General features: G+C 66.0%; 53 protein-coding genes (2 of these 53 cut by a window edge). 33 read left to right on the top strand and 20 right to left on the bottom strand.

The window, feature by feature from the left end; translation table 11 throughout:
- The 3 genes in view from J3A72_RS01840 to J3A72_RS01830 are tightly spaced (at most 15 nt apart) and all read left to right on the top strand, a layout consistent with a single transcriptional unit that may run on beyond the window.
- Positions 1 to 749, top strand: the 3' portion of a protein-coding gene (locus J3A72_RS01840) for a LysR family transcriptional regulator (protein WP_014648943.1). It extends 223 nt beyond the left edge of the window; only the last 749 of its 972 coding nucleotides appear in the window; its start codon lies beyond the left edge, outside the window; the stop codon is at positions 747 to 749.
- A 15-nt stretch (positions 750 to 764) separates the two neighbouring features.
- Positions 765 to 1,394, top strand: a complete 630-nt coding sequence (gene leuE / locus J3A72_RS01835) for a leucine efflux protein LeuE (protein ID WP_005411716.1) — start codon at positions 765 to 767, stop codon at positions 1,392 to 1,394.
- On the top strand, positions 1,391 to 1,828 hold the full coding sequence (locus tag J3A72_RS01830; protein WP_075075953.1) for a hypothetical protein: 438 nt from the start codon (positions 1,391 to 1,393) through the stop codon (positions 1,826 to 1,828). Before leuE ends, J3A72_RS01830 begins: the two co-directional genes overlap by 4 nt.
- A 23-nt stretch (positions 1,829 to 1,851) precedes the next feature.
- On the opposite strand, the gene J3A72_RS01825 is transcribed toward J3A72_RS01830, so the two are convergent.
- The gene (locus J3A72_RS01825) at positions 1,852 to 2,754 is read right to left on the bottom strand and encodes a LysR family transcriptional regulator (protein ID WP_075075952.1); all 903 of its coding nucleotides are present in this window, start codon (positions 2,752 to 2,754) and stop codon (positions 1,852 to 1,854) included.
- Positions 2,755 to 2,875: 121 nt separating this feature from the next.
- Here J3A72_RS01825 and J3A72_RS01820 point away from each other — a divergent pair, with 121 nt between their 5' ends.
- On the top strand, positions 2,876 to 3,871 hold the full coding sequence (locus J3A72_RS01820) for an aldo/keto reductase (RefSeq protein ID WP_075075951.1): 996 nt from the start codon (positions 2,876 to 2,878) through the stop codon (positions 3,869 to 3,871).
- A gap of 175 nt (positions 3,872 to 4,046) precedes the next feature.
- Positions 4,047 to 5,474 carry an amino acid permease gene (locus tag J3A72_RS01815; RefSeq protein ID WP_046433392.1) on the top strand — a complete coding sequence of 476 codons (1,428 nt, stop codon included), beginning with the start codon at positions 4,047 to 4,049 and terminating at the stop codon, positions 5,472 to 5,474.
- Between the two features lie 92 nt (positions 5,475 to 5,566).
- Here the strand turns inward: J3A72_RS01815 and J3A72_RS01810 are convergent, their stop codons facing one another.
- A complete protein-coding gene (locus J3A72_RS01810; protein ID WP_075075950.1) occupies positions 5,567 to 6,808 on the bottom strand; it encodes a dipeptidase in 1,242 nt (413 codons plus the stop codon).
- Positions 6,809 to 6,943: 135 nt separating this feature from the next.
- Positions 6,944 to 8,113 carry a class I SAM-dependent rRNA methyltransferase gene (locus tag J3A72_RS01805; RefSeq protein WP_014648949.1) on the bottom strand — a complete coding sequence of 390 codons (1,170 nt, stop codon included), beginning with the start codon at positions 8,111 to 8,113 and terminating at the stop codon, positions 6,944 to 6,946.
- 386 nt (positions 8,114 to 8,499) lie between these two features.
- On the opposite strand from J3A72_RS01805, the gene J3A72_RS01800 reads away from it, so the two are divergent.
- Together J3A72_RS01800 and J3A72_RS01795 are read left to right on the top strand one after the other, a co-directional pair.
- Positions 8,500 to 9,462, top strand: coding sequence for a TerC family protein (locus J3A72_RS01800; RefSeq protein ID WP_014648950.1), 963 nt, complete (start codon positions 8,500 to 8,502; stop codon positions 9,460 to 9,462).
- A gap of 106 nt (positions 9,463 to 9,568) precedes the next feature.
- Positions 9,569 to 10,339 carry a rhomboid family intramembrane serine protease gene (locus J3A72_RS01795; protein ID WP_032958447.1) on the top strand — a complete coding sequence of 257 codons (771 nt, stop codon included), beginning with the start codon at positions 9,569 to 9,571 and terminating at the stop codon, positions 10,337 to 10,339.
- A 153-nt stretch (positions 10,340 to 10,492) separates the two neighbouring features.
- Here the strand turns inward: J3A72_RS01795 and J3A72_RS01790 are convergent, their stop codons facing one another.
- From J3A72_RS01790 to rpmH, 6 genes are all read right to left on the bottom strand, one after another.
- On the bottom strand, positions 10,493 to 11,599 hold the full coding sequence (locus tag J3A72_RS01790; RefSeq protein WP_049442539.1) for a glycerophosphodiester phosphodiesterase: 1,107 nt from the start codon (positions 11,597 to 11,599) through the stop codon (positions 10,493 to 10,495).
- Between the two features lie 147 nt (positions 11,600 to 11,746).
- A complete protein-coding gene (gene mnmE, locus J3A72_RS01785; RefSeq protein ID WP_049442538.1) occupies positions 11,747 to 13,096 on the bottom strand; it encodes a tRNA uridine-5-carboxymethylaminomethyl(34) synthesis GTPase MnmE in 1,350 nt (449 codons plus the stop codon).
- A gap of 3 nt (positions 13,097 to 13,099) precedes the next feature.
- Positions 13,100 to 15,772 (bottom strand): polysaccharide deacetylase family protein, encoded by a 2,673-nt coding sequence (locus J3A72_RS01780; RefSeq protein WP_075075949.1) that lies wholly within the window; start codon positions 15,770 to 15,772, stop codon positions 13,100 to 13,102.
- A gap of 115 nt (positions 15,773 to 15,887) precedes the next feature.
- Complete coding sequence (gene yidC / locus J3A72_RS01775) at positions 15,888 to 17,603, bottom strand: membrane protein insertase YidC (protein ID WP_014648955.1); 1,716 nt, start codon at positions 17,601 to 17,603, stop codon at positions 15,888 to 15,890.
- On the bottom strand, positions 17,603 to 18,097 hold the full coding sequence (gene rnpA, locus J3A72_RS01770) for a ribonuclease P protein component (protein ID WP_075075948.1): 495 nt from the start codon (positions 18,095 to 18,097) through the stop codon (positions 17,603 to 17,605). The genes yidC and rnpA overlap by 1 nt, the downstream gene beginning before the upstream one ends.
- 5 nt (positions 18,098 to 18,102) lie before the next feature.
- Positions 18,103 to 18,243, bottom strand: a complete 141-nt coding sequence (gene rpmH / locus J3A72_RS01765; protein WP_005411729.1) for a 50S ribosomal protein L34 — start codon at positions 18,241 to 18,243, stop codon at positions 18,103 to 18,105.
- Positions 18,244 to 18,497: 254 nt separating this feature from the next.
- Between rpmH and dnaA the strand changes: the two genes are divergently transcribed.
- The 19 genes from dnaA (at position 18,498) to J3A72_RS01670 (ending at position 37,620) form a co-directional block, all read left to right on the top strand.
- Complete coding sequence (gene dnaA / locus J3A72_RS01760; RefSeq protein WP_014645405.1) at positions 18,498 to 19,829, top strand: chromosomal replication initiator protein DnaA; 1,332 nt, start codon at positions 18,498 to 18,500, stop codon at positions 19,827 to 19,829.
- 275 nt (positions 19,830 to 20,104) lie between these two features.
- Complete coding sequence (dnaN, locus tag J3A72_RS01755) at positions 20,105 to 21,205, top strand: DNA polymerase III subunit beta (protein ID WP_005411731.1); 1,101 nt, start codon at positions 20,105 to 20,107, stop codon at positions 21,203 to 21,205.
- Between the two features lie 991 nt (positions 21,206 to 22,196).
- Complete coding sequence (gene recF, locus J3A72_RS01750) at positions 22,197 to 23,291, top strand: DNA replication/repair protein RecF (RefSeq protein ID WP_014645406.1); 1,095 nt, start codon at positions 22,197 to 22,199, stop codon at positions 23,289 to 23,291.
- Positions 23,292 to 23,403: 112 nt separating this feature from the next.
- On the top strand, positions 23,404 to 25,863 hold the full coding sequence (gene gyrB / locus J3A72_RS01745) for a DNA topoisomerase (ATP-hydrolyzing) subunit B (RefSeq protein ID WP_014645407.1): 2,460 nt from the start codon (positions 23,404 to 23,406) through the stop codon (positions 25,861 to 25,863).
- A gap of 67 nt (positions 25,864 to 25,930) precedes the next feature.
- On the top strand, positions 25,931 to 26,779 hold the full coding sequence (locus tag J3A72_RS01740) for a type II CAAX endopeptidase family protein (protein ID WP_046433405.1): 849 nt from the start codon (positions 25,931 to 25,933) through the stop codon (positions 26,777 to 26,779).
- A gap of 71 nt (positions 26,780 to 26,850) precedes the next feature.
- Positions 26,851 to 27,657 carry a M48 family metallopeptidase gene (locus J3A72_RS01735; protein ID WP_014645409.1) on the top strand — a complete coding sequence of 269 codons (807 nt, stop codon included), beginning with the start codon at positions 26,851 to 26,853 and terminating at the stop codon, positions 27,655 to 27,657.
- Positions 27,658 to 27,789: 132 nt separating this feature from the next.
- Positions 27,790 to 28,983: a tetratricopeptide repeat protein gene (locus tag J3A72_RS01730; RefSeq protein ID WP_075075947.1), complete on the top strand. Its 1,194-nt coding sequence runs from the start codon at positions 27,790 to 27,792 to the stop codon at positions 28,981 to 28,983.
- A 254-nt stretch (positions 28,984 to 29,237) separates the two neighbouring features.
- On the top strand, positions 29,238 to 29,795 hold the full coding sequence (locus tag J3A72_RS01725) for an energy transducer TonB (RefSeq protein ID WP_172601398.1): 558 nt from the start codon (positions 29,238 to 29,240) through the stop codon (positions 29,793 to 29,795).
- A 94-nt stretch (positions 29,796 to 29,889) separates the two neighbouring features.
- Entirely contained in the window at positions 29,890 to 30,651 is a 762-nt protein-coding gene (exbB, locus tag J3A72_RS01720) for a TonB-system energizer ExbB (protein WP_005411738.1), read from the top strand.
- 61 nt (positions 30,652 to 30,712) lie between these two features.
- On the top strand, positions 30,713 to 31,138 hold the full coding sequence (locus J3A72_RS01715; RefSeq protein WP_005421196.1) for a biopolymer transporter ExbD: 426 nt from the start codon (positions 30,713 to 30,715) through the stop codon (positions 31,136 to 31,138).
- 3 nt (positions 31,139 to 31,141) lie between these two features.
- A complete protein-coding gene (locus J3A72_RS01710; protein ID WP_005411740.1) occupies positions 31,142 to 31,555 on the top strand; it encodes a biopolymer transporter ExbD in 414 nt (137 codons plus the stop codon).
- 173 nt (positions 31,556 to 31,728) lie between these two features.
- On the top strand, positions 31,729 to 33,189 hold the full coding sequence (cls, locus tag J3A72_RS01705; protein ID WP_075075946.1) for a cardiolipin synthase: 1,461 nt from the start codon (positions 31,729 to 31,731) through the stop codon (positions 33,187 to 33,189).
- A gap of 40 nt (positions 33,190 to 33,229) precedes the next feature.
- Positions 33,230 to 33,499, top strand: coding sequence for a hypothetical protein (locus tag J3A72_RS01700; protein WP_075075945.1), 270 nt, complete (start codon positions 33,230 to 33,232; stop codon positions 33,497 to 33,499).
- 9 nt (positions 33,500 to 33,508) lie between these two features.
- Complete coding sequence (locus J3A72_RS01695) at positions 33,509 to 34,252, top strand: pyridoxine 5'-phosphate synthase (RefSeq protein WP_075075944.1); 744 nt, start codon at positions 33,509 to 33,511, stop codon at positions 34,250 to 34,252.
- A gap of 142 nt (positions 34,253 to 34,394) precedes the next feature.
- On the top strand, positions 34,395 to 35,486 hold the full coding sequence (locus J3A72_RS01690) for a PA0069 family radical SAM protein (protein WP_075075943.1): 1,092 nt from the start codon (positions 34,395 to 34,397) through the stop codon (positions 35,484 to 35,486).
- 57 nt (positions 35,487 to 35,543) lie between these two features.
- Positions 35,544 to 36,149, top strand: a complete 606-nt coding sequence (locus J3A72_RS01685; RefSeq protein WP_229653730.1) for a hypothetical protein — start codon at positions 35,544 to 35,546, stop codon at positions 36,147 to 36,149.
- 67 nt (positions 36,150 to 36,216) lie between these two features.
- The gene (locus J3A72_RS01680; RefSeq protein ID WP_041863994.1) at positions 36,217 to 36,399 is read left to right on the top strand and encodes a hypothetical protein; all 183 of its coding nucleotides are present in this window, start codon (positions 36,217 to 36,219) and stop codon (positions 36,397 to 36,399) included.
- A gap of 291 nt (positions 36,400 to 36,690) precedes the next feature.
- On the top strand, positions 36,691 to 36,894 hold the full coding sequence (locus J3A72_RS01675; RefSeq protein WP_046427592.1) for a hypothetical protein: 204 nt from the start codon (positions 36,691 to 36,693) through the stop codon (positions 36,892 to 36,894).
- Between the two features lie 123 nt (positions 36,895 to 37,017).
- Complete coding sequence (locus J3A72_RS01670) at positions 37,018 to 37,620, top strand: hypothetical protein (protein WP_140222840.1); 603 nt, start codon at positions 37,018 to 37,020, stop codon at positions 37,618 to 37,620.
- Between the two features lie 96 nt (positions 37,621 to 37,716).
- Here the strand turns inward: J3A72_RS01670 and J3A72_RS01665 are convergent, their stop codons facing one another.
- From J3A72_RS01665 to J3A72_RS01655, 3 genes are all read right to left on the bottom strand, one after another.
- The gene (locus tag J3A72_RS01665; RefSeq protein ID WP_053494964.1) at positions 37,717 to 38,427 is read right to left on the bottom strand and encodes a 2OG-Fe(II) oxygenase; all 711 of its coding nucleotides are present in this window, start codon (positions 38,425 to 38,427) and stop codon (positions 37,717 to 37,719) included.
- Positions 38,428 to 38,535: 108 nt separating this feature from the next.
- The gene (locus tag J3A72_RS01660) at positions 38,536 to 39,552 is read right to left on the bottom strand and encodes a class 1 fructose-bisphosphatase (protein WP_032957939.1); all 1,017 of its coding nucleotides are present in this window, start codon (positions 39,550 to 39,552) and stop codon (positions 38,536 to 38,538) included.
- 259 nt (positions 39,553 to 39,811) lie between these two features.
- Positions 39,812 to 41,014, bottom strand: a complete 1,203-nt coding sequence (locus tag J3A72_RS01655) for an amino acid aminotransferase (protein ID WP_075075941.1) — start codon at positions 41,012 to 41,014, stop codon at positions 39,812 to 39,814.
- Between the two features lie 171 nt (positions 41,015 to 41,185).
- Between J3A72_RS01655 and J3A72_RS01650 the strand changes: the two genes are divergently transcribed.
- Entirely contained in the window at positions 41,186 to 43,279 is a 2,094-nt protein-coding gene (locus tag J3A72_RS01650) for a TonB-dependent receptor (protein WP_075075940.1), read from the top strand.
- Positions 43,280 to 43,358: 79 nt separating this feature from the next.
- On the opposite strand, the gene J3A72_RS01645 is transcribed toward J3A72_RS01650, so the two are convergent.
- Complete coding sequence (locus J3A72_RS01645) at positions 43,359 to 43,703, bottom strand: hypothetical protein (RefSeq protein WP_049408878.1); 345 nt, start codon at positions 43,701 to 43,703, stop codon at positions 43,359 to 43,361.
- Between the two features lie 147 nt (positions 43,704 to 43,850).
- On the opposite strand from J3A72_RS01645, the gene J3A72_RS01640 reads away from it, so the two are divergent.
- The 3 genes from J3A72_RS01640 to ligD all read left to right on the top strand — a co-directional run bounded on the left by J3A72_RS01640 (position 43,851) and on the right by ligD (position 47,830).
- Entirely contained in the window at positions 43,851 to 44,249 is a 399-nt protein-coding gene (locus tag J3A72_RS01640; RefSeq protein WP_014035432.1) for a hypothetical protein, read from the top strand.
- A gap of 164 nt (positions 44,250 to 44,413) precedes the next feature.
- Positions 44,414 to 45,334: a Ku protein gene (locus J3A72_RS01635; RefSeq protein ID WP_049408879.1), complete on the top strand. Its 921-nt coding sequence runs from the start codon at positions 44,414 to 44,416 to the stop codon at positions 45,332 to 45,334.
- Positions 45,335 to 45,337: 3 nt separating this feature from the next.
- A complete protein-coding gene (gene ligD, locus J3A72_RS01630; RefSeq protein ID WP_075075939.1) occupies positions 45,338 to 47,830 on the top strand; it encodes a DNA ligase D in 2,493 nt (830 codons plus the stop codon).
- Positions 47,831 to 47,905: 75 nt separating this feature from the next.
- Here ligD and J3A72_RS01625 read toward each other — a convergent pair whose 3' ends face one another.
- From J3A72_RS01625 to J3A72_RS01610, 4 genes are all read right to left on the bottom strand, one after another.
- Positions 47,906 to 48,298, bottom strand: a complete 393-nt coding sequence (locus J3A72_RS01625; RefSeq protein ID WP_075075938.1) for a hypothetical protein — start codon at positions 48,296 to 48,298, stop codon at positions 47,906 to 47,908.
- Positions 48,299 to 48,425: 127 nt separating this feature from the next.
- Positions 48,426 to 49,454, bottom strand: coding sequence for an alcohol dehydrogenase AdhP (gene adhP, locus J3A72_RS01620; protein WP_075075937.1), 1,029 nt, complete (start codon positions 49,452 to 49,454; stop codon positions 48,426 to 48,428).
- 96 nt (positions 49,455 to 49,550) lie between these two features.
- Positions 49,551 to 50,189 carry a bifunctional 4-hydroxy-2-oxoglutarate aldolase/2-dehydro-3-deoxy-phosphogluconate aldolase gene (gene eda, locus J3A72_RS01615; RefSeq protein ID WP_075075936.1) on the bottom strand — a complete coding sequence of 213 codons (639 nt, stop codon included), beginning with the start codon at positions 50,187 to 50,189 and terminating at the stop codon, positions 49,551 to 49,553.
- A 117-nt stretch (positions 50,190 to 50,306) separates the two neighbouring features.
- On the bottom strand, positions 50,307 to 50,897 hold the full coding sequence (locus J3A72_RS01610) for a cysteine dioxygenase family protein (RefSeq protein WP_075075935.1): 591 nt from the start codon (positions 50,895 to 50,897) through the stop codon (positions 50,307 to 50,309).
- A gap of 240 nt (positions 50,898 to 51,137) precedes the next feature.
- On the opposite strand from J3A72_RS01610, the gene J3A72_RS01605 reads away from it, so the two are divergent.
- Positions 51,138 to 52,193, top strand: coding sequence for a LacI family DNA-binding transcriptional regulator (locus J3A72_RS01605; protein ID WP_075075934.1), 1,056 nt, complete (start codon positions 51,138 to 51,140; stop codon positions 52,191 to 52,193).
- 106 nt (positions 52,194 to 52,299) lie between these two features.
- Here the strand turns inward: J3A72_RS01605 and phhA are convergent, their stop codons facing one another.
- Positions 52,300 to 53,193 carry a phenylalanine 4-monooxygenase gene (gene phhA, locus J3A72_RS01600; protein ID WP_075075933.1) on the bottom strand — a complete coding sequence of 298 codons (894 nt, stop codon included), beginning with the start codon at positions 53,191 to 53,193 and terminating at the stop codon, positions 52,300 to 52,302.
- A 125-nt stretch (positions 53,194 to 53,318) separates the two neighbouring features.
- On the opposite strand from phhA, the gene J3A72_RS01595 reads away from it, so the two are divergent.
- A complete protein-coding gene (locus J3A72_RS01595; protein ID WP_014645428.1) occupies positions 53,319 to 53,804 on the top strand; it encodes an Lrp/AsnC family transcriptional regulator in 486 nt (161 codons plus the stop codon).
- Between the two features lie 39 nt (positions 53,805 to 53,843).
- Here the strand turns inward: J3A72_RS01595 and J3A72_RS01590 are convergent, their stop codons facing one another.
- Entirely contained in the window at positions 53,844 to 54,836 is a 993-nt protein-coding gene (locus J3A72_RS01590; protein WP_032958418.1) for a patatin-like phospholipase family protein, read from the bottom strand.
- A 204-nt stretch (positions 54,837 to 55,040) separates the two neighbouring features.
- Complete coding sequence (locus J3A72_RS01585) at positions 55,041 to 56,060, bottom strand: TIGR00266 family protein (RefSeq protein ID WP_032962348.1); 1,020 nt, start codon at positions 56,058 to 56,060, stop codon at positions 55,041 to 55,043.
- A 157-nt stretch (positions 56,061 to 56,217) separates the two neighbouring features.
- Between J3A72_RS01585 and J3A72_RS01580 the strand changes: the two genes are divergently transcribed.
- Positions 56,218 to 56,508, top strand: the 5' portion of a protein-coding gene (locus J3A72_RS01580) for a TonB-dependent receptor (RefSeq protein WP_075075932.1). The gene runs 1,980 nt beyond the window's last position; only the first 291 of its 2,271 coding nucleotides appear in the window; its start codon is at positions 56,218 to 56,220; the stop codon falls past the right edge of the window.

The raw sequence follows: 56,508 nt of genomic DNA, 5'->3' as shown, positions 1-56,508 counted from the left end.
TGGCCACCCTGCGCGAAGGCCAGGCCCGCGTGCAGGGCGAGGACACCGAGCTGCACGGCATCCTGCAGCTGTCGGCGCCGTCGGACTTCGGCCGCAACCTGCTGTTGCCCTGGCTGAGCGCGTTCCGCGCCGCGCACCCGCGGCTGCGCCTGCACCTGCGCCTGTCCGACGAGGTCGCCGACGTGTTCCGCGAACCGGTCGACGTGGCCATCCGCATCGGCCACTTCGATGACGCCAACTACGTAGCCCTGCCCCTGCTGGAAGGCAACCGGCGCGTGCTGGCCGCCTCACCCGGCTACCTGCAGCGGCGTGGCCCGCCCACGCGCCTGGAGGATCTGCGCGAGCACGACTGCCTGGTCTATCAACTCAATGGCCGCGCCTACGATCGCTGGTCGTTCGAGGTGGACGGGCGCCGCAGCGTGGTTCCGGTACGCGGCCCGCTGGTCTGCGACGACGCCGACGTGGTGCGGCGCTGGGCCGTGGCCGGCGAAGGCATCACCTACAAGTCCTGGCTGGACCTGCGCGAGGATGTGCTGGCCGGGCGCCTGCAGGTGCTGCTGGACGGCGTTGGCAGCAGCATCCCGCTGCAGCTGGTGTGCCCGCATCGCAAGCAGTTCTCACCCGCCGTGCGGCAGCTGCACGCGCAGCTGCGCCAGCACCTGCAACCGCTGCTGTCCGGGATGCCGGTTGGCCCCACCGGCCCCCTGTCGCCCGCCGCAGCGCTGGCCGACAATGGCGGCCCCCCGTAACAGAAGAGCACCGCCATGCCGTGGATGGGCATCCAGGACCTGTGGACGTTTCTGGTCGCCGTGCTGGTGTTTCTCGCCCTGCCCGGTCCCGGTACCTTCACGCTGCTGACTGCCACCGGCCGTGGCGGCGTGCGCGGCGGCTACACCGCACTGGCCGGCCTGCTGGTCGGCGACCAGATCCTGATGTGGCTGGCGCTGGCCGGCGTGGCGGCGCTGCTCAAGGCCAATCCTCTGGTATTCCACGCCGTGCAGTACCTCGGCGCGGCCTACCTGGTGTGGGTCGGCATCAGCCTGCTGCGCACGCCCAAGCACGAGGGCGGCGACGCCGGCCCGATCCGCATGCAACCCGGCCGCTACTTCCAGCAGGCGATCCTGGTCAGCCTGCTCAACCCGAAGGCGATCCTGTTCTACATGGCCTTCCTGCCGTTGTTCATCGATCCGAAGGCACACCAGGGCATCGCCACCTTCGCCGCGCTGGCCGGCATCATCCTGGTGGTCAGTATCGCCTACTGCTCGATGCTGATCGGCGTGGGCAACCTGGCCCGCCGCCGGTTGATCCAGCACCCGCGGATCAGCGATGCGCTGCGCCGCGTGGCCGGCCTGTTCCTGGTGGGGTTCGGCATCCGCCTGGGGCTGAACGGATGAACGGGCGGCTGCCACTGCTCGGCATGACCCTGCTGCTGGCCGGTGCCGCCTCTGCCGGCACCGTGCAGGACCATCGCTGCCTGACGGGCGGTCGCAACAACAACATCCACCTGGAATGGCGCTGGCTGGAAGACGACCGGGCCGACGTGCGTTACGCCGGCCAGCGCGAGCGCCTGCCCCTGCACCGGATCTCGATGGAGACCACGGTGCTGGCCGAAGATCGCCCGTACCAGTTCGACAGCGTGTGGGAAGAGCGCATCGACGGGCGCCTCAACGGCCGCTACCTGCTGAGCACGCAGGGCGCGCTGGTACTGGATCTGAGCTACGAACGCGCCCGTGATGGCCGTCGCACCACCTTCCACGATGACGGCGAGGCGTGGCAGGAGGATGGCTGCCATTGGCCGGGAGGCGTAGCGGCGCGCGTGGTCGATTGAAGCATGCCAACCAAGGTTGGCTTCTACCGGTCGTGCATCTCCGCGCGCAGGTGGTCGATGAACACCCGCAGCTTGGGCGCCATCTGCTCACGCGCGGGGTAGTACAGGTGGAAGCCGGGGAATGGCGGCTGCCAGTCCTGCAGCACGCTCTGCAGTCGCCCAGCGTTGATGTCGTCGGCCATCAACGAGGCGAAGCCTTGGGCCATTCCCAGACCCGCCAGCACGGCACCATGGGCGACGCCGGCATCGTTGAACACCAGCCGCCCGCTCACTTGCACGTCCAGGTCGTGGCCGTCGCGGCTGAACTCCCAGGGCATCAGCCGGCCGTTGGCCAGCCGGTGCACGATGCAGGCGTGGCCCTGCAGGTCATGCGGGGTCTGCGGCACGCCATGGCGTTCGAAATAGGCCGGCGTGGCCACCACCACCTGCCGCTCGGGTGGCCCGACCGGCACCGCGATCATGCCCTGTGCGAGTGATTCGCCGAGGCGGATGCCGGCGTCGAAGCCCTCGGCCACCAGATCGGTCAGCGCGGGGTCGACGCACAGTTCCACCTGCACCTGCGGGTAACGCGCAAGGAAGTCGGGCAGCCGCGGCAGCACCATGTGATCGGCGACGATGCGCGGCAGGGTCACGCGCAGCCGCCCGGCAGGCACCGAGCGCGCGCTGTCCAGTTCGGCAAATGCCTGGTCGATCTGGTCCAGGCCGCCGCGCACGCGCTGCAGGAAACGCGCGCCGTGCTCGGTCAGGTTGACCCGCCGCGTGGTCCGCTGCAGCAGCCGCACGCCCATCCGCGCTTCCAGCGCGCGCACGCTCTGCGACAGCGCCGAGGTCGACACACCCAGGGCATCGGCGGCGCGGGTAAAGCTGGCGTGCTCGGCCACGTGGACGAAAGCGACCACAGCAGTGAGCGGGACGGATGCATCCATTGTGAAGGCAGCCTTCAAGGTAAGTCCGGTGACACGCAGTTTATCCACATGATGGCGTGGAGGATGCTGTGCCCCTCGCCACTGCCCATCCAGACGTGGCGCCTTCCCCAAGGAGATCCACATGAAGACCCGTACTCTCGGCCCCGCCGGCCCCACCGTGACCGCCCTCGGCCTGGGGTGCATGGGCATGAGCGCGTATTACGGCGGCCGCGGCAGTGACGATGACGGCATTGCCGTCATCCGGCACGCGCTGGACCGTGGCGTGACCCTGCTCGACACCGCCGATGTGTATGGCCCGCACACCAACGAGGTGCTGGTCGGTCGCGCGATTGCCGGCCGCCGCAACCAGGTGTTCCTGGCCAGCAAGTTCGGCATCGGCCTGGACCCGGCTGACCCGAAGGCGCGGCAGATCAACGGCCACCCGGACTATGTGCAGGCCGCCTGCGAGGCCAGCCTGCGTCGCCTGGGCGTGGACCACATCGACCTGTACTACCAGCACCGCGTCGACCCGACCGTGCCGATCGAGGACACCGTGGGTGCCATGGCACGCCTGGTGGAACAGGGCAAGGTGCGCTGGCTGGGCCTGTCCGAGGCCTCGGCGGCCACCCTCCGCCGCGCCCATGCGGTGCACCCGATCACGGCGGTGCAGAGCGAGTACTCGCTGTGGTCGCGCGAGCCGGAGCAGAACGGAGTGCTGGCCACCACGGCGGAGCTGGGCATCGGCTTCGTGCCGTATTCGCCGCTGGGTCGTGGCTTCCTGACCGGCGCCATCCGCAGCCCGGACGACTTCGACGCCGACGATTACCGGCGCACCTCGCCCCGCTTCGAAGGCGAAAACTTCCAGCGCAACCTGGCATTGGTGGACACCGTGCAGGCGCTGGCCGCCGAGCGCGGCATCGCTGCCTCACAGCTGGCGCTGGCCTGGGTGCTGTCGCGCGGCGGGCACATCGTGCCGATCCCGGGCACGACGCGGCGGGCACGGCTGGACGAGAACCTCGCTGCACTGCAGGTGGAACTGGATGCGGCCACGCTGGACGCATTGGATGCGGCCTTCCCGCTGCATGCCGCGGCCGGCGAACGCTATTCGGTCAGCGGCATGGCCAACATCGAGTCCTAGCGGGGGCCGGGACGAACGTACACCGGTGGCTGCCGCCGGATTATGCCGATTCCGGCAGCCTGGCCGGGGCGCAGCGCGTGCCCCGCCATGCATGACCCCCGTCAGTGGTAATGCTGCGCTGCGTTCGGTCACACTCGGGAACTTGTCGTTCTTAGTCACCCCTTCCGAGGCCTGCATGTCCCTGTTCCGGCGCAAGTCCCTAGATTCCGTCACCGTCCACGAAGCCGGCAGGCGCCTGATCCCGACGCTCAGCTGGCCGCACCTGATCGCACTGGGCATCGGTGCCATCGTCGGCACCGGCATCTACACGCTGATCGGCGTCGGTGCCAATCTGGCCGGCCCGGCCGTGCTGATCTCCTTCGCCATCGCCGGTGCGGTCTGCGCCTGTGCGGCGCTGTCCTATGCCGAGCTGTCGACGATGATGCCGGCCGCCGGCAGCGCCTACACCTACAGCTACAGTGCGCTGGGCGAGGTGTTCGCCTGGGTGGTGGGCTGGAGCCTGATCCTGGAGTACTCGCTGGTGGTGAGTACGGTGGCGGTGGGCTGGTCCGGCTACTTCGTCGGCTTCCTCGAATGGGTCCACACCCAGTTCGGCTGGAACGTGCACCTGCCGGCCTGGCTGGCAGCCGGCCCGCACGTGGAAGGCGGCATGATCAACCTGCCGGCGATCATCATCACCTGGCTGGTGGCCGGCATGCTGATGGCCGGGACCAAGGAAAGCGCCACGCTCAATGCCATCCTGGTGGTGTTCAAGCTGATCGCGCTGGCGATCTTCGTGGCCGTGGCCCTGCCTGCGTTCGACAGCGCCAACCTGCAGCCGTTCATGCCGTATGGCTTTGCCAAGTCGATGGGCCCCGATGGCGTCGAGCACGGCGTGATGGCGGCAGCGGCGATCATCTTCTTCGCCTTCTACGGCTTCGATGCGATCTCCACTGCTGCGGAGGAGACCAAGAACCCGGGCCGTGACCTGTCGATCGGCATCATCGGTTCGATGATCGGCTGCACCATTGTCTACGTGCTGGTGGCGCTGGCCGCAGTGGGTGCGATGAGCTACGCCGTGTTCGGGCACAGCGCCGAGCCGCTGGCGCTGATCATGCGCCAGCTGGGCCATCCGACAGCGGCGATGGTGATCGGCGTGATTGCGATCATCGCGCTGCCGACCGTGCTGCTGGCCTTCCTGTACGGCCAGAGCCGCATCTTCTTCGTGATGAGCCGCGACGGCCTGCTGCCGCGTGGCCTGTCCAAGGTCAACGCGCGTACCGGCACGCCGGTGGCGACCACACTGTTCACTGCGGTGGTGGTGTCGGCGCTGGCCGGCGTGGCCCGCCTGGACGAGATCGCCGCGCTGGCCAATGCCGGTACCCTGGCCGCGTTCACTGCAGTGGGCGTCTGCCTGGTGGTGCTGCGCCTGCGCGAGCCGGACCGCGCGCGCACGTTCCGCACGCCGCTGGCCTTCGTGGTTGGCCCGCTGGCCGCGCTGGGTTGCATCTACCTGTTCATCAGCCTGCCGCACACCACCCAGCTGTACTTCCTGTTGTGGAACGTGGCCGGCCTGGTGCTGTACCTGCTGTACAGCCGACGCCATGCGCTGATCGCGAAATAGACCGATCACCGGTAGTGCCGGCCGCTGGCCGGCAACCCGAATCCTGTTGATAGGGGCAATGCCGGCCGCTGGCCGGCACCACCGCAGGGCGGTCAACCGCCCTGCTTTGCGGCGTAATCCTGCGCCTGGCGCATCACCCGCAGCAGGTTGCCGCCCCAGATGCCGGCAATCTGCTGCTCGGTATAGCCCTTGCGCAGCAGCCAGGCGGTGATCTTCGGCAGCTGGCTGACATCGGGCAGGTCACTCAGGCCGCCGCCGCCATCCCAGTCCAGGCCGATACCCACGTGCTCGGGGCCGACCACCTTGAGGATGTGCTCGAAGTGGGCGAAGAAGTCGTCCAGGCTGGCATGCCGCACGGGGTGTTCATGGTCCAGTGCCTGTTCGGCTTTCAGCAGGGCCACGCCCTGCTCGATGCCCATCCCTTCCCAGCCGCCCAGCTGCCTGCTCAGCGCTTCTTCGGCCTGCGTGCGCTCGGGTGTCTTCGCCGTGTCGATCAGGTAGCCGCCATAGGCGTTCACCTGGATCACGCCGCCGGCCTTGGCCAGCTTGCGCAGCCGCGCGTCATCAAGATTGCGCGGGTGGTCGTACACCGCCTTGGCCGAGCTGTGCGACAGCACGAAGGGCACCGGCATCATCGCCAGCAGGTCGTCGAACACCGCGTCCGAGGCATGCGACTGGTCGATCACGATGCCCAGCTTCACTGCCTGCCGCACCAGCTCCTTGCCGGCCGGGCTCAGGCCCTTCCACTCCGCGCCCTTGGGGTCGGTGGCCGAATCGGCGAACTCGTTGTTGGCGAAGTGCACGGTGCTGAGCAGCCGCAGGCCGGCGCGATGGTAGAACGAGAGCAGGCTCGGGTCTTCCACCAGCGGGCTGGCGTTTTCCATGCTGATGTAGACCACGCGCTTGCCGGCGGCCTTGATCCGCGCAGCATCATCGGCGGTCAGTGCCAGCGCGAAGCGCGCGGGATTGGCCGCCAGCATCTCGCGGATTTCCAGCAGTCGCTGCAGGCCGTGGTCACGCTCGACCAGGTGGGCCGCTGCGCTGCGATCGCCCTGGTCGGTGTAGATCGCCCAGAAACCACCATCGAGCGCACCTTCGACCATGCGCGGGTAGTCCACCTGCGAAAGCGCGTTGCGGTCGTGGCGCTGCTCGATGTCGAAGCCGGTCCGGCCGAAATTTGCCGGCGTATCCAGATGGCTGTCGAGCGTGACCAGGCGCTGCTGCAGCGCCTTGGCACGGGCCAGTTCCTCGGCGCTGAACTCGATGGCGTGAGCCGAAAGCGGCGCGCACAGCGCCACGGCGAGCACGACGGACAGGTGGCGCAACGAAGGCATGGGCTCTCACCGGCATTGGGAAGAGCCCGACCATAGCGCTGCACCCGGCCTTTTTGTAGAGCCGAGCCCATGCTCGGCTGCCAGACAGATCAGCCGAGCGTGGGCTCGGCTCTACAGAGATCGGCAGTGACGCGGTCAGTCCACCACGCGGCAGAACACGGCCTTCAGGTAACGCGATTCCTGCACGTGGGCCATGAACGGGTGGTCCGGACCGGCGCCGGCCACCTTCAGGATCTGGATCGTGCGGCCGGAGAAATACGCCGCGCGGCGCAGCATGTCGAGGAACTGGTCCTCGGCCACCAGGCCGGTGCAGGAGAACGTGGCGAACAGGCCGCCCGGCTTGACCACGCCCAGCGCCAGCTTGTTCATGTCCAGGTACTTCTTCAGCGCAGTGATGACCTGGTCGCGGTCGCGGGTCATCTTCGCCGGGTCCAGGATCACCACGTCGTACTGCTCACCACGATTGGCCGCATCACGCAGCCACGGGAAGATGTCGGACTGGACGAACTTCGGGCGCACGTTGTTCAGGCGCGAATTGCCCTTGGCGATCTGGATGACGTCTTCATCGATGTCGATGCCGACCACTTCCGAGGCGCCTCGCGCCGCCGCGTACACCGCAAAACCGCCGGTGTTGCAGCACAGGTCCAGCACGCGCTTGCCTTCCACCTGCTGGCTCAGCCACTCGCGGTTCTCGCGCTGGTCGGCGAAGAAGCCGGTCTTGTGCGCACCGGCCGGGTCGGCGCGGAACTTGATGCCGTACTCGGTGATCACCGACGCTTCGGTGGTGGTATTGCCGTGGAAATCGAAGCTTTCCTGTTTCTGCACGTGCTCATCGGCGAAGCTGTGGAAGCGGCAACCCGGGAACTGCTCGCGCAGGGCGTCGTAGATCCACTCGCGGTGGCGGAACATGCCGGCGGCGAAGAATTCGACCACCACCAGGTCGCCGTAGCGATCCACCACCAGGCCGGACAGGCCGTCGCCTTCGCTGTGCACCACGCGCCAGGCGTCGGAGACCGCGTCGAGCTTGAGCACCTCACGGCGCAGCGACACCGCCTGGGCAATCTTGCGCGAGAACCAGCCGGCATCCACCGGCACGTTCTGGTCGGTCTCAAGGATGCGCACGGCAATGCGCGAATGCCCGTTGTAGAACCCGCGGCCAACGAACTCGCCATCAATGCCGACCACGTCGACGATGGAACCGGGCTTGGGCCGGACGGTCGGCTTCTCGACCAGTTTCTGGAAGATCCACGGGTGGCTGGAGCGCCACGCATTCTTGAGGCGGACAATCGGAAGGGGGGTATTCATCCACCCATTGTAAACCGGGCGCCGGGGTCAGATCCCCGAAGGGGCTCTGACCCCCGCCGGCGTGCCAACCAAGGTTGGCACCCACCAGGCCGGAACGGGCTCGGGAATTGGGTCAGAGCCCCTACGGGGATCCGACCCCTCGTCCCCCATTTGACGTCGGCCCAGCCAGACGGCAGAATCGGCGCCAGAAGGGGAGTAGCTCCCAGACGTTGTCGCCGTCATTTCGAGCCCGCAGGCTCCGGTGCAACGGCAGTTCCAGCCGACTGGAACTGCGAGCGAGACCTTCGCCGTACTGGCGAAGCTCTGTCCCTGGATCCCCCTCCCGATCCTCCGTTGCAGATCCTCGCCGTCCGGCCTGGCATTCATCTTTCCAACGGACATTCCCAATGCAGACGATCGGTAACGTGTGGTTGTGGGGCGGCTTCGCAGCGGTGGTGGTCATCGCCCTGCTGGTCGACCTCGTGTTGATGCGCCATGGTGGACCGCACAAGGTCACCTTCAAGGAAGCCCTGTGGTGGTCGATCGGCTGGGTCGCGCTGGCCCTGCTGTTCAACGCCGGCCTCTGGTACTACCTGAATGAGACCGCCGGCCAGGTGGTGGCCAACAAGGTCGGCCTCGAATTCCTGACCGGCTACCTGGTCGAGAAGGCGCTGGCGGTCGACAACATCTTTGTGTTCCTGATGATCATGAGCTACTTCGCAGTACCGGAGGAGCAGCGCCAGAAGGTGCTGATCATCGGCATCCTGGGTGCGATCGTGCTGCGTACGATCATGATCTTCGCCGGCAGCGTGCTGATCAGCCAGTTCCATTGGCTGCTCTACGTGTTCGGTGCCTTCCTGCTGTTCACCGGCTGGAAGATGTGGTTCGCCGCCGGCCAGGAACCGGATCTGGAAACCAACCCCGCCCTGCGCTGGATGCGCAAGCACCTGCGCCTGCTGCCGGACTACGCCGGCAATGCGCTGAGCGTGAAGCGCGATGGCGTGCGCTGGTTCACCCCGCTGTTCGCGGTGCTGATCCTGATCGCGGTCACCGACGTGATCTTCGCCGTGGACAGCATCCCGGCGATCTTCGCGATCACCACCGACCCGTTCATCGTGCTCACCTCCAACGTGTTCGCGGTGCTGGGCCTGCGTGCGATGTTCTTCCTGCTGGCCGGCATGGCCGACCGCTTCCACCTGCTGCCGTACGGCCTGGCGCTGGTGTTGGCCTTCATCGGCATCAAGATGATGATCATCGACCTGTTCAAGATCCCGACCCCGGTGTCGCTGGGCGTGGTCGCGGTGATCATCGCCGCCACCGTGGTGCTGAGCCTGAAGTACCCGCCGAAGGAAGGCTCGGGCCACGCCTGAGCCTGAGCGGTGGGAAGGCGCGGCCGGCGGGATTGTCCCGCCGGCCGCACCCACTCTCCCGCAACAGTGGCCTTGGTTTCGCGCCAGCCACCGCCATTGCTGAGGTATGGACAACAACACGCCCCTGCCCGCCGGCGACGTGCCGGCCCCCCGCAATGACCGCTCGCGCATCCTGCGGGCGTTCAATGTCAGCCTGGCGGCCGTGCTGGTGCTGGTGGCCGTGTTCGCCCTGCAGGGCACGTTCGACTGGCGACCGTGGGCGGTTGCGCCACTGGAAGCCAAGGGCCTGCTCGGCCTGATCGGCGGCCCGATGCTGCATGCCTCGGTCGAGCACATCGCCGCCAACAGCATCGCCATCCTGATCCTCGGCACCCTGGCCGGCAGTGTGTATCCCAAAGCCACCGTGCGCGCCCTGCCCCTGCTGTGGCTGGGTTCGGGCCTCGGCGCGTGGATGCTGGGCAATCCGGGCAGCGTGCACCTGGGTGCCAGTGGCGTGACCCATGGCCTGATGTTCCTGCTGGCCAGCCTCGGCCTGCTGCGCCGCGACCGTGCGGCAATCGCCACCGGCCTGATCGGCATGCTGTTCTATGGCGGCATGCTGATGACCATCCTGCCGCATGCCGATGGCGTGTCCTGGCAGTCGCACATGGGCGGCGCCTTCGCCGGCATCATCGCCGCGCTGCTGTTCCGCAACGCCGATCCGCTGCCGCCGCGCCAGCGCTACAGCTGGGAAGACGAAGAAGACGAGGCCGAGCCGCTGGCCGACGACGAGCTGGAGCCGCCGTCTCCGCAGCGCGTGCCGGTGTTGTGGCAGCCGCGCGAGGGCCAGGACTACGTGGTGATCCCGTTCCGCCGCCCGGACGAGCCGCGCGGTTGAGGTGACGGTCGTGCCGGCCACTGGCCGGCAACCTCATGAACCGGTAGTGGCCGACCTTGGTCGGCGCGGTTGTTGCGTGCCAACCAAGGTTGGCACCTACCAGAGCACACCGGCCCCCGGGTAGCGCCGGGCCATGCCCGGCGCGTTGATCGCTCAGTTCCCCGCTGTACCCATCCCATCCACCGCCTGCCGGCCCAGCGCCGGATCATCGGTGAAGAAGGCATCGATGCCGGTCGCCAGGTAGGCGCGCATCTCGGCGATCGAGCCTTCGACGTTGCGCGCGTTGTCGGCGCCCTTGCGCAGGTTGCTGGGCTGGAAATGGTTCTCCGGGCGGAAGGTGTACGGAATCACCATCAGGCCGGCCGCATGCGCATCACGTACCAGCGCGGTCGGCGTGCCCAGCGCGCCCTTGGCATCCAGCGGAATGATCGAGCGCAGCTCGGGGCCGATGCCATCGGCGTAGGCGGCGATGTCCTTCAGCCCGGCCGGGGTCATCATCTGTGCGTAGGTCAGCGTGCCGCCGGCCTTGGCGATGTCGGCCGGCTGGGTATCGCCCTTCCACAGCAGCTGCAGCAGGCGGATGTTGCTGCCCCGGCCGATCTTGCCATGCAGGTAGCGCAGGTTGGCGGTCTCGAACGACTGGATCGTGACCGGGCCGACATTGGTGTACGCGTTGCCACGCAGCGCGGCCAGCAGCTTGTCTTCCATCGGCAGGCCGATGGACTGGAAATAGGTCGGGTGCTTGATCTCCGGCACGAGGCCGATGCCACGGTTGGCGCGCCCGGCCTGCTGCACCAGGAAGGCCAGGATCTCGTCCAGGCTGGCGATGCGGAACTGGCCGTCGTAGGCGGTGCTGCGCAGCTCCGGCAGGCGCTCACGGGCGTACAGGGTCTTCAGCTCGGCCAGGGTGAAGTCCTCGGTGAACCAGCCCTCGACCTGCTGCCCATCGATCACCTTGCGGGTACGGCGGTTGGCGAACTCCGGATGCGAGGCGACGTCGGTGGTGCCGCCGATCTCGTTCTCGTGGCGGGCCACCATCACCCCGTCCCGGGTCATCACCAGGTCCGGTTCGATGTAGTCGGCGCCATCGGCGATGGCCTGCGCATACGAGGCCAGGGTGTGCTCGGGCAGCAGTGCGCTTGCCCCGCGATGGCCGTAGACCGACACCTTGGGCACGGCCGGGGTGGAGGATTCAGCACTCATGGCCACCGATGGTGCCACGGCCAGCGACAACAGCAACGCACAACCCCACGACTTCACTGCGACTTCCCCAAGCGGTATGTGATGGGCGTCAGTATGCGGCGGCAATGTGACAGGTGGGGGACCTGGGGTCGGATCCCCGCAGGGGCTCCGACCCCGTGGCGGAACCGTGCAGGGTCAGAGCCCCTTTGGGGATCTGACCCCGTGTCACTTCCCGATGCAGAAACTGGAGAAGATCCTCCCCAGCAGATCATCGGCACTCATCTGCCCGGTGATCTCACCCAGCGCATCGTGGGCCAGCCGCAGTTCCTCGGCGGCCAGCTCCAGGTGCTCGTGCGCCAGCTCGCCATCGGCGCGCTGCGCATGTTCCTGCGCGCGTTCAATCGCATCCACGTGGCGCGTGCGCGCGGAGAACTCGCCGTCCACCTGCTCACCGGCACCGGCCGAAGCAATCGAACGCAGGCGCGCATGCAGATCGTCGAGCCCGGCGCCGGTGGCGGCCGAAACGAACACCCGATCCGGATCAGCCAGCGACGGCAACGCCGCCAGCAGATCCGACTTGTTGTGGATATAGACCTTGTGCGGTACCGCCGCCACGGCCTCGCCCAGCGCCGCTTCACCGGCCGCCGGATCGCGCGCATCCAGCACGATCAGCGCCAGGTCGGTGCGCTCGATTTCCACGTGGGCGCGGCGCATGCCTTCGCGTTCGATGGCGTCGCCGCCGTCGCGCAGGCCGGCGGTGTCGACCAGGGTCAGCTCCAGGCCATCCAGGCGGATGGTTTCGCGCAGGGTGTCGCGGGTGGTGCCGGCGATGTCGGTGACGATGGCGCGTTCGCTGCCGGCCAGCGCGTTGAGCAGTGAACTCTTGCCCGCATTCGGCGGACCGATCAGCACCGCGTGCAGGCCATCGCGCAGGCGACGGCCGCGTTCGGCATCGCGGCGCAGAATGGCCAGATCGCTGCGCGCCTGTTCCAGCCCACGCCGCACCTGCGCGCCGCCGAGGGTATCCAGCGGTTCGTCGGCGAAGTCGATGGCCGCTTCCACGTGGATGCGCAGCATCACCAGCTGCTCGACCACCGCATCGATGCGGCGCGAGAACACGCCATCCAGTGAACGACGCGCCGCGCGTGCGGCACGGTTGTCGCCCGCGGCGATCAGGTCGGCGATGGCCTCGGCCTGGGCCAGGTCCAGCTTGCCGTTGAGGAACGCCCGTTCGCTGAACTCACCCGGCCGCGCCTGGCGCGCACCGAGCGCGATGCAGCGCGCGACCAGCTGCTGCAGCAGCACCGGGCTGCCATGGCCCTGCAGTTCCACCACCTCTTCGCCGGTGAAACTGTTCGGTGCCGGGAACCACAGCACGATGCCATCGTCGATGACCTCGCCGTCGGCATCACGCAGGCGCGCGTAGTGCGCGTGGCGCGGGCGCAGTGCAGGCGCCCCCAGTGCATTGGCAATCGCCGCAGCGCGCGGACCGGACAGGCGCAACAGGCCGACACCGCCGGCGCCGGGGGCGCTGGCGATGGCCACGATGGTGTCGGTGCGGATCGCGTCGTTCATGGCTCAGAGCTTCTCCAGCTGCGCGCGCGCCTGGGCCGCGCCGCTGCCCTGCGGCTGCAGCGCCAGGTAGGTGGTGTAGGCCTGCTTCGCCTTGGCCTTGTCGCCGGCGTTGAAGTAGGCATCGCCCAGGTTCAGATGGGCCACCGCGCGCGACGGGTCGATCTTCAGCGTGTTCTCCAGCCAGCGCGCGGCTTCTTCATAGCGCTGCTGGCGGTAGTAGACGAAGCCGAGGTTGTTGGCGGCCTGGGCGAAATCAGGACGCAGCTTCAGCGCTTCGGCAAACTGCGCGGCTGCCTCGTCGTACTGCTTCTCGCGGTACAGCTGCAGGCCGCGGTCGTTGGCCTGCTGCGCGCGCTGGCGGTCTGACGCCGGGCCAGCGGTGGGCACCACCAGCTTGGCCTTGCCACCCTGCAGGTCGGCCACCGTCACCGGCGCCTGGCTGCCCTTGGCCTCGCTGGCCGCATCCACCTTGTTGTTCAGCGCGATCGCATCGGCGGTCAGCTGGCGCGTATCGGCGTTGAGGAATTCCTGGCTGTCCGGCACCTGGAACACGAACTCGCCGCCCTGCGAACCGGGCAGGCTGCCGAAGGCCGGGGTCTGGTGCGAGACCGCCGATACGGCCGGCGCCACGTAGGCGGCCAGCTCGGTACCGGTGATCAGGCCGTCGCCGTTGAGGTCGCCCTTGCCGGCCAGCGCCTGCAACAGCACCCAGGTGAACACCGAATGGCCGTTGGGGCCAGCATCGGCCACCTGCTGGTCGGCACCACCGGCGGTCAGCATCTGCCGCGCGCTGCGACGCGCGTTCTCGCGCAGGAACGACGACGACGACGGGCCACCGCGGGTCAGGCCCAGGCCGCTGTAGCAGGCATCCATCACGAACATCACATGCTTGGCCTGCATGCTCTCGGCAATGTTCTGGATGTCGGTCATCGCGATGGCGTCGGTGGCGAATTCCTTCGGGTCCGAATCGACCGGAATGATGTAGCCCAGGTCGCGCCCGGAAGCGAGCTGGCGGGTCGCGCCATGGCCGGCGAAGAACACGAACACGCGGTCGTTCTTGCCGGTGCGGTCATCTGCCAGGCGATCGTGGAAGGCCGCGAGGATGTTGTTGCGGGTCGCCTGCTCGTTCTTCAGCACGATCACCTGCGAGGACGGGAAGCCGAACTGCCCGGTCAGGGTATCGGCCACCGCCTGCGCGTCGTGGCTGGCGTACTCCAGCTTCGGCCACTTGGCATAGTTGTCGATGCCGACCACGATCGCCCAGGACTTCTCGTAGCCGGTGGTGACCGTGGCGGCACCGGCTTCACCCTTGCGCGCACGGGCGACAGTGAAGTCACGGCCGTTCCAGCCGGCGAACTGGTAACCATCGGCGATCAGCCGGTCGAGGATCTGCGGCAGCGCCTTCACCGCACGATCGTGGATGTCGTGGAACAGGATGATGCCGCGCTGTTCCTTGTTCACCTGGTCTAGCACGCGCTGCACGATCGATTCCGGTACCGGGTCGGCCCAGTCCATCGAGTCGATGTTCCACATGATCGACTTCAGCCCGGCCTCGTTGAGCAGCTGCAGGCCTTCGGCATTGCGCGCGCCATACGGGAAACGGAACAGCGGCGCGCGCTTGCTGTCGACATCCTTCAGCAGCGTGTCGGTGTCGAGCACCTGCTGGCGCAGCGCGTCACCGGTGGTGCGCGACAGCTGGGCGTGGGTCAGGCTGTGGTTGCCGACCGCATAGCCCTCTTCGATCAGGTTGCGGCTGATCTTCGCCATCGGGCCGAGGCTGACCTTGCCATCGGCCTCGACCTTGCCAAGGTTGCGGCCCACTTCAAAGAACACGCCCGGCACGTCGTAGCGCTTGAGGATGGCCACCACTTCATCGGTATAGGCCTTGTGCGGGCCATCGTCGAAGGTCAGCACCACGGTCTTGGCCGGCAGGTCGCGGCCGAAGATCTCGCGGTCGCTGTCCTTCATCGACATCGGGTAGGGCTCGATCACGCCGTAGTCGCGCAGGATCGCTTCGCGGCTGTAGTCCTTGTGCAGGTGGGCGATGTAGTCGTCCCACTTCTCACGCTTCAGCTCGATGGCACGGGTGCGCTCGAAGCGGCTGAAGATGCGGGTCAGTTCCTGGTTGTAGTTTCGCTCGATCTCGTCGAGTGCCTCCAGGTCCTCGCCGATGCGCTGGTGCAGCTTGACCGCCGGCAGCGACGAATCAGTGCCGACCCGCTCATGCAGATCACGCAGCACTTCGCGGAAGGCCAGGCGGTCGGCGTCGAACAGTTCCGGCGCCGACTCGATGTAGTCCAGCACGGTGCCGAGGGTGGCGAAGCGCTGCGGGCTGGAGCCGCGCAGCAGGGTGTCGAACTGCGCGGCGATCGCCGTGCGCTGTTCCAGGCCATCGTGGAACAGCTGCTGGCCCACACGCGTGGAGGTGCCGCGGTCGGCGGCCGATTGCTGTTCCTCGTCTGCCAGCAGCACGATGATCCGGCGGTAGCCGTCGAGCTGCTTCTGCAGCGCCGCCAGCAACGGCGCGGCGGCCGGATCGGCGGCGGCCGCGGCCTGCGCGCTTGGCTGGGTGACGGTGGTCGCCGGCGCCTTCGCGTCCTTGTCGCCGCAGCCGGCAACAACCAGGGTCAACAACAGCGAGGGCAGGAACAGGCGGAACGACGACGCACGCGGCATGGCGGACTCGAAGGTGGGAGGAACGGTGTGCCGGCGATTCTACCGCCGCATGCGAAAAGCCCGCCTTGCGGCGGGCTTTTGCTGGGGTCAGCCGGCCAGCGGCCGGCTCTACCGATTACTTCTTCTTGACCGGGGCCGGAGCGGTGGTGGCCGCAACCGGCTCGCCGCCATGGCGCTTGGTCATCCACCACTGCTGCAGCAGGCCCAGGCCACCGTTGACCACCCAGTACAGGACCAGGCCGGACGGCATGAAGGCCATCATGACGCCGAACACCAGCGGCATGAACTGCATCATCTTCTGCTGCATCGGGTCCATGCCCGGTGCCGGGGTCAGCTTCTGGGTGAACCACATCACTGCCACGTTGATGACCGGCAGGATGAAGTACGGATCGCGTGCGGTCAGGTCCTGGATCCAGCCGAACCAGGGCGCCTGGCGCAGTTCGACCGATTCCACCAGCACCCAGTACAGGGCGAAGAAGATCGGCATCTGGATGAGGATCGGCAGGCAGCCGCCCATCGGATTGATCTTTTCCTTCTTGTACAGCTCCATCATCGCGGTCTGGAACTTCTGGCGGTCATCGCCATAGCGTTCCTTCAGCTGCGCGATGCGCGGCTGGAAGCGGCGCATCTTGGCACCGCTCTTGTACTGGGTCGCCGACAGCGGGTACAGCACCAGCTTCAGCAGCACCACCAGGCCGACGATCGCCCAGCCCCAGTTGCCGACCAGCTTGTGCACCTGGTTCAGCACCCAGAACAGGCCCTGGCCGATCACCGCCATCATCGAGAAGCGGCTGTAGTCGACCACGCGGTCCAGGCCCGGCACGTCTTCCTTGGCGATCAGGTTGACCAGCTTCGGGCCGACCCACAGGCGGGCCTCGGTGCTGGTGGACTGGCCCGGGGCCACGGTGAAGGCCGGGCCACGCGCTTCAATCAGGTCACGACCGGCCACCTGCGACAGCACGTAGTGCGCGGTCTGGTCCTTCTGCGGGATCCAGGCGGTGAAGAAGTGATGCTGCAGCATCGCCAGCCAGCCGCCGGTGATGTTCTGGTTCAGTGCGCCGTCGTCCAGGTAATCCTTGAACGCACGACGCTGATACTTCTTGTCGTTGTCGTACCAGGTGGCGCCGTTGAAGCTGAACGAATCCGGGTTGGTCATGCTCCGCGACAGGATGGTCGGGGTGCGGTCCAGGGTGCGGTAGACGTAGCCGTTCCACGGTGCGGCGCCGGCATTGCTGACTTCGTCCTTGAAGCGCACGGCGTACTCGTTGCGCGAGACGGTCAGGGTGCGCTTGATGGTCACGCCGTTGTCGGCGGTCCACACGAACGGGATCTGCAGTTCGTTCTGGCCCTTGGCCAGCACGAAGTCCTTGGTATCACCGACCAGCTTGAAGCCGTCAGCGCCGGGAACCGGGGTGTTCTTGTCTTCGCTGGCCCAGCCACTGATCGCGCTGTACGGATGCGCGGGGTCTTCGGTCAGCAGGCGAACCGGCGGGCTGCCTTCGTCCTTGGTCTGCGGGAACTGCAGCAGCTCGGCATCCAGCACACGGCCGCCGTCCAGTACCAGGCGCAGCACGTCGGTGGTGACGGTCACGCGCTGGCTGGCCGGGGTGGCGCTGGCCTGGGCCTGCACAGCGGCCTGGCCCGGCGCACCCGGGACCTGCGCGCTGGGGATGCTGCCCGGGGTCGCGCCCGGAACACTCTGTGCAGCAGCCGGGGCCGACGTGGTCGTCGGTGCCGGGGTCGGAGCAGCCTTTTCACGGCTCCACTCCATCCACAGCAGCACGGCCACCATCAGCCAGGCAAAAATGAGGAATACGCGGGTCTGGTTCATCAGCGGACAGGCTCGGCGGGGCCGGGACGCGATGCCGGCTCGGTCAAAGAAGGAGTTGCGGTGCCATCAGGCGGCGGCATTGTGCCGTCCACGCCCGGCGCGGGCAATGCACGCAGGCGACGCAGCAGGCGCAGGAAGGCCTGGCGGATCTCGTCGTTGCTGGCGGAACGCGCAGCACTACGCGCCACGACGACGAAGTCGCCTGGCTGGATTTCGGTACGTGTCTGACGCAGGATGTCGCGCAGGACGCGCTTGATCCGGTTACGCCCCACGGCGTTCGGATCAACCTTGCGGGAAACCGCCAGACCCAGCCTGGCCGGCCGGTCAGCCGGCAGCCAGTGCAGGGTCATCAGCGGATCGGACACACGGCGGGCGCCGTTGAAGACCGTTGAATATTCGGCACGCGTGCGAACCCGCGCAGAGCGAGGGAATCGCTTGCGCGGGTCTGCAGTATTCACTGTCGAAGGGATTGCGTCTGCCGCGGGGTGCGGCATGGCAATCAGGCGCTCAGGACTTTGCGGCCCTTGGCGCGGCGACGCGACAGGATCTTGCGGCCGTCAGCGGTCTTCATACGGGCACGGAAGCCGTGGTCGCGCTTACGCTTGAGGTTGCTGGGCTGGTAGGTGCGCTTCGTGGCCATTGGGGGCCTCTCGTATGAATGGGACGGAAAGAACCGGAAATTCTAGAGAGGTACCCTACCCCGCGTCAACCCCTGGCAGCTACGCGAATTCACCGGGCTGTGCAATAGCTGTGGATGTTTTTGTGAATAAGTAGGGGACAAGCATTCCGAAGGCGGGCGCTCGGTGGTAGTCTGAGCCATCCATTTCCCCCTTTCCGGCCTGTGTTTGGGCGCCTTGTCGCGTCCATGCCCCGGCCACCGGACGATTATTGCTGATGGATGCCTGGTCCCGTAGTCTCGAGCGCCTCGAAGCGGAGTTCCCGCCGGAAGACGTTCATACCTGGTTGAAGCCGCTGCAGGCCGATCTGCGCGTGGACAGCCTGGTGCTGTATGCACCGAATGCCTTCATCGTCGACCAGGTCCGCGAGCTGTACCTGGCCCGGATCCGCGAGCTGCTGGCGCATTTCGCCGGTTTCAGCGACGTTTTTCTTGAAATCGGCTCGCGCCCGCGCCCTGTGGAGGCGCAGAACGCGCCGGTTTCCACGCCGTCGGCGCATGTGTCCAGCGAACCGCAGGTGCCCTTCGCCGGCAATCTGGACAGCCACTACACGTTCGCCAACTTCGTCGAAGGCCGCAGCAACCAGCTGGGCCTGGCCGCCGCCTTCCAGGCAGCGCAGAAGCCGGGCGACCGGGCGCACAACCCGCTGCTGCTGTACGGAGGCACGGGCCTGGGCAAGACCCACCTGATGTTCGCCGCCGGCAACGCCATGCGCCAGGCCAATCCAGGTGCAAAGGTGTTGTACCTGCGTTCGGAACAGTTCTTCAGCGCGATGATCCGGGCCCTGCAGGAAAAGACCATGGATCAGTTCAAGCGCCAGTTCCAGCAGGTGGATGCGCTGCTGATCGATGACATCCAGTTCTTTGCCGGCAAGGACCGCACCCAGGAAGAGTTCTTCCACACCTTCAACGCGTTGTTCGATGGCAAGCAGCAGATCATCCTGACCTGCGACCGCTATCCGCGCGAAGTCGAGGGCCTGGAAGCGCGCCTGAAGTCGCGGCTTGCCTGGGGCCTGTCGGTCGCGATCGAACCGCCGGACTTCGAGACCCGCGCCGCGATCGTGCTGGCCAAGGCGCGCGAACGCGGTGCCGAGATTCCCGATGATGTTGCGTTCCTGATCGCCAAGAAGATGCGCTCCAACGTGCGCGACCTCGAGGGCGCGCTGAATACCCTGACCGCCCGCGCCAACTTCACCGGCCGCGCGATCACCACCGAATTCGCCCAGGAAACCCTGCGTGACCTGCTGCGCGCCCAGCAGCAGGCGATCAGCATTCCCAACATCCAGAAAACCGTTGCCGACTACTACGGCCTGCAGATCAAGGATCTGCTGTCGAAGCGTCGGACCCGCTCGCTGGCCCGTCCCCGCCAGGTCGCCATGGCCCTGACCAAGGAACTGACCGAGCACAGCCTGCCCGAGATCGGCGACGCCTTTGCCGGTCGCGATCACACCACGGTGCTGCATGCCTGCCGCCAGATCCGGACCCTGATGGAGACCGACGGCAAGCTCCGCGAGGACTGGGACAAGCTGATCCGGAAGCTGAGCGAATGATGCACGGATGCCGATGAGGCGTCATCGCACAAAACGGTGCAGAATCCGGTAGCAAGCGCGGGACACGTTGTGGATAAAAATGCCGTTTGAAATCGCGCCAGATTTATCCACAGCTTTCCCCACCCCTTGGGGGTCGGTAATGCAGAGGGTTTCGAGGTCTGAAATACCTTTAATTACAAAGACTTAGCATTGTTTTCCAGCGATTCTGTCTCTACCAGCACCACCAAGCTTTTGATTTATTCCACATTTTTTAAAGCATAGGGGCACGGAACCACATGCGTTTCACACTGCAGCGCGAAGCCTTTCTCAAGCCGTTGGCACAGGTCGTCAACGTGGTCGAACGCCGCCAGACCCTTCCGGTTCTGGCCAATTTCCTGGTCCAGGTGCAGAACGGCCAGCTGTCGCTGACCGGTACCGACCTGGAAGTGGAGATGGTGTCGCGGATCGCGGTTGAAGATGCCCAGGACGGCGAAACCACCATTCCCGCCCGCAAGCTGTTCGAGATCATCCGCGCCCTGCCCGACGGCAGCCGGATCACCGTCTCGCAGACCGGAGACAAGATCACCGTGCAGGCCGGTCGCAGCCGTTTCACCCTGGCCACGCTGCCTTCGAACGACTTCCCGTCGGTGGATGAAGTGGAAGCCACCGAGCGCGTGGCCATCGGTGAGGCGACCCTGAAGGAGCTGATCGAGCGCACCGCGTTCGCGATGGCCCAGCAGGACGTGCGCTACTACCTCAACGGCCTGCTGTTCGACCTGCGCGGCGATGCCCTGCGTACCGTTGCCACCGACGGCCACCGCCTGGCGCTGTGTGAAACCGATCTGGCCAAGCCCAGCGGGTCCAAGCGCCAGATCATCGTGCCGCGCAAGGGTGTGACCGAACTGCAGCGCCTGCTGGAAAGCGGCGATCGCGAGATCGAGCTGGAAGTCGGCCGCAGCCACGTGCGCGTCAAGCGCGACGATGTCACCTTTACCTCGAAGCTGATCGACGGCCGCTTCCCGGACTACGAAGCGGTGATTCCGATCGGCGCCGACCGTGAAGTGAAGGTTGATCGCGAAGCGCTGCGCGCCTCGCTTCAGCGCGCCGCGATCCTGTCCAACGAGAAGTACCGCGGCATCCGCGTGGAAGTCTCGCCGGGCAACCTGAAGATCAGCGCGCACAACCCGGAACAGGAAGAAGCCCAGGAAGAGATCGAAGCCGACACCACGGTCAGCGATCTGGCCATCGGCTTCAACGTGAACTACCTGCTGGACGCTCTCTCCGCATTGCGCGATGAGGAAGTCATCATCCAGCTGCGCGATTCCAATTCCTCGGCGCTTGTACGTGAGTCCAGCAGCGAGAAGTCGCGCCACGTGGTGATGCCGCTGCGTCTCTGACAGCTGCTGTTCCACGTGGAACCGAACGACGCCCGGGATCTTCCCGGGCGTTTTTTTTGCAGGTTCCACGTGGAGCATCGAGAAGACGCGGTTCTCCGGACGACGTCACTTCCGTCGCTGGGCTCGGTTGAAATCCGTTGCCTTTCCGGGATGTTCGTCTCGATCGTTGAAAACAGGATCGCTGGATCGTAGCAATGACGAGTCGCGATTGATCGAAAGTCCAGGTGCAGGATCCGATACTCGTCGCCTGTCCCCAGATCTGGCCAGACAGGGACCGATGATCCTGCATCGCGCCGCGATGGACTTCCCTCTGCAAACGCCGCTGTCCACAGGGAAGATTCGATGCAGATTGGGGCAAGCCTAGCTTCTAAATCTGGGTATAAATCTAAAGCATGGTGGTGATGGTAGAGCCAGATCTCGTGGAAAAACACCTTATCTGACTGATTTAAAAGAAATTTATGCACCTGAAACCCCCTGTATATCGGCCTCCCAGCCTGGGGGGGAACCTGTGGATAGTTTCGAAGGCATGGCAAAAGGGCTTTTTTATCCACAGATTGCCCATACCTTGTGTATAAGTCATACAGGGCAGCTGTGGACAGCGTGGAACGATCGGTCTGAATTCTTTGAAATCTGTGGAACCGCCCAGGGCATGGGACCGTAGATTTCAAGGAATCTGCAGGTTCATCCGCTGGTACTCGCCGGCGACGAGGCAAGCGCTGTCCACGGCATCGCCTGAAATCGGCGAAATCCAAGGCTCACACCCCCGCTACCCTTCGCAGAATCGAAGGATTTCCGGGCTTGCCGAGACCCGCATCTGCTGGGATGAGGAAACAGCGCCACGTGGAACCAGCGGTCAGGGCGCAGGCAGACCTGCGGTAACTGCTCCATAGCTGGCCGGATAGCTGGCCGGGCACGTCCGGCTTGACCGATGCAGTAAGCTGATGAATTCCCTGCCCCTCTGCCGCCCCGTGCGGATGGTCTTTCGCGCCCCATGCTTATCCGCCGCCTCGCCCTGCACCAACTGCGTCGCTTCAATGCGGTGGAGCTGTCGCCCCAGCCGGGATTGAACCTGCTGACCGGCGACAACGGTGCCGGCAAGACCAGCGTGCTCGAGGCCCTGCACCTGATGGCCTATGGGCGCAGCTTCCGTGGTCGTGTCCGCGATGGATTGGTGCGCCAGGGCCAGGAAGCGCTGGAAATCTTCGTGGAATGGGACGAACAACGTGCCAATCACCCGCCGCACCGCCGAAAGGCCGGCCTGCGGCACAGTGGCCAGGATTGGAAGGGGCGCCTGGACGGCGAAGACGTGGCCCAGCTCGGCAATCTGTGCGCAGCGCTTGCGGTAGTCACATTCGAGCCAGGCAGCCATGCGTTGGTCAGCGGTGGTGGTGAACCCCGCCGCCGATTCCTCGATTGGGGCTTGTTCCACGTGGAACCTGATTTCCTGTCCCTGTGGCGCCGGTATTCGCGGGCACTGAAACAGCGCAATGCCCTGCTCAAGCAAGGTGGCCCGTCGCGGATGCTGGATACCTGGGATCACGAACTGGCTGAAGCCGGCGAACCGTTGACCAGCCGTCGGCAGCACTACCTGGAGCGTCTGCAGCAGCGCACCGTGGCGCTGGCTTCCAGCCTGGCCCCGCAGCTCGGCATCCAGGCACTGGAACTCAGCCCGGGCTGGCGTCGGCACGAGCTCCCTCTGGCCGATGCGCTGCTTCTGGCCCGGGAACGTGACCGCCAGGCCGGATACACCTCGGTCGGTCCGCACCGGGCAGACTGGAGCGTGGATTTCCACAGCATTCCGGGTCGCGATGCGCTGTCCCGCGGCCAGGCCAAGCTGACGGCATTGGCCTGCCTGCTGGCGCAGGCCGAGGACTACGCGGAACAGCGCGGCGAATGGCCGGTGATCGCATTGGACGATCTGGGCTCGGAGCTGGATCGCACCCACCAGGCGCGGGTTCTGCAGCGCCTGCTCGGTGGGCCGGCGCAGATCTTCATCACCGCCACCGAAACGCCGGCGGCGCTGCAGGAACTGACCCACATCGCCCGGTTCCACGTGGAACATGCACAGATCGTGGCTGTGCCATAGTGGGCACACCAGGGCCGCTCGACCCCGGCTGGTATAATTCGGGTTGAAATCCTTTCATTCTCGGCGCATCGCTCCAAGCGGTGGCCGACCTGCGGAGCCTACGGCAAGCGCAATGAGCGACGAACAGAACACCCCGGCAAACAACGGCAATTACGACGCCAACAGCATCACCGCCCTGGAAGGCCTGGAGGCTGTCCGCAAGCGACCCGGCATGTACATCGGCGACGTGCATGACGGCACCGGTCTGCACCACATGGTGTTCGAGGTTGTCGACAACTCGATCGACGAAGCGCTGGCCGGCCATGCCGATCACGTTGCAGTAACGATCCATGCTGACGGCTCGGTCTCGGTGTCCGACAACGGTCGCGGCATTCCGACCGGCAAGCACGAGCAGATGAGCGCCAAGCTCGGTCGCGAAGTGTCGGCCGCCGAAGTGGTGATGACCGTCCTGCACGCAGGCGGCAAGTTCGACGACAACAGCTACAAGGTGTCCGGCGGCCTGCACGGCGTCGGCGTCAGCGTGGTCAACGCGCTGTCGCAGAAGCTGCTGGTGGACGTGTTCCAGAACGGCTTCCACTACCAGCAGGAATTCAGCAACGGCGCCGCCGTGACCGCGCTGGCCAAGCTGGAAACCACCACCAAGCGCGGCACCACCGTGCGCTTCTGGCCGTCGACGGTCGCCTTCCACGACAACGTGGAATTCCACTACGACATCCTGGCTCGCCGCCTGCGCGAGCTGTCGTTCCTGAACTCCGGCGTCAAGATCGTCCTTGCCGACGAACGTGGCGATGGCCGCCGTGATGACTTCCACTACGAAGGCGGCATCCGCAGCTTCGTGGAGCATCTGGCCCAGCTGAAGACCCCGCTGCACCCGAACGTCATCTCGGTCACCGGCGAGCACAACGGCATCGTCGTGGATGTGGCGTTGCAGTGGACCGACTCCTACCAGGAGACGATGTACTGCTTCACCAACAACATTCCGCAGAAGGACGGCGGCACCCACCTTGCCGGCTTCCGCGGTGCGCTGACCCGTGTGCTCAACAACTACATCGAGCAGAACGGCATCGCCAAGCAGGCCAAGATCAACCTGACCGGCGATGACATGCGCGAAGGCATGATCGCGGTGCTGTCGGTGAAGGTGCCGGACCCGAGCTTCTCCAGCCAGACCAAGGAAAAGCTGGTCAGCTCCGACGTGCGCCCGGCGGTGGAAAACGCCTTCGGCGCGCGCCTGGAAGAGTTCCTGCAGGAAAACCCGAACGAAGCCAAGGCGATCGCCGGCAAGATCGTCGACGCTGCGCGTGCACGCGAAGCGGCGCGCAAGGCCCGCGACCTGACGCGCCGCAAGGGCGCGCTGGATATCGCCGGCCTGCCGGGCAAGCTGGCCGACTGCCAGGAAAAGGACCCGGCGCTGTCCGAACTGTTCATCGTCGAGGGTGACTCGGCAGGTGGCTCGGCCAAGCAGGGCCGCAACCGCAAGAACCAGGCGGTGCTGCCGCTGCGCGGCAAGATCCTCAACGTGGAACGCGCACGCTTCGACCGCATGCTGTCCTCCGACCAGGTGGGTACGCTGATCACGGCCCTGGGCACCGGCATCGGCCGTGACGAGTACAACCCGGACAAGCTGCGTTACCACAAGATCATCATCATGACCGACGCCGACGTCGACGGCGCCCACATCCGCACCCTGCTGCTGACCTTCTTCTACCGTCAGATGCCGGAGCTGATCGAGCGCGGTTACGTCTACATCGGCCTGCCGCCGCTGTACAAGATCAAGCAGGGCAAGCAGGAGCTGTACCTGAAGGACGACCCGGCGCTGGACAGTTACCTGGCCAGCAGTGCGGTGGAAAACGCCGCGCTGGTGCCGGCCACCGGCGAACCGGGCATCGAAGGCCTGGCGCTGGAAAAGCTGCTGCTGGCCTATGCCGCCGCGCTCGATTCCATCGAACGCAATGCCCACCGCTATGACCGCAACCTGCTCGAAGCGCTGGTCGATTTCGTGCCGATGGACATGGACAGCCTGCGCAATGCGGGCGAAGGCGAAGGCCTGGATGCGCTGGCCAAGCGCCTCAACCAGGGCAGCCTGGGCAGCCCGCGTTTCAGCCTGGAACTGCAGGAGGCCAACGAGGAGCGCCCCGCCGCCGTGCTGGTGACCCGTCGCCACATGGGCGAGGAGCACATCCAGGTGCTGCCGCTGTCGGCGTTCGAAAGTGGCGAACTGCGCGCGATCCACCAGGCCTCCAAGCTGCTGCACGGGCTGGTGCGCGAAGGTGCAACGATTTCCCGCGGCGCCAAGTCGATCGAAGTCGACAGCTTCGCGAAGGCGCAGAACTGGCTGCTCGAGGAGGCCAAGCGCGGCCGCCAGATCCAGCGATTCAAGGGTCTGGGTGAAATGAATCCGGAGCAGTTGTGGGATACCACGGTGAACCCGGAGACCCGTCGCCTGCTGCAGGTGCGCATCGAGGATGCGGTCGCTGCCGACCAGATCTTCAGCACCCTGATGGGCGATGTGGTCGAACCGCGTCGTGACTTCATCGAAGACAATGCGCTGAAGGTCGCCAACCTGGATATCTGACACAATCGGGACCTGGCCGGTGCGCGGGGAGCTGCACCGGCCTTCGTCCCTTGAACGCAGGTACCTGATGTCCGCATCCGCCCCGGTCTCCGCCGCTCCGCCTCCGGTTCCGCCGCCGTCTACCCCGCCGCGCGCCGTGGCACCGTTGGCAGGTTTCTTCATCGACCTGGGCATCGCCGCCGTCACCCTGGTCGGCCTGAGCATGGTCACCGGACTGTTCTGGGGCTTCTACCGTGCGATCGTGGTCAGCCGCGCCAACGTCGCGGCCAATGGCGGTGCACTCACACCTGACAGCGCCGGCGCGGCAGTGGGCCAGCCCGGGGCCCTGGCCCAGATCCTGATGGCCCTGATCGCCACCGGTGGTGCCGCGCTGCTGCTGTACTTCTGGCGGCGCCCGGCGAACGCCGGCGAACGCCTGGCCTCGCGACAGGCGCTGCAGCGTCCTTCCACCTGGGGCTGGACCCTGCTGGTGGCCACGCTGATCGTGGTTGGCAGCAACGGCGTCGCCTTCCTTTCCAAGCAGTTCGGCATCGAGCCGGTGCCGACCAACGTGGAACTGATGCAGAGCGCGATCGCGCGCTTCCCGTTGTTCCTGGTGCTGTTTGCGGTCGTCCTCGCCCCCGCCTACGAAGAGCTGCTGTTCCGTCGTGTCCTGTTCGGGCGCCTGTGGCAGGCCGGCCGCCCCTGGCTGGGCCTCATCCTCAGCAGCCTGGCGTTCGCCCTGGTCCATGAAGTGCCCGGTGTCAGCAAGAACTCGCTGCTGGGCATGGCGCAGCTGTGGCTGGTCTACGGCGGCATGGGTGCCGCCTTCTGCTGGCTGTACCGCCGCACCGGCACCCTGTGGGCGGCGATCACGGCGCATGCGCTGAACAACGCGGTGGCGCTCGCCGCAATGGTGTTCCTGGGGTCAACGTAACGCCGTGCCCGCTTGACGAAAGATTAAGCAGGTACGCTACACACTGCGCACATGAACACGGGGGCGGACCCATGAAACAACTGCTGCTGGCTCTAGTCATCACCACCGTGGTCAGTGCCTGTGCGACCACCACCTCGCCAACCGGAAGACGGCAGATGGTGGGCGGCGTATCGCAGGCACAGCTTGACCAGCTCGGCGCGCAGGCGTTTGCCGAGACCAAGCAGAAAGAGAAGATCAGCACCGATGGCCGCCAGAACGGCTACGTGCAGTGCGTGGTCAACGCGTTGGTCGCGCAGTTGCCGCCTCAGTACCGTGGCGTACGGTGGGAGACCGCCGTGTTCGTCGACAAGGAACCGAACGCCTTTGCCCTGCCCGGCGGAAAAGTGGGCGTGAACACCGGCATTTTCACCGTCGCCAAGAACCAGGACCAGTTGGCTGCCGTGATCGGCCATGAGATCGGCCATGTCATCGCGCGTCACCACGAAGAACGCATCACCCGGCAGATGGGCGCGCAGACCGGCCTGGCCGTGCTGGGCGCGCTGGCCGGTGCCGCCTATGGCGATGGCGCCGCCAGCACGGTCAACCAGCTGGGTGGGATGGGCGCGCAGGCGGCCTTCCTGCTGCCGGGTTCGCGCACGCAGGAAAGCGAGGCAGACGTGATTGGCCAGCGGCTGATGGCGCAGGCTGGATTCAACCCGGCCCAGGCCGTGGACCTGTGGCAGAACATGATGGCCGCCAGCGGCGGTCGCAGCCCGCAATGGCTGTCCACCCACCCCGATCCGGCCAACCGGATCCAGGAGCTGCGACGTGATGCACCGGGCCTGACGCCGGTCTACCAGCAGGCGCAGGCGGCCGGGCTGCGGCCAAAGTGCGGATGAGTGCGCAGTTCTATGCTGTATTGCAGCACATAAAACGATTTCTCACGCCATCTGTTTCTGATACGTTTGGCGGCTCAGATTTTTCTGACAGTCCGACTTTGCCGCTATCCGGCGGTTCGATCGAGGTGAACGATGATTTTCCGTAACCACAAAGCTGTGCTTTCCGTCCTCGTCGCGACCGCCCTGACCGGCGCCGTGGTCACCGATGCCTTTGCGCAGTCCTCGCGTTCCTCCGACCGTGGCAGCCGCGGCGGTAGCAGCAAGCAGGCCAAGGCCGAACCGCTGTACCCGAATGCGACCCGCCAGGAGCCGACCGCCAAGGCCTCGGCCAAGATGGGCAGCAAGCTGCAGAAAATGATCGACAGCTACAACAAGGAAAAGTTCCCGGAGACGCGCGAACAGGCTGACGCGATCCTGACCGACAGCGCTTCCAACGAGTACGACAAGTCGCTGGCCGCGCAGCTGGCCTCGCAGGCCGCCTACCAGACCGACGACGTGCCGGGCGCCATCGCGTACCTGAAGCAGGTGATCCAGTTCAACGGCCTGGACAACAACGGCCACTTCCAGTCGATGCTGATGCTGGGCCAGCTGCAGCTGCAGGAAGACAAGACCGCCGAAGGCCTGGCCACCCTGGACAAGTACTTCGCAGAGAGCAAGTCGATCAAGCCGGAAGAGCTGATCGCCAAGGGCCAGGCGCTGTACCAGCTGGAGCGCTACCAGGAAGCGATCCCGGTGCTGAAGCAGGCCATCGCCGGCGCCGCCGAGCCGAAGGACAACTGGAACCAGCTGCTGATGGCGGCCCTGTCCGAAGCCGGCCAGACCGGTGAGGCCGTGCAGGCCGCAGAAGCGCTGGCGGCCAAGAACCCGACGGACAAGAAGGCCCAGCTGAATCTGGCCAACATGTACATGCAGGCTGACCAGATGCCGAAGGCCGCCGCGGTGATGGACAAGCTGCGCAGCAGCGGCCAGCTCACCGAAGAGCGCGAGTACAAGCAGCTGTACTCGATCTATGCCAACACCGAGAACAAGGAAAAGGACGTCATCGCGGTCATCAACGAAGGGTTGCAGAAGGGCATCCTGAAGCCGGATTACCAGGTCTACCTGGCGCTGGCCCAGTCCTACTACTACTCCGACCAGGTGCCGCAGGCGATCGATGCGTGGCAGAAGGCTGCCCCGCTCTCCAAGGACGGTGAGACCTACCTGAACCTGGCACGCGTCCTGCATGCCGAAGGTCGCGTCCCCGAGGCCAAGCAGGCCGCCCAGCAGGCGCTGGCGAAGGGCGTGAAGAACCAGGCGGATGCCAAAAAAATCATCAACCTGAAGTAAGTAGGAATAACGCCTGAATGCCTGCTCAGTTGATGCGCAGGCGCTCAGGATTGGTATAAGCTTGGAGGTTCCTGCGGTGTCATGCACCGCTGATCAGGGATCCCGCCCCCGGGATTCCGGCCCCACTATTGAGCTCTTGGCGCATGACGGAACAACTAGTCGTTCACCGGTACGAACAACCCGATGACAAGGGGCTGAGCTGGCCTCGCATCGTCGGCATCGCGTTTGTAATTGCCCTGCATCTGGCCGCCTTCATGATGCTCCTCATTCCCGCCGTGGCTCCCAAGGCCGTCGCGGAGAAGGAGCGCAACGTCATGGTGACCATCGTCGACGCGCCGCCGCCGCCCCCACCGCCGCCGCCGCCGCCGCCGCCGCAGGATACTCCGCCACCGCCGGTGAAGAATCTGTCGCCGCCGAAGCCGTCGCCCGTACCGCCGCCGCCGCAGGCGCCGGTCGTGGACGTGCCGGAGCCGCGCCCGAACGATATCGTCACCCCGCCGTCGCCCCCGTCGCCGCCGGCTCCGCCGACCTCGATCGAGGCCAGCGTGGACATCTCGTCGAAGGCCATGAATCCGCCGCGCTATCCGCCGGCCGCCTTCCGCGCGGGTATCCAGGGCGAAGTGATCCTGATCATTGATGTCGATGCCAACGGCAACGTCACCAATGTCACGGTGGAAAAGTCCAGCCGTAACCGCGACCTGGACCGTGCTGCGATGGAAGCAGCTCGCAAGTGGCGCTTCAACGCCGCTGAATCTGGCGGTAAGAAGGCGGCAGGTCGCGTTCGCGTCCCGGTCAACTTTGCGCTGAACTGATGCGTCCGGGTGGCCCTCCGGCCACCCCCGCTCCCGGTTCGATTGTTTAGCTTAGCTACACCCTTTATCACCACACACAACAAAGGTAAGCGTCATGCTGCAGGAAATTTTCATCGCCGCTGCTGCCGGGGGCAATCCGTCCAACGCCCTGTCGCAGATGGGCTTCGAGCACCTGATCCACGAAATGACCACCAAGCCGGGTGATTTCGCGGTTTCCTGGGTCGTGCTGCTGACCCTGATCGCCATGTCGGCCATGTCCTGGTACTGGACCGTCATCAACATCTTCCGTGCCACCCGCCTGAAGAGCGCCGCTGACCGCGTCGTCAGCCTGTTCTGGGACACCCCGAACGCGCAGGACGCCATCCGTGCGATGGAAGAGCAGCCGGCTTCGGAGCCGTTCTCGAAGATCGCCCTGGACGCTGCCCAGGCCGCTGCCCACCACCAGCGCGCTGAAGGCGGTGCTACCGGCGGCGTCGGTGAGAACCTGAGCCGTTCGGAGTTCGTCGACCGCGCTCTGCGCCAGGCCGTCACCCGCGAAAGCAACAAGCTGCAGTCGGGCATGACCCTGCTGGCCACCGTCGGCGCGACCGCTCCGTTCGTCGGTCTGCTGGGTACCGTGTGGGGCATCTACGGCGCGCTGATCAAGATCGGTGCCACCGGCTCCGCTTCGATCGACGCCGTTGCCGGCCCGGTGGGTGAAGCGCTGATCATGACCGCGATCGGTCTGTTCGTCGCAATCCCGGCCGTGTTCGCCTTCAACTTCTTCAGCAAGATCAACAGCGCGACCATCAGCAAGTTCGATACCTTCGCGCACGACCTGCACGACTTCTTCGCCACCGGTTCGCGCGTCCGCTAATTGCGGCGCGCGTCACCCAGCGACGAAGTAAGTAGTCACCAAGATCTAGACGGAGCCCGTTATGGCTTTCAGTAGTGGTAACAGCGGCGGCCCCATGGCCGACATCAACGTTACGCCCCTCGTGGACGTGATGCTGGTGCTGCTGATCATCTTCATCATCACGGCGCCCCTGATGTCCCACAAGGTCAAGGTGGATCTGCCGGAAGCCAACCTGATCCAGAAGCCGGAAGATGCTGAAAAGCGTCCGAACCCGATCACGCTGGCAGTCAAGGAAGACGGCTCGATCTACTGGAACGACGAAGAAATCAACAAGCAGACTCTCGAGTCCCGCTTGGCGACCGCCGCACAGCAGACCCCGCAGCCGCCGCTGAACCTGCGTGGTGACCGCACCACCAAGATGCGCGTCATCAACGACCTGACCAAGGTCGCGCAGGAACAGGGCATGCTGGACGTCGGCTTCGTTGCGACCAAAGAAAAGGGGCAATAAGCCATGGCATTCAGTAGTGGTGGTGGCAAGGGCCCCATGGCAGACATCAACGTCACGCCCCTCGTGGACGTGATGCTGGTTCTGCTGATCATCTTCATCGTGACCGCGCCGATCATGACGTACCCGATCGCCGTGGACCTGCCGCAGCGCGTGCTCAACCCACCGCCGCAGCTGGTCGAACCGCCGCCGCCGATCGAGCTGAAGATCGACGCCAGCAACCAGGTCTCGTGGAACAACAGCCCGATCAATACCAGCGAGCTGCAGCAGCGGATGGAGCAGGAGGTCCAGCGTGACCCGACCAACCAGCCGGAACTGCGCATCGACGCCAGCCCGGATTCCGAGTACGACGTGATGGCCAAGGTTCTGGCCGCCGCGAAGAATGCTCAGATGAAGAAGATCGGATTTGTGCAGCAGTAAACGCTACACCGCAATACAACAGTCATGACGCGACTGCAGACGCCCCTGGAAACAGGGGCGTTTTTTTGTGTTCTCGTCGTGGCGCACGGGTTGGGGTCAGATCCCTTTTCCTGAGGAAAGGGATCTGACCCCATCCGACCCCATCCGGCAGCAGGCGCCGCTATGATCGGCGGATGCTCGCCCTCTTCGACTCCCTGCGCCATTGGCTCGACGGCATCGCCCACCTCGGCACGATCCTGGCGGTGGCCTACCTGCTCTACCTGTTCGCGCTGGCGGGCTGGATCATGCTGCAGAAGCGCGAGCCGGTGGCCACGCTGAGCTGGATCCTTTCGCTGGCACTGCTGCCCTACCTCGGGCTCTTCATCTACTACCTGCTGGGGCCGCAGAAGGTGAAGCGGCAACGGCTGCGTCGTGGCCGTGCACGCTCGGGCATGGAGCACTACAGCGATGTCTGCCCGCCCGATTCGGACTGCACCGAGCTGGCCAAGGTTGCCCAGGCCACCACCGGACTGGCGCCCAGCAGTGCCACCGAGGCGACCTGGCTGGTCGACGGCGCAGCCACCTATGCCGCGCTGCTCGACGCGATCGCGCAGGCGCGCGACCACGTGCACCTGGAGTACTACATCTTCAACCCCGACCATGCCGGCACCGCACTGCGCGATGCCCTGGTCGAACGTGCGCAGGCCGGTGTGCAGGTGCGCCTGCTGCTGGATGCGGTGGGCTCTTCCGCCCTGCCCCGGCGCTTCCTGCAGCCACTGCTGGACGCCGGCGGCGAAGCGATCTGGTTCCATCCGCGACAGCTGCTGAAGCCGTTCAAGCGCCCGTGGCTGAACCTGCGCACCCACCGCAAGCTGGTGATCGTCGACGGTCGCCTCGCCTTCACCGGCGGCATCAACATCACTGACGAGGAAGACGAGAGCCGCAGGCCCGACGCTTACCGCGACCTGCACATGCGTATCCGCGGCCACGTGGTGCGCAGCCTGCAGCTGGTGTTCGCCGAGGACTGGCTCTATGCCAGTGGCCAGGACCACTCGCGTTTCGACATCGCCCGCCTGTGGCCGGCCGACATGCCGCTGCGTGCGGATGGATCGATCAGCGCCCAGGTGCTGGTGTCCGGGCCCGACTCGGGCTGGGAGACCATCCACCGCCTGCACGTGGCGGCGATCCAGGAAGCACACGAGCGCGTGTGGCTGGTGACGCCCTACTTCGTGCCCGGTGAAGCAGCGAGGATGGCGCTGACCTCGGCCGCGCTGGGCGGCCTGGACGTGCGCCTGCTGGTGCCGAAGATGAGCGACTCCTGGTTCGTCACCCAGGCCGCACGGTCCTACTTCGACGAACTGCTGCACGCGGGCGTGAAGATCTACGAGTACGGCCCGCGCATGCTGCATACCAAGGCGTTCATCGCCGACGACGATGTCTGCATCGTCGGCAGCGCCAACTTCGACCACCGCAGCTTCCGGCTGAACTTCGAACTGTCGATGATGATCAGCGACCGTGACCGCGTCGCTGCACTGGCCGAACTGCTGCAGGGCGAATTCGACCGTTCCACGCGGGTGCACGACCAGGCCGGCCGCTCGCTGTGGCTGCACCGCCTGCCCGAGGCCTTCGCCCGGCTGGCCTCGCCGCTGCTCTGACGCAGCGCTACACTGCGGCGATCATCCGGGGAGCCCGACTATGTACTGGTTGTACCTGCTGCTGGCGCTGGGCTGCTTTGCCTTCGCGCTGAAGACCCCGAGCGCGGGGTTGATGACCCTGTGCCTGCTGGCGGCGCTCGGCTTCCTGCTGGCCTGGGTGCGCGGCCGCTACGTGGCCCGTTTCGGCGACCTGCAGCGCGACCCGGCCACGCTGATCGATGCCGAGGAGCTGCGCCGCCTGCGCGAACAGGCCCAGGCCCGCCGCACTGACGACCACAACGACCACGACCCGTCCACTCTTTCCAAGTAGTTCCGTTCCATGACCCAGCTCAGCGTCAACGTCAACAAGATCGCCGTCCTGCGCAATTCGCGCGGCGGCGCCGAACCGGGCGTGGTGCGTGCCGCCCAGGCCTGCCTGGATGCCGGCGCGCATGGCATCACCGTGCATCCACGGCCGGACCGCCGGCATATCACCGCCGAGGACGTGCTGGCCCTGTCCACGCTGACCCGCGCGCGTGGCGTTGAATTCAACATCGAAGGCAATCCGTTCGCGCCGCCGCGCGAGGGCTACCCGGGGCTGCTGCCGCTGTGCGAACAGACCCGTCCGGCGCAGGCCACCCTGGTCCCCGATGATGACGGCCAGATCACCTCCGACCACGGTTTCGACTTCGAACGCGATGCCGAGCGCCTGCGTCCGCTGGTGGCTGCGCTGAAGGCCATGGGGTGTCGGGTCAGCCTGTTTGTTGACGCGGGCAACCCATTGCTGGAGCAGGCAGCTGAGGTGGGGGCGGACCGCATCGAGCTGTATACCGGGCCCTATGCAGAGGCGCATGCGGCGGGCGATGCCGATGCGATGCTGGCGCTGTTCGCCACTGCTGCCCGACGAGCGCAGGCCGTCGGCCTGGGTGTCAATGCTGGCCACGACCTGTCGCAGGACAACCTGCGCGACTTCCTGGCCCACGTGCCGGAGGTGCTGGAGGTGTCGATCGGTCACGCGCTGATCGGCGAGGCACTGTATGACGGGCTGGATGCCACCGTGCGCGGGTACCTGGCGCTGCTTTGATGCATTGCAGCCGAGCGTAGGCTCGGCTCCACAAGGTCTCTGCATCAACTGTAGAGCCGAGTCCATGCTCGGCTCAGCCTCGCCCTGAACCCTTCAGGCGGCCGTCGCAGCCATTGAGACGGCCACGACGTACCCTGCCGCAATGGGTATTGCGATCAAGGGCCGAGGTTCCACGTCCCACCTTGCCGGGCGCTTTGAAAGCACCGTCAGCGAGGTGGTGGACGACGGCTGGGCGGTCGACGAAAGCGAAGAGTTCCTCGCCCCGCGCCTGCGCACCGAAGTACGCGCCGAAACCGCGCGCAGCATCATCACCCGCAACAACTCGCCCGACGTCGGCTTCAGTCAATCGGTGAATCCCTACCGCGGTTGCGAGCACGGCTGCTCGTACTGCTTCGCCCGCCCTTCGCATGCCTATCTGAACCTGTCGCCGGGGCTGGACTTCGAGACCAAGCTGTTCGCCAAGACCAATGCGCCGCAGCTACTGCGCAAGGAACTGTCGAAACCGGGCTATGTGCCGCAGCCGATCGCACTGGGCATCAACACCGATGCGTACCAGCCGATCGAACGCAAGTTCAAGCTGACCCGCCAGCTGATTGAAGTGATGCTGGAGACCCGGCATCCGTTCTCACTGATCACCAAGAACGCACTGGTCGAGCGCGACATCGATCTGCTCGCGCCGCTGGCCGCGGAGAACCTGGTCAGCGTGCACTTCTCGGTGACCTCGCTGGACCCGCATCTTTCCGCGAAGCTGGAACCGCGTGCATCAGCGCCACATGCACGGCTGCGCGCGATGAAGCGCCTGCATGACGCCGGCATTCCGGTCGGTGTGATGGTGGCACCGGTGATTCCCTGGATCAACGACAGCGAGCTGGAAGCCGTGCTGGAGGCTGCGCACGGCGCAGGTGCGAGCACCGCCGGTTACGTGCTGCTGCGCCTGCCGCTGGAAGTGGCACCGCTGTTCCGCGACTGGCTGGATACGCACCATCCCGATCGCGCTGCGCACGTGATGAGCACCATCCAGCAGCTGCGCGGTGGCAAGGACTACGACAGCCAGTTCGGCACGCGTATGCGTGGCCAGGGCGTGTATGCCGATCTGTTGAACAACCGCTTCAAGCTGGCACGCAAGCGTCTGGGCTTCAATGCACAGAACAGCCATTGGCCGAAGCTGGATTGCAGCCGTTTCCAGAAGCCGCTGCCGCCGAAGAAGGAGTCGCCGCAGGGCAGTCTGTTCTAGGGCTCTGGACCGCAGCGCGATCCACCGGTAACAATCCACACCCTGCCGCATCGCCTGGTGTTGTACACGATGAAATGCAGTCACTGCTTCCGTGCCAGTGGTCTTCTTCTCTGCCTTGCGACCCTGCAAGTCCAGGCCCGCGCCCTGCACGAATGCATCGTCGTTCCGCAGGCCGCGGTCGTCACTGAAATGCCGGCTGGCCTGGACGAGTTCGAACAACGTTTGTGGACAGCAAATGCAGGTCAGGTGGTCAGCAAGGGCACCGACACCCTTCTTCTGCTTCGCCTGTTCTCGGAATCACCGGGCGTGATGGATTCCCAAGAGTTCACCAAGGTCACCGGCACCCTGTCTGGATACACTCCGTCCTCTGAAGGGATTCCGGCCGTGCTCGGCGCACGCCTGAGCAGTGGCAGCGCGGGCTTCGCGCACAAGGGAGACTACTGGTTGTCCGATTCAGCGGATATCGAACTACATCGGCCGCACAAGGGCGACAGTCGGATCGAAGTCAAAGTGACGGCTGTTGGGTGGAACAGCTATCGAAAGGAGGACCGTTCCTTCTATCTCCAGTTCACCTGTCAACTCGAGGAGATCCCCGTCGAGAAGCTCAGTGCCTGGCAAGGCGGCAACGGCAACCTCTTGGGATCCTTTGGACCTGCCAGATAATCGAGCGGATCAACCTTTACCCAATACTGGCTTATTTCGATGTATCTGGAACAATGCGATAACTGAAATGAAGATCATCCACCGGCTCGGCATCGCGTTCCTTTGGATGCTTCCACTGAACTTTCTTCTGCTGACGACTGCCAAGCTGATGTCAGGAAACGCGCTTGGGAACGAAGAACTCGTGGGCTTCGGCGTCGCCCTCTTTGGTCTGATGGCGGGAGGGATTCTCTATCGCCGCCGCCCTCGGTAGAGGTGAGTTCGTTCGACCGTGGTCCGGGTCCATTGCTGAGAAGGCATTGACTGGAGGTCCTGGCATGGCAGCCTTGAAGAGTGGCGGAGCTCTCCTGGGGCATCACAGAGCCAAGGCAGTCAGAATCATTTCTGACTGGACGACCGCTCGCGGCGGATTCAAGGCACTGGGTACATCATCCGCGGTAAGGCGACTGTGCGAGGAACTTATGGCACCGCGAAAAAGCAGGAAAAGAGATCCAGGATTGCCAGTCGTCCAGCACTGGTTTGTGCGATCGCGATTTGGAGAGTGATGAAGATTCTACTTTGGGTACCTGTTGGTTTATTTGCTTTGCTGTCATTGAGAGCAATCGCGTTCGTCGCCTATCAAGGGCTAAATGGAACTGCCTTCGAGGAAGAGGAAATCATTGTCGCGGGGATCGGATTGGTCTGCGGCTGGATCGCCTGGGTCATGCACAAGACCTTGATCAGGCCAGGTAGGAAGCCGAGACCCTGATTCTGAGCCGGTGGTTCCGGGCGAGCTGGTCGGTGTCGACCGCCGTGGTTACGACGCGAGCGATATAAAAAATTCGCACCGTACAAGTAGATGTTTCTGGGGAGCGCGACTGTGCGAACGAGATTGTTGATTGCGCTTGTTCTAGGCTTGAGCTGCAGCGCGTGCGCGTCGCTGCTTCCTGGTAGCCATAAGATCAGCGCCTTCTACGTGTCTAACGCCAACTCTGATGTGACCGGCTGCGAAAGGTCTGACTACAGGGAAATTTCACTTGCGTGCCATCGGATTGTTGATGGCGACAATGTCGTAGTGGCATTGCGCGAGTACACAGCGACCAAGATTGAGAATGAAAGATACAGGAAGCTGACATTGATCCTTCCCCCGAATCTGGCGGAGGGCGATGTCTTCAGTTTGACGGAGGGTGATATCAGGGCGTTCTACAGCACTGGCCTTAGCATGAGACCTGGCAGCACTGGATGCTACGGAAAGGCCGTTTCAGGCAGCGTCGAAATCCTCAGGAAATCCAATGATCTGATGCAGCTTCGCATCAACGCGCGCTTTGATCTCGATAGCCCCGCGGGCTGGAAGGACCACTGCAAGATGCGCGAGCTCAGCTATGAACTGAATGCCATCCGGAGACCGCTGGGTCAGGTGGGCGCCTGGGAAGGCGTGCACGCCCCTGGAGATTCTCTTATCAGCGAGGGCAGCCCGAGTAGCGGATTGCCTTAGGAGATAGCACCAACTGCCCGCACGACAGCACAGGATCTCGGGGGCCCGCTTCTTGATCCGGACAAGATGCTGAGAACATCGAGTGACCAGTTTGCTTCACCCTCCTCCAAACAACTTCTGCGCACTCTGGAACAGGATCCAACTGGTCGCGATGAACTTGTCGCCGCCCTGTGGCCGATTCCCGCGATGGGTGTGGGTGAACGCCGTCGGGGCGATCAACAGGCTGCCGGTACGTGGCGCGATCTTGCGGCCCTGGAACATGAACTCGGTTTCGCCCTCTTCGAATTCGTCGTTGAGGTACAGCGTCCACAGCACATGCCGGTGCAGGGTCTCGGCCTGCGCATCCTTCGGGTACAGCTCGCAGTGCCAGTACGGGTAGCCGCCCTCGCCCGCCGCATACCACTGCAGGTTGATCGCACCCGGGCGCAGGCAGGTGCGGGCCAGGTCGGCCAGCTGCTGCTGCGGCATGTCGGGGAAGTCCTCGGCAGACAGGCGTCGCGGTTGGCCGTTGCTGTCCTGGATCTGCAACATCAGTGGGGCGATCAACGCCTGTGGATAACGGCGTAGATAAGTCAGCAGGCCGTTGAACACCGCAATCTGCAGCTGCTGATCAACATCCTGCCAGCCGTCCAGGCCACTGATGCGCAGATCCTTGCTGTGCTTGAGTTCCGGGAACACGCCACTGCCCACCGCACCGGGCAGCAGGCCACGCGTCGCACGCATGCGCTCGACGATCGCCGCGCAGACCTCGCTGGGGACGGCGTTGTGGATGACTTCGATGAAATCGACCGGGCCCTGCTCGTGCATGCGTGCGTTCCTTCGGCGGCAACGGCTTGATGGTGCCGTTTGCCGCCCTCGGTGTCACCCCACGGTCATGTCATCGATCTGCCATGACCGCTGTCAGGCGATCGGTTGTCAGCCCTGTGCGTCGTCGTGTGCGTGGTGGTAGCGCACGGCCTCGGCCACTTCCTCGCGCGAACCGAGGAACACCGGCACGCGCTGGTGCAGCTGGTCGGGCTGGATGTCGAGGATGCGCTCGCGGCCGGTCCAGGCGGCACCGCCGGCCTGCTCGACCAGCAGGCCCATCGGGTTGGCTTCGTACATCAGGCGCAGCTTGCCGGCCTTGGACGGGTCCTTCTTGTCCCACGGGTAGATGAAGATGCCGCCGCGGGTCAGGATGCGATGCACGTCGGCCACCATGCTGGCGATCCAGCGCATGTTGAAGTTCTTGCCGCGTACGCCTTCCTTGCCCGCCAGCAGGTCGCCGACGTAGGCCTGCATCGGCGCTTCCCAGTGGCGCTGGTTGGACATGTTGATCGCGAATTCCTGGGTGGCCGCCGGGATCTGCATGTTCTCGGTGGTCAGCACGAACTCGCCCTTCTCGCGGTCCAGGGTGAAGGCGTGGGTGCCATGGCCGACGGTCAGCACCAGCTGGGTGCTGGGCCCGTAGATGCAGTAGCCGGCGGCGATCTGCTTGCTGCCCGGCTGCAGGAAGGCGTCGTCGCCCGGCAGCTCGACATTGGTCGGGCAGCGCAGCACGGAGAAGATGGTGCCGACGGAGACGTTGACGTCGATGTTGGAGCTGCCATCGAGGGGATCGAACAGCAGCAGGAAATCACCGCGGGGATAGATGTCCGGCACCGGCTGGCTGTGGTCCATTTCCTCCGAGGCGCAGGCGGCGAGGTGGCCACCCCAGGCGTTGGCTTCGAGCAGGATCTCGTTGCTGATGACGTCGAGCTTCTTCTGCGCTTCACCCTGCACGTTGCCGGTACCGGCGTCGCCGAGCACGCCACCGAGGGCGCCCTTGCTGACGGCGATGGAGATGCTGGTGCAGGCGCGGGCGACGACCGCGATCAGCTGGCGCAGGTCGGCATTGATGCGGCCGGCGTGCTGTTCCTGGATCAGGAAGCGGGTCAACGAAGTACGGGACATGAGCGGGCAGGTCTCGGCAGCGGGAAAACGCCTATTGTCGCCCGTCTGGCGGGGGCGTGCGTGAGCGCGGGAAGGCGTAATCGTTTCCAGATGCGTTGCGCTCGTGGCGCCTTCCTTCTGTAGAGCCGAGCCCGCGCTCGGCTGCTCTTCGTCCTTCATGCCGCACAAGCCGAGCGTAGGCTCGGCTCTACAGAGACCAGGGCGCAAAAAACAAAGGCGCCTTTCGGCGCCTTTGTCCTCAAGCTACTGGAGCGTTGCTTCAGCCCTTGGCGACGGTGGCCACGGCCTTGGCGACGTATTCCAGGTTGTTCTGGTTCAGCGCGGCCACGCAGATACGGCCGGTGCCGACGGCGTAGATGCCGAACTCGTCGCGCAGGCGCTCGACCTGCTCACGGCTCAGGCCGGAGTAGGAGAACATGCCGGCCTGCTCGTTGATGAAACCGAACTGCGGTGCACCGGCAGCGGCCAGCTTCTCGACCAGGCCGTGGCGCAGGGCGTGGATGCGCTCGCGCATCTCGGTCAGCTCCTGCTCCCACATCGCACGCAGTTCCGGGTTGGTCAGCACGCCGGCCACCAGTGCAGCGCCGTGGGTGGATGGGCTGGAGTAGATGGTGCGGATCACGCGCTTGACCTGCGATTGCACGGCCTTGGCGTCAGCGGCGGTCGGCGCCACCATCGACAGCGCACCCACGCGCTCGCCATACAGCGAGAACGACTTGGAGTACGAGTTGGCGACGATGAAGCTGTCGATGCCGGCTTCGGCGATGATGCGCACCGCTGCGCCGTCCTGCTCGATGCCCTTGTCGAAGCCCTGGTAGGCCATGTCGATGAAGGGGAACAGCTGCTTGTCCTTCAGCAGTTGCGCGACCTGCTTCCACTGGGTGACCGTGAGGTCAGCGCCGGTGGGGTTGTGGCAGCAGGCGTGCAGCAGCACCACGGTGCCTGCTTCCAGCTTGCCCAGGTCGGCCAGCATGCCGTCGAAATCGACGCCATGGGTGCCCGGGTCGAAGTAGGTGTAATCCAGCACCTCGAAACCAGCGGCGCTGAACACCGCACGGTGGTTCTCCCAGCTCGGGTTGCTCAGCGCAACGGTGGCGTGCGGCAGCAGCTTCTTCAGCACGTCGGCGCCGACGCGCAGCGCACCGCTGCCACCAACGGTCTGCGCGGTGGTCACGCGGCCGGCGGCCAGCAGCGGCGAATCCTTGCCGAACACCAGCTCACGCGTCGCTTGCGTGTACGCCGGCAGGCCATCGATCGGCAGGTAGCCGCGCGGTTTGGCGTCAGCGGCGAGCTGCTGCTCGATCTGCTTGACGGCGCGCAGCAGCGGAATGCGGCCGCTCTCGTCGTAGTAGATGCCCACACCCAGGTTGACCTTGGTCGGGCGGCTGTCGGCGTTGTACGCCTCGGTCAGGCCCAGGATCGGGTCGCCTGGGACCAGTTCCACGTTTGCAAAGAAGGACACGGCGGTACTCGTTCGGTAGACGGAAAGGGGGAGGAAGTGCGCTACGCGGTCCGCGGCTTTTCGGCCGGAAACAGCCCATCGTAACAAAGCCTGCCGGGGCTGGCCGCCGCCATCGTCATCCGCGGCCCCGTACCATGGCGTGCGTTGCCGCCCGATCCATCAACCTGAATCATGAATCCCGCCGCACGACGCCGTTGCCTGCCGCTGTCCGCCCTGCTGCTGTCGCCTTGGACGGCGGTGGCCGAGCCTGCGCCCACCGCCCTGCCTGCGGTGCAGGTACAGGCCGCCCGGGTGCCGGGCATCGATCCGTTCGCGCTGCCGGCCAGCCAGGACACGGTCTGGATCGACGCCAGCCGCGCGGGCACCGGTGCGCAGCTGTCTGAGGCCTTGGCCGGGGTCCCCGGACTGCTGGCACGTGACCGGCAGAACTTCGCCCAGGACACGCAGCTGTCGATTCGTGGCTTCGGCGCACGCTCGACCTTCGGCGTGCGCGGGGTGCGGGTGCTGATCGACGGCGTGCCGGCCACCATGCCTGACGGCCAGGGCCAGCTGTCGCATGCCAGCCTGTTGGGCGCCGAGCGCATCGAGGTGCTGCGCGGGCCGTTCTCGGCGCTGTACGGCAATTCCTCCGGCGGCGTGCTGCAGGTCTGGAGCGCGCAGGGCCAGGCCGGTGACCCGTGGCGGTTGCGCGTGAATGCCGGCGCCGACAACACCCTCAGTGTCGGCGCACAGCTCAAGGGTGCCGGCCCAGCGCTGGACTACAACATCGCGGCCAACCACTTCCGCACCGATGGCTGGCGGGACCACAGCCGTGCGCGCCGCGAATCGCTCAACGCACGCATTGGTGGTGATCTGGGCGGTGGGCGGCTGGAGCTGCTGCTCAATGCGCTGGATGCCCCCGATGCGCAGGATCCGCTGGGCCTGAGCCGTGCCCAGGTGGCGGCTGATCCGCGCCAGGCCACGGCAGTCGCGCACCAGTACAACACCCGCAAATCGGTGCGCCAGCAGCAGGCTGGCCTGCGCTGGACCCGGGAGACCGGGGCACAGCGCTGGCAATTGATGGGCTATGCCGGCCAACGCACGGTGACCCAATACCTGCCGATTCCGCCGGCACCCCAGACCAACAGCCCGCTGCATGCCGGCGGCGTGATCGATCTGCAGGGCGGGTATGGCGGGCTGGACGCGCGCTGGGGCTGGCACGGCGACCTCGCCGGCCGGCCGCTGGACCTGGTGGCCGGGCTCAGCGCCCACCGCCAGCGCCAGCACCGCACCGGCTACGAGAACTTCGTGGGCAGCGCCCTCGGGGTGCGCGGGCGCCTGCGCCGTGACCAGATCGATACCGTGCAGAACGTGGACCAGTTCGCCCAAGCCTGGTGGCAATGGAGTCCGCGCTGGTCGCTGCTGGCCGGGGTGCGCCACAGCGCGGTGCGTTTCGACTCGGACGATCGCTACATCACCACCCGCAACCCGGATGACAGTGGCCACCGGCGCTACCAGGCGACCACGCCGGTGGCAGGCGTCAGCTTCGAGGCCAGCCCGCAGTGGCGCCTGCATGCCGCCGTGGGGCGTGGATTCGAGACCCCCACCTTCAACGAGCTGGGGTATCGCGCCGATGGTCAGGCGGGTCTGGCGCTGGATCTGGCGGCCGCCCGCAGCCGCAGCCTGGAGCTAGGCAGCAAGTGGCACGCACAGGATGGAACCCAGCTCGATGTCAGCCTGTTCCGTGCAGATACCGACGATGAGCTGGCAGTTGCCAGCAATATCGGCGGTCGCAGCACGTATCGCAACATCGGCCGCACCCGCCGCCAGGGTGTGGAACTGCAGTATCGCCAGCCGCTGGCCGAGCAGCTGGAGCTGCAGCTGGCGTGGACCTGGCTGCAGGCGCAGGCGCGTTCGCCGTACCTCACCTCCAACACCCTGGTTGCCGCCGGCAGCCGCCTGCCCGGGGTACCGCGCCAGCAGGCCTTTGCCCGGCTGCAATGGTCGCCCGGCCAGTGGCAGTGGGCGCTGGAGGCCTCCGCCAGCAGTGATACCGTAGTCAACGACGTGGCGACCGAACGCGCGCCCGGCTTCGCCCTGCTGCATCTGGAAGGCGGCCGTCGCTGGGCCCTGCCGGGTGGCGAGCTGCGCGCCTTCGCCCGGATGGAGAACGTGCTGGACCAGGCCTACATAGGCTCGGTGATCGTCAACGATGGCAACGGGCGCTTCTACGAACCGGGACCGGGACGGCGGGCCAACGTCGGCCTGCAATGGTCGTGGCGTTGAAGGGGTAGTGCCGGCCGCTGGCCGGCATCGCGCCGTGCAGGACGTCAGGAGGTTGCCGGCCAGCGGCCGGCACTACCCGTCAGTCGGGGGCCTTGGCTGGCACGAACGGCGATGTCGGGTCGCTGGCCGGGAAGGTCTCCTCCAGCGCTTCGTCCTGGTTGTCGCTGGCGCGCTGCTTGCGTTCGCGGCGCTTGAGCGGGCTTTCCTGGCCACCGCGATGGCGGTCACCGCCATCCTTGCGGTCCTGCGCCGCCTGTTCAGCCTCGTGCTTCACCGGCAGATGGTCGCTCCCGTGCTCGGCATCGAAGAACGGTGCGCCGGTGCCACGGTAGTCGGCGTTGTCGGCATCGCGCTTGCCGCGCTGCTCGCCGGGAATGGGCGGGTGGTTCTCCCGCAGCGGGTCTCGCGAGGTCTCTCGGCTCATGGTCTGGTACCTGCCCTTGGGGGGATTCCACTACACCGCCCCGCAGGTAAAGCCGTTGCGAACCTGGCGTCATGAACATCTCGCTCACCCCCCGGTAACGGCACCGCGCGTATTCCTGCCCACCCGCCCCCGCTGCAGGAGCCGGCCATGCCCCGTCTTGAACGACCCGCACCGTCCGTGTTCAACGCCCTGCTCGATCCGCTCGGCCAACGTACCGCGCAGCGCCGCACGCGCCGCCATGAGGATCCGCAGGCGGTGGCCCAGGACTATCTGCAGTACATGCTCAGTGACTACGAGGAACGTCGCGGGCAAAGTCATCGCAACTGGCGTGACCTGTGCCCGGTCTATGCCTTCGCGTTGACAACCCATGCTGCCGACTGGCCGCGCGGCGACGCTGCCGATACCTGCGAGGAATTGGCCGAGCACTGGGAACAGATGCGCGGGCAGTCGCGGCTGGGCTGGTCGCAGGCGCGGCCGGTGGTGGAGGACGCCTGGCGCGCGCTGGACCATATTCCGGCGGCGGCGGTGAGGCCGTTGCTGCAGTAGTGCCGGCCGCTGGCCGGAAACCCCAGGACACTTCAGGCCGCGAGCTCTGCTGGCCGGCGGCCGGCACTACCGCACCTGCGTGGAACCCACGTGAACGGTATCGACACGGGTGGTTTACACCGCCCATCCGAAGCTGGGTGCCCTGCCCCATCAAAGGTGCGTCCATGGCCCGCCCGATCTGGACCGGTACGCTGTCCTTCGGACTGCTCAATGTGCCGGTGTCGCTGATGTCCGGCGAACGCAAGGTTGACCTGCAGTTCCGCATGCTCGACTCGCGCGATCGCAAGCCGATCCGTTTCGAAAGGGTCAACGCCGACACCGGCGAGGAAGTGCCCTGGAAGGACATCGTCAAAGCCTATGAGTACGACAAGGGCAGTTATGTCGTGCTGGAGGAAGGCGACATCCGCTCGGCGGCGCCGGAAAGCCACGAAGCGGTGGAGGTGGAATCCTTCGTGGACGCAGCGCAGATCGACCCGCGCTACTACGAGAAGCCGTACCTGCTGGTGCCCGGCAAGAAGGCCGAAAAGGGCTACGTGCTCCTGCGCGAAACGCTGCGCAGTACCGGCAAGGTAGGCATTGCCCGGGTGGTGGTGCGCACGCGCGAGTACCTGTGTGCGGTGATGCCGCATGCGGACGCGCTGGTGCTGATGATCCTGCGCTATCCGCAGGAACTGGTGGATCCCGAGGACTACAAGCTGCCTGCCGGCAAGCTGTCCGACTACCGCATCACCAGCAAGGAAACGGCGATGGCCGAGCAGTTGATCGAGTCGATGTCCGGCGATTGGGACCCATCGCACTACCACGATGAATTCCGCGAGCGCCTGCAGCAGGTGCTGAACAAGCGCATCAAGTCCAAGGGCGGCACCACGCGGGTGGAAGATGAGCCCGCACCACACGAGGATGCGACAACGAACGTTGTCGACTTCATGGCATTGCTGCAGAAGAGCCTGGATGCGAACAAGCGCACGCCGGCGAAGAAGACCGCAACGCGCAAGGCAGCCGCAAAGTCGACGGTGAAGAAGGCCGCAAAGAAGACAACGAAGAAGGCTGCGAAGAAGGCCGCACCACGGCGCAAGGCAGGTTGAACCATGTCGCTGCACCAGTACCGGCGCAAGCGCCGGCTTGGCGGAGGCACAGGGCAGACGCCGGAGCCTGACGACACACCCGCACGCGGTGATCCGCAGCGGCGGCCAACCTTCGTCATCCAGCTGCACCATGCCAGTTCGCGCCACTATGACTTCCGCCTTGAGATGGACGGCGTGCTGAAGAGCTGGGCAGTGCCGAAAGGCCCTTCGCTTCGCGTCGGCGAGAAGCGGCTGGCCGTGGAAGTGGAAGATCACCCGTTGTCCTACGCTGGCTTCGAGGGCGACATTCCCGAAGGCCACTACGGCGCGGGGCACGTGGAGGTGTTCGATCAGGGCACCTGGGCCTGCGAAGGCGATCCACTGCAGGCGCTGGCAGCTGGAAAGATCGACTTCGTACTGCATGGACAACGCCTGGCCGGTGGCTGGAAGCTGGTGCGCACGGCAATGAAGGGACGCCAGGTGCAGTGGCTGCTGATCAAGCGCGACGACGAGCAGGCGCGCGATGCCGAAGCAGACGATCTGCTGGATGCGCACGTGCCCAAGCGCGCATCCACCGTGATGAAGCGCACTGGGGGGAAGGCAGGGCGTGCTGTGCCCGCCGCACGCACGGCTACCCGCAAGGCCGATGCACGCTGGCATGCGCGCGCGCTGAAACTGGACGGCGCACGTGACACGCCCTACCCGCATGGGTTCAAGCCGCAATTGACCGATCATCGCGACAGCGCGCCGGACGGCGCGCGTTGGCTGCACGAGATCAAGTGGGACGGCTATCGCCTGCTGGCCGATCTGCACGACGGCGAGGTGAAGCTCCGCTCCCGCAATGGCCTGGATTGGACCGATGACTTCCCCGAGGTCGTGCAGGCCGTGCAGGCGCTGCCGGTGCGCGATGCGCGCCTGGACGGTGAGCTGGTGGTGCTGGACAAGGAAGGGCGCAGCGATTTCGCAGCGTTGCAGCGCGTGATCGATGGAAGCTCGAAGCAACCGCTGCGCTACATCGTGTTCGATCTTCCGGGTGTGGCCAACGCGGACATCAGTCGTGCGCCATTGCTGGAACGCAAAGCGCTGCTGAAGGATCTCATCGGACCGGTGCCCGGCATCCTGGCCTTCAGCGAACATGTGATCGACCAGGGCCCGCAGGTGTTCGATGCCAGTGGCCAGGCGGGATTCGAAGGCATCGTCAGCAAGCAGGTGGACGCGCCGTACGTGAACACCCGCGCACGCAGCTGGGTGAAGGTGAAGCACGAAGACACCGACGAGTTCGTGATTGTCGGCTACACGGCCCCCAGGGGCTCGCGGGTGGGTTTCGGATCATTGTTGCTGGCAACGCCGGACAAGGAGGGTCTGCGCTATGTGGGCCGCGTCGGTACCGGCTTCGACGACGAGAACCTTCGCGCGCTGCTCAAGGCATTGCAGCCACTGGCAGTAAAGACGCCCGTGCTGCAGCTTCCGGCGCATGTGCCGTTCCGCGCCGCCAGCGTGCGCTGGGTGAAGCCGGTGACGGTGGCGGAAGTGGCGTTCCGTGGCTGGGGCAAGGAAGGCCTGCTGCGCCAGGCCAGTTTCAAGCGGCTGCGCAGCGACAAGCAGAAGGAGGACCTGGGAATGAGCAACGCAACAGCAGTTGCTGAAGCCGGGGGTGAGGTCCAGATCACGCATCCGGAGCGGGTGGTGTTTCCCAGTCAGGGACTGGGCAAAGGCGACGTGGCCGACTATTACCGGCGCATGGCGCGCTGGATCCTGCCCGAAATTGCCGGACGGCCGCTGTCATTGCTGCGCTGCCCCGATGGGGTGGGCAAGGCCTGTTTCTTCCAGAAGCATCATGGCCCCGGCCTGGGCGACGCGGTGCACGCGGTGCCCCTGCAGCAGAAGAGCGGCCGCGAGGACTACGTCTATATCGACGACGCACGGGGCCTGCTGCAGCTGGTGCAGATGAACACGCTGGAGCTGCATCCGTGGGGTGCGACCGTAGCAGACACCGAGCATCCGGATCGACTGGTATTCGATCTCGATCCTGGCAACGGCGTCAGCTGGGCACAGGTGAAATCGGGTGCGCGTGATGTGCGTGATCGTCTGCAGCAGGTGGGCCTGGAGAGCTTCGTGCGGCTGTCTGGCGGCAAGGGGCTGCATGTGGTGGTACCGCTGCAGCCCAAGGCCGGCTGGGACGAGGCGAAGGCGTTCTGCGAGGCCTTTGCGCAGGCAATGGCAAAGGAGCAACCTGATCGCTATGTGGCGACGATGAGCAAGGCCAAGCGCAGCGGCGTCATCTTCATCGACTGGTTGCGCAACACCCGAGGGGCCACCAGCGTGTGCTCGTGGTCGCTGCGCGCGCGCGATTCCGCCGGTGTGGCAGTGCCGCTGCGCTGGGAGGAACTGGCGCGCATCAGTGCTGCCGACGCCTTTCCCATGGGCAAGGCGCTGGCGAGGGCGCCACGCCTGAAGAGTGACCCATGGCAGGGCATCGCGCAGTTGGAGCAGACGCTGCCGCGCATGGACCTGTAGAGCCGAGCCCATGCTCGGCTGCATGTGTCGATGTGCATGAAAGCCGAGCATGGGCTCGGCTCTACAAAGGCGGCGTTACCCTGCGTCGCGCGAGGCGCGGCGGCCGAACCACCAACCGGCCAGCAGTTGCAGCGGCAGCGATGCCAGCAGCGCAATGACGAACCAGAACGGGAAATCCGCACCGGCCGTCCACATCGCGTAGCCACAGCCCAGCGCGATCAGCGACCAGATCGAGAAGCCATGCGAACGCGGCCAGCAGGGGGCGTAATAGGTGGCAAAGGAAACGCCCGCGATGCCACCAAGAACGCTGAAGGTGAGGTCCCAGCCCAGCTGCACGCTGTTGTTGTCCGGCGACAGGCCCAGCAACGGGGGCAGCCAGCTGGCGACGCTGCTGACCAGCGCAAGCGACAGGACGCCGCCGATCAGGGCGACGATGGACAGGAACAGGGTCTTGAGCAGGCCGGGCATGCGCGCATTGTACGGCGGCCACAGAGTGCCCGCGTTGCCGGCCAGCGGCCGGCACTACCGATGAATCGGCATGGCCGCCGCGTCCGTGGGAGAGGGGGACGGAGCGACGACGGCCATGCACGGGCGGTCAGGCGGCGAAGTCGAGTACCACGCGGCCCTCAATGGTGCCCGCGTGCATGCGCGCGAACACGTCGTTGATGTTCTCCAGGCGGTCGGTGCTGACCGTGGCCGCGACCTTGCCTTCGGCGGCGAACTGCAGCGACTCCTGCAGGTCCAGCCGGGTGCCGACGATCGAGCCGCGCACGGTGATGCCGTTGAGCACCATGCCGAAGATGTCCAGCGGGAAATTACCGGGCGGCAGTCCGTTGAGCGAGACGGTGCCGCCACGGCGGACCATGCCCAGCGCCTGCTCGAACGCCTTCGGTGAGACCGCCGTGACCAGGGCGCCGTGCGCGCCGCCGATCTCCTTCCTGAGGAAGGCGGCCGGATCGGTGGTGCGCGCGTTCACGGTGACCTGCGCACCCAGCTGCCGGGCCAATGCCAGCTTGTTGTCGTCCACGTCCACCGCAGCCACGTTCAGGCCCATCGCACGGGCGTACTGCACCGCCATGTGGCCCAGGCCACCGATGCCGGAAATCGCCACCCAGTCGCCGGGCTTGGTGTCGGTGACCTTCAGGCCCTTGTAGACGGTCACGCCGGCGCACAGCACCGGTGCGATCTCGACGAAGCCCACGTCCTTCGGAAGCAGGCCGACATAGTTGGCATCGGCCAGTGCGTACTCGGCGAAGCCGCCGTTGACCGAGTAACCGGTATTGCGCTGTGTCTCGCACAGCGTTTCCCAGCCACCCAGGCAGTGTTCGCAATGGCCACACGCCGAGTACAACCAGGGGATGCCGACCCTGTCGCCTTCCTTGACGTGCCCTACCCCGCCTCCCACGGCCACGACGTGCCCCACGCCCTCGTGGCCGGGGATGAACGGCGGGTTCGGTTTCACCGGCCAGTCGCCCTCGGCGGCGTGCAGGTCGGTGTGGCAGACGCCACAGGCCTCGATCCTGACCAGTACCTCGCCCGCCCCCGGGCGTGGTACCGAGACTTCCTCGATCACCAGTGGCTTGCCGAACTCACGCACGACAGCGGCCTTCATGGTCGAATTCATGTTCGGATCTCCGTAGTGCGCTTGCCCACAGAATGACGCCGGCACGAGGCCGGCGCTTTGATCACGATCAAACCTTTGAAGATTCGCGGAGCAGGTTCAGCTGGCCAGCACGGACGCCTCGCGGGCCAGGCGTTCGATCGCCTCCCAGTCGCGGGTCTGCAGCAGTGCCGGGGTGGTCAGCCACGAACCGCCGACGCACAGCACGTTGGGCAGATGCAGGAACTGCGGCGCGGTCTGCGCACTGATGCCGCCGGTCGGGCAGAAGCGCACATCGGCGAACGGACCGTGCCAGGCCGTCAGCAGTGCAGCGCCGCCGGCCTGCACCGCCGGGAAGAACTTGAAGGTGTCCTGGCCATGCTCCAGGCCCAGGATCAGGTCCGAGGCGGTGGCGGCACCGGGCAGGTACGGCAGGTCGGCATCACGCGCGGCCGCATACAACGCCGGCGTGGCACCGGGGGACACCGCGAATCGCGCGCCGGCCTGCTTTGCTGCCTGCATCTGCGCGGCGTCGAGTACGGTGCCGGCACCGATCACCGCGTCCGGCACGGCCTCGACCATCGCCTTGATCGCATCCAGCGCCTGCGGCGTGCGCAGCGTCACCTCGATTACCGGCAGGCCGCCGCGGAACAGTGCCTGGGCGACGTCGACCGCTTCATTCACATCTTCGGGGGTGTACACCGGGATCACCGGTGCCAGCTTCAACAGCGCGCGCAGGCGCGGATCAGCGCTGGACATGGTCTTGCTCCTTGCCCGACGGGGCATCGCGGATCGCCGCCGGGTACGGCAGCGCAGCGGCGCATGATGCCACGGGGCTCACGAACGTGCTGGCAGCGTCGCCCCGCCCTGCCCCGGTCAGGCCGGGTCGGCCTGCAGTGCCTGGATGCGGCGCTGGTACCAGTCGCCACCGAGCGGGTCGAACACCGCCGAGCGCTCCATCTGCGACTCGTACACGTGCACAGAAATCGCCAATGCGTCGTCGCTGGCGTTGCGCAGGGTGTGGTACTCGTGCGGCGGGATCAGGCTGCCGGCACTGCCGCAGCCTCCGCGCAGCGTGGCGTGGCGGTGGAAACGCCAGCGCTCGCCGGCGCGCTCCAGCAGCTCGTAACGGGTGATCTCCAGTTCGCCCAACCACACTCCCTCCACACACCACATGGCATCGTGGTCGTGCAGCGGCGTGCCCTGCCCTGGGCCCCAGCTCATGGCGATCACGCTGTAGCCGTGTTCGCGGCTGTGGTACAGCGGACGTCGCGCGTAATGATCACTGACCGGCCGATGCACGCATTCGGGCAATTCGATGCAGCTGTCGGTTATGGCTTCCTGCAGCGCCAGCTGCAGGTCGGCGGTGATGCGCCCGGCATCACCGGCGGTCACCGCCGCATCGACCGCAGCGATCAACCGGTCGCGGCCACGGAACGGCGGAAACGGAGAGGTCTGCAGGTCCATGCACCTGACTGTAGCGGAGCATGGTTAAGGGAATGTTGGCGTTCGCGCGCGTCGCGTCCGCATTCAGGGTGAACACGCGCAGAAGAACGGTTCAGATGCAGAGGCACTAGAGCAATCACAAGGGAACCTCGCGCAGCAAAACGTGTCGAACACGACGCGATTCAGATCCGCTGCGACGTTCCGCAACTTCGCATCCGACGGGTGCAAGGCTAGAATTCTCCGACTTACCTGGTTCTATACATGTCAGTGCGAAATATGAGCGATGCCGCGTTGCCGGCATCGAAAGGCAAGGCTGCCACGATCAACGACATCGCACGACTGTCGGGAGTTTCCAAGAAAACGGTTTCAAGAATCATCAACAACTCGCCGCTGGTGCGCAAAGACACCCGCGACAAGGTCGAGGCGTTGATGCGCGAGGTCGGTTACGTGCCCGACCCGCTGGCGCGCGGACTCGCGTTCCGCCGCTCCTTCCTGATCGGCCTGGTGTATGACGACCCCGGCGCCCAATGCATTGTCGACCTGCAGCACGGCGCGCTGGAAGCGCTGCGCGGCACCGGCTATGAGCTGGTGGTGCACCCGTGCAACAGCCAGGATCCGGACTGTGCGGACGGCGTGCGCCGTTTCGTGCAGCAGCAGAAACTGCATGGCGTGATCCTCGGCCCGCGCGCCTCCGAATCGATGGCGCTGGCGCAGATGCTCGACGCGATCGACTGCCGCCACATCCGCATCAACGCGCATGCGTCGGAAGAAGACGTGCAGGCGGTGGTCACCCACGATCGCGATGGTGCGGCGGCGGCTGCGGGCTACCTGCTCTCGCTCGGCCACCGCGACATCGCGGTGATTGCCGGTCCCGGTGACCGGCGCGCTGCCCGCGAGCGGACCCACGGCTTCCTTGATCGGCTGGCCCAGGTCGGCGTGACCCTGCCGGGCGAGCGCGTGCTGGAAGCGGGCGACACCTTCGAGTCCGGCGTGCATGCCGCCGAACGCCTGCTGATGGGCGGACAACGCCCCAGTGCGATCTTCACCGGCAACGACGAAATCGCCGCAGGCGTCTACCAGGTGGCATTGCGTGCGGGCATCGCGGTGCCGCAGCAGTTGTCGATCGTCAGCTACGACGACAGCCCGCTGGCGTCGCGGCTGTGGCCGCCGCTGACGTCGGTACGCCGCCACGTCTCCGACATCGGCCGCATGGCTGCCACGATGCTGGTGCAGACCGACGTACCGGAGGCGCCGGCTGCGGCCAGCGTGCATCCGCAACTGATGGTGCGCGGTTCCTGCCGGGCCGTGGACGGCTGAGTGTCCTGCCCTCGCCTGCGCCGTCGCGACAGAACGGTGCAGGCAACAACGAAAACGGCGCACCAGGGTGCGCCGTTTCCACTGCGGAGCGGTGTGCGTTACGCGCTTACACGTCGCCGCCGTCGGCCCAGCCTTCACCCGTGCCCTTCTGGAACACGCGGTCATCGCCCTGCACATCACCGGCCGGCAGATGCGCCTGGTCGGCCAGTGCCGCGTAGATCGGGGTGAAGTCCGGCGACGTCGCCTGCATCAGCTGTTCGAAGCTGTCGATGACGAAGTAGGTCTTCTGGAAGGTGTCGATGCGGTACTTGGTGCGCATGATCCGCTGCAGGTCGAAACCGATGCGGTTGGGCGCGGGCGATTCCAGCGAGTACAGCGACTCGCCCTTCGACGACACGATGCCGGCGCCGTAGATGCGCAGGCCGTCGGGCGTATCGATCAGGCCGAACTCCACCGTGTACCAGTACAGGCGGGTCAGGTTCTGCAGTGCATCCGGGCCGATCGCGTGGGCCTTGACGCCGCCACGGCCGTACGCCTCCATGTAGTCGGCGAACACCGGGTTCATCAGCAGCGGCACGTGGCCAAACAGATCGTGGAACAGGTCCGGTTCGGCGATGTAGTCGATCTGGTCCGGGCGACGGATCCACCAGGTCACCGGGAAACGGCGGTTGGCCAGGTGGTCGAAGAAATCCAGTTCCGGCAGCAGGCCTTCAACGCCGACCAGGGTCCAGCCGGTGGCGGCGCCCAGTACTTCGTTGAGCTGGTCGAAGCGCGGAATCATGTGTGCGCTCATGCCCATCTCGTCCTGCGCGTCCAGGAACTCCTGGCAGGCGCGGCCGACCAGCAGTTCGCGCTGGCGCTGGTACAGCGTGCTCCAGGTGGCGTGGTCGTCGGCGCTGTAGGTGTCCCACGGCTGCTCGACGAGCGCGGTGGTATACACCGGCACGTAGCCCTTGTCGGTCTGCTGGTGTTCGACGCGGCGGGGCTGGGCGAGGTCCATGGGGCACTCCTTGACGGGATACCCACGATGCTAGGGCAGGGCGCACGCAACAGGGTTGCAAAAGTTGCGTCGATTGGCCTTGTTGGCGCAATATCCTTGCGTACTCACCATGTTGCGGGGCAACAATGGCCGGAGAAGTCCAGTTCGATCGCACGGATATACGTCTACTGGCTGAAATCCAGCGGGATGGGCGCGCCACCAACGCCGAGCTGGCGACACGGGTGAACCTCTCGCCCTCGGCCTGCCTGCGCCGCCTGCAGCGGCTGGAAAGCGAGGGCGTGATCGTCGGCTATGGCGCGCGGCTGGAACCGCGCCAGCTGCGCCTGGGCCTGCAGGCCTTCGTGCGCGTGCAGCTGGAAAAGCATGACCAGGCCGCCATCGGCCACTTCGTGGACAGCGTGCAAGCGTGGGACGAGGTGGTGGCCTGCCATGCGCTGACCGGCGACATGGACTACCTGCTGCACGTCTACGTGCGCGACCTGGAGCACTTCTCGCACTTCCTGCTGGACCGGCTGCTCAACGCCGGCGGCGTGGCCGATGCCAATTCCAGCTTCGTGCTGCGAACGGTGAAGGGTTTCCAGGCGTTGCCGTTGTCGCAGCTGGAGCCCTGAGCAGCCACCAGGCGTGCCCAGTGGCCTGGCATCAATGGATCAGCACTTGTCCTTGCGGCCCATCAGCTTGCCCAGGCGCGAGGCTTCCTCGCACTTTGGTGCGGCCACCGGCGCGGGTGCCGCTGCGGCGGCGCGCGCGCGCTGCAACTGCTGGATCTTCGCGCGGATCTGCGGCATGGCCGCCATTGCGGCCTTCTCGCCTTCCAGGATCGCGGTGCCGCGCTGGCTGAAATCGGCGGCGCCGATGTCCAGTACCTTCGGACGGATGACGATGTCGGCGCGCGCCAGCTCCTGCTCGCCCAGGCGCTGGCCCATGATCGAGATGGACTGGTTGACGATGCCCAGCATGTCCGTCGGTGCCTTGCCGCTGGCCTTGCTGGAGATGTCCACGGCGATCACGAAGTCGGCGCCGAGCTGGCGCGCGGCATCCACCGGCACCGGGCTGACCACGCCGCCGTCGATGTAATTGCGGCCGCCGATCTTCACCGGCTCGAACACACCGGGGATGCTGCTCGACGCGCGCACCGCCTGGCCGACGTTGCCGCGCACGAAGATCGCGCGCTCGCCCGTTTCCAGCTGGGTGGCAACGGCGGCGAACGGTTTCTTCAGGCGCTCGGCGGGACGGTTGGCGACCTGCTCGTTGACGTAGTCCTGCAGCTTCTGGCCCTGCACCAGGCCACCGGAGAACAGGCGTACGTCGCGGATGCTGGCTTCGTCCAGCGCGACTGCCTTGCTCTGCATCTGGAAGGCGTCCATGCCGCTGGCATACAGCGCACCGACCACGCTGCCGGCGCTGGTGCCGGAGACCACGGCCGGCTCGAAGCCGTTGGCTTCCAGCATCTTGATCACGCCGATATGCGCGAAGCCCTTGGCCGCGCCGCCACCGAGGGCGATGCCGATCCTGATCGGCTTGGCCTGCGGCACCACGGTCGGCGCCGGCGGCGGCGTGGGGCGGACCGGGTCGCCACCGCAGCCGGCCAGCAGGCCGATCAGGGCGACGGACAGCAGCATGCGGGGGCGGAACAGGCTCATCGGCAGTGCGCTCGCGGCGCTGGATTCAGGAAAGGGCGCCAGCATACCGAAGCCGTGGCGGGGCGGGCAGGGTGGGGGGAACTCCCTATTCAGCAAAAAAAACGTGAATCGCTTCTGGTGGGTGCGGACCTTGGTCCGCACAAATGCCTGGTCGCGCGCTGAAGGAATGTGCCAACCAAGGTTGGCACCTACCAAACGAGTGGGTCAGAACCGGTTGTCACCATCCAGCATCCGGCCCAGGCCGCCCAGCACCGAGCCTTCGCCGCGGCTCTGGCCGCCGCCCTGCGGTGCGGCCATCCACATGCGGCCGGCCAGGCGCGAGAACGGCAGCGACTGAAGCCAGACCTTGCCGGGGCCGGTCAGCGTGGCCAGGAACACGCCTTCGCCGCCGAACAGCATGCTCTTGATGCCGGCCACCCGGCGCACGTCCATGTCCACGCTGGAGTGGTAGGCCACCACGCAGCCGGTATCCACGTCCAGGCGCTCGCCGGCGGCCAGCTCGCGCTCGATCACGCAGCCACCGGCGTGGATGAACACCCAGCCGTCGCCTTCCAGCTTCTGCATGATGAAGCCCTCGCCGCCGAACAGGCCGGTCATGATCCTGCGCTGGAACTGCACGCCGATCTGCACGCCGCGCGCGCCGGCCAGGAAGCTGTCCTTCTGGCAGATCAGGCGGCCGCCGTGCTGGTCCAGTTTCATCGCCAGCACCGTGCCGGGGTAGGGCGCGGCGAAGGCGACCTTGCCCTTGCCATGCCCGCTCTGGGTGTAGACGGTGGCGAACAGGCTCTCGCCGGTCAGCACACGGCGGCCGGCGGCCATCACCTTGCCCATGAAGCCGCCCTGGTCACCGTTGGCAGCGCCAAACACCGTGTCCATCTGCACCGTGGCGTCCTTGAACATCAAGGCGCCGGCCTCGGCGATGGCGCTCTCGCCGGGGTCGAGCTCGATCTCCACGAACTGCATTTCATGGCCGACGATGCGGAACTCGATGTCGTCGGCGCGGCCGCCGGCGCCGGCGGGGACCGGGACCGGCGGCGGCGTGTTGGGCATGCCCGGGGCCGGAGCCTGCAGCTCGGCCACCTCGGCGATCGGCGTCCACCCGCTCATGCCCTGGCACCATGCCAGGGCGCGTGGATTGGCCTGCGCGTAGCGGCGTGCGGCCCCGTCATCAAGCGGGCCGATGCGCTCGGCCTGGGCGGAGGCATGGAAGTACCACTGGGTCATGGCGGCGGGTCCGTCGCTTGGAAACCCCGAGTCTAGCGAGCGCCCGGGGGTGCCGGCGACGGGGCCATGAACGGCGGGCATTTGCGGCGTAGGTGCTGTATTGCAACAATTATCTGGTAGCGCCGTTTTACCACCCCTCCAAACACAGCCTACCGCCATGTCCCCGACCCGCACTTCCCGTGGCCGATTTCCGGTCGCGCGCCCCCTCGTTGCCGCTCTTTCCGCCCTGCTGCCGCTGGTAGCAGCCGCCCAGGAAACCCCCGCTGCCAAGGATCCGGTTGCCCTCGACGCCCTGCAGGTGACCGCGCAGCGCCGTGTCGAGAACGCCAAGGACGTGCCGGTCGCGCTCTCCGCGATCCAGGGCGAGAAGCTGGATGTGCTCGGTTCGGCCGGCGATGACATCCGTTTCCTGGCCGCACGCGTGCCCAGCCTCAACATCGAGTCGTCC

Origin of the sequence: Stenotrophomonas sp. PvP093 (genome assembly GCF_017876915.1) — a bacterium.
GTDB lineage: Bacteria > Pseudomonadota > Gammaproteobacteria > Xanthomonadales > Xanthomonadaceae > Stenotrophomonas > Stenotrophomonas muris.
The sequence above is the reverse complement of the archived record's forward strand: the minus strand, read 5'-3'. Positions and strand labels throughout refer to the sequence as shown.

Bases quoted from the DNA above. Each gene is read 5' to 3' on its own strand.
- leuE (WP_005411716.1), top strand. From the start codon at position 765: ATGCCGTGGATGGGCATCCAGGACCTGTGGACGTTTCTGGTCGCCGTG.
- J3A72_RS01830 (WP_075075953.1), top strand. From the start codon at position 1,391: ATGAACGGGCGGCTGCCACTGCTCGGCATGACCCTGCTGCTGGCCGGT.
- J3A72_RS01825 (WP_075075952.1), bottom strand. From the start codon at position 2,754: ATGGATGCATCCGTCCCGCTCACTGCTGTGGTCGCTTTCGTCCACGTG.
- J3A72_RS01820 (WP_075075951.1), top strand. From the start codon at position 2,876: ATGAAGACCCGTACTCTCGGCCCCGCCGGCCCCACCGTGACCGCCCTC.
- J3A72_RS01815 (WP_046433392.1), top strand. From the start codon at position 4,047: ATGTCCCTGTTCCGGCGCAAGTCCCTAGATTCCGTCACCGTCCACGAA.
- J3A72_RS01810 (WP_075075950.1), bottom strand. From the start codon at position 6,808: ATGCCTTCGTTGCGCCACCTGTCCGTCGTGCTCGCCGTGGCGCTGTGC.
- J3A72_RS01805 (WP_014648949.1), bottom strand. From the start codon at position 8,113: ATGAATACCCCCCTTCCGATTGTCCGCCTCAAGAATGCGTGGCGCTCC.
- J3A72_RS01800 (WP_014648950.1), top strand. From the start codon at position 8,500: ATGCAGACGATCGGTAACGTGTGGTTGTGGGGCGGCTTCGCAGCGGTG.
- J3A72_RS01795 (WP_032958447.1), top strand. From the start codon at position 9,569: ATGGACAACAACACGCCCCTGCCCGCCGGCGACGTGCCGGCCCCCCGC.
- mnmE (WP_049442538.1), bottom strand. From the start codon at position 13,096: ATGAACGACGCGATCCGCACCGACACCATCGTGGCCATCGCCAGCGCC.
- J3A72_RS01780 (WP_075075949.1), bottom strand. From the start codon at position 15,772: ATGCCGCGTGCGTCGTCGTTCCGCCTGTTCCTGCCCTCGCTGTTGTTG.
- yidC (WP_014648955.1), bottom strand. From the start codon at position 17,603: ATGAACCAGACCCGCGTATTCCTCATTTTTGCCTGGCTGATGGTGGCC.
- rnpA (WP_075075948.1), bottom strand. From the start codon at position 18,097: ATGCCGCACCCCGCGGCAGACGCAATCCCTTCGACAGTGAATACTGCA.
- rpmH (WP_005411729.1), bottom strand. From the start codon at position 18,243: ATGGCCACGAAGCGCACCTACCAGCCCAGCAACCTCAAGCGTAAGCGC.
- dnaA (WP_014645405.1), top strand. From the start codon at position 18,498: ATGGATGCCTGGTCCCGTAGTCTCGAGCGCCTCGAAGCGGAGTTCCCG.
- dnaN (WP_005411731.1), top strand. From the start codon at position 20,105: ATGCGTTTCACACTGCAGCGCGAAGCCTTTCTCAAGCCGTTGGCACAG.
- recF (WP_014645406.1), top strand. From the start codon at position 22,197: ATGCTTATCCGCCGCCTCGCCCTGCACCAACTGCGTCGCTTCAATGCG.
- gyrB (WP_014645407.1), top strand. From the start codon at position 23,404: ATGAGCGACGAACAGAACACCCCGGCAAACAACGGCAATTACGACGCC.
- J3A72_RS01740 (WP_046433405.1), top strand. From the start codon at position 25,931: ATGTCCGCATCCGCCCCGGTCTCCGCCGCTCCGCCTCCGGTTCCGCCG.
- J3A72_RS01735 (WP_014645409.1), top strand. From the start codon at position 26,851: ATGAAACAACTGCTGCTGGCTCTAGTCATCACCACCGTGGTCAGTGCC.
- J3A72_RS01730 (WP_075075947.1), top strand. From the start codon at position 27,790: ATGATTTTCCGTAACCACAAAGCTGTGCTTTCCGTCCTCGTCGCGACC.
- J3A72_RS01725 (WP_172601398.1), top strand. From the start codon at position 29,238: ATGATGCTCCTCATTCCCGCCGTGGCTCCCAAGGCCGTCGCGGAGAAG.
- exbB (WP_005411738.1), top strand. From the start codon at position 29,890: ATGCTGCAGGAAATTTTCATCGCCGCTGCTGCCGGGGGCAATCCGTCC.
- J3A72_RS01715 (WP_005421196.1), top strand. From the start codon at position 30,713: ATGGCTTTCAGTAGTGGTAACAGCGGCGGCCCCATGGCCGACATCAAC.
- J3A72_RS01710 (WP_005411740.1), top strand. From the start codon at position 31,142: ATGGCATTCAGTAGTGGTGGTGGCAAGGGCCCCATGGCAGACATCAAC.
- cls (WP_075075946.1), top strand. From the start codon at position 31,729: ATGCTCGCCCTCTTCGACTCCCTGCGCCATTGGCTCGACGGCATCGCC.
- J3A72_RS01700 (WP_075075945.1), top strand. From the start codon at position 33,230: ATGTACTGGTTGTACCTGCTGCTGGCGCTGGGCTGCTTTGCCTTCGCG.
- J3A72_RS01695 (WP_075075944.1), top strand. From the start codon at position 33,509: ATGACCCAGCTCAGCGTCAACGTCAACAAGATCGCCGTCCTGCGCAAT.
- J3A72_RS01690 (WP_075075943.1), top strand. From the start codon at position 34,395: ATGGGTATTGCGATCAAGGGCCGAGGTTCCACGTCCCACCTTGCCGGG.
- J3A72_RS01680 (WP_041863994.1), top strand. From the start codon at position 36,217: ATGAAGATCATCCACCGGCTCGGCATCGCGTTCCTTTGGATGCTTCCA.
- J3A72_RS01675 (WP_046427592.1), top strand. From the start codon at position 36,691: ATGAAGATTCTACTTTGGGTACCTGTTGGTTTATTTGCTTTGCTGTCA.
- J3A72_RS01665 (WP_053494964.1), bottom strand. From the start codon at position 38,427: ATGCACGAGCAGGGCCCGGTCGATTTCATCGAAGTCATCCACAACGCC.
- J3A72_RS01660 (WP_032957939.1), bottom strand. From the start codon at position 39,552: ATGTCCCGTACTTCGTTGACCCGCTTCCTGATCCAGGAACAGCACGCC.
- J3A72_RS01650 (WP_075075940.1), top strand. From the start codon at position 41,186: ATGAATCCCGCCGCACGACGCCGTTGCCTGCCGCTGTCCGCCCTGCTG.
- J3A72_RS01645 (WP_049408878.1), bottom strand. From the start codon at position 43,703: ATGAGCCGAGAGACCTCGCGAGACCCGCTGCGGGAGAACCACCCGCCC.
- J3A72_RS01640 (WP_014035432.1), top strand. From the start codon at position 43,851: ATGCCCCGTCTTGAACGACCCGCACCGTCCGTGTTCAACGCCCTGCTC.
- J3A72_RS01635 (WP_049408879.1), top strand. From the start codon at position 44,414: ATGGCCCGCCCGATCTGGACCGGTACGCTGTCCTTCGGACTGCTCAAT.
- ligD (WP_075075939.1), top strand. From the start codon at position 45,338: ATGTCGCTGCACCAGTACCGGCGCAAGCGCCGGCTTGGCGGAGGCACA.
- J3A72_RS01625 (WP_075075938.1), bottom strand. From the start codon at position 48,298: ATGCCCGGCCTGCTCAAGACCCTGTTCCTGTCCATCGTCGCCCTGATC.
- adhP (WP_075075937.1), bottom strand. From the start codon at position 49,454: ATGAATTCGACCATGAAGGCCGCTGTCGTGCGTGAGTTCGGCAAGCCA.
- eda (WP_075075936.1), bottom strand. From the start codon at position 50,189: ATGTCCAGCGCTGATCCGCGCCTGCGCGCGCTGTTGAAGCTGGCACCG.
- J3A72_RS01610 (WP_075075935.1), bottom strand. From the start codon at position 50,897: ATGGACCTGCAGACCTCTCCGTTTCCGCCGTTCCGTGGCCGCGACCGG.
- J3A72_RS01605 (WP_075075934.1), top strand. From the start codon at position 51,138: ATGTCAGTGCGAAATATGAGCGATGCCGCGTTGCCGGCATCGAAAGGC.
- phhA (WP_075075933.1), bottom strand. From the start codon at position 53,193: ATGGACCTCGCCCAGCCCCGCCGCGTCGAACACCAGCAGACCGACAAG.
- J3A72_RS01595 (WP_014645428.1), top strand. From the start codon at position 53,319: ATGGCCGGAGAAGTCCAGTTCGATCGCACGGATATACGTCTACTGGCT.
- J3A72_RS01590 (WP_032958418.1), bottom strand. From the start codon at position 54,836: ATGAGCCTGTTCCGCCCCCGCATGCTGCTGTCCGTCGCCCTGATCGGC.
- J3A72_RS01585 (WP_032962348.1), bottom strand. From the start codon at position 56,060: ATGACCCAGTGGTACTTCCATGCCTCCGCCCAGGCCGAGCGCATCGGC.